48 protein-coding genes (1 of these 48 cut by a window edge) are annotated in these 56,537 nt (G+C 70.1%); 22 read left to right on the plus strand and 26 right to left on the minus strand.

The window, feature by feature from the left end; all coding sequences use genetic code 11:
* Positions 1-190: 190 nt before the first annotated feature.
* The 7 genes from nadE to WBG79_RS24785 form a co-directional block, all read right to left on the minus strand.
* Positions 191-1,165 (minus strand): NAD(+) synthase, encoded by a 975-nt coding sequence (gene nadE, locus WBG79_RS24755; protein WP_443147515.1) that lies wholly within the window; start codon positions 1,163-1,165, stop codon positions 191-193.
* Positions 1,166-1,188: 23 nt separating this feature from the next.
* Entirely contained in the window at positions 1,189-2,745 is a 1,557-nt protein-coding gene (locus tag WBG79_RS24760; protein ID WP_337359917.1) for a class I adenylate-forming enzyme family protein, read from the minus strand.
* Positions 2,746-2,781: 36 nt separating this feature from the next.
* A complete protein-coding gene (locus WBG79_RS24765; protein ID WP_337359918.1) occupies positions 2,782-3,048 on the minus strand; it encodes an acyl carrier protein in 267 nt (88 codons plus the stop codon).
* A gap of 11 nt (positions 3,049-3,059) precedes the next feature.
* Positions 3,060-5,012, minus strand: a complete 1,953-nt coding sequence (gene asnB / locus WBG79_RS24770; protein ID WP_337359919.1) for an asparagine synthase (glutamine-hydrolyzing) — start codon at positions 5,010-5,012, stop codon at positions 3,060-3,062.
* A gap of 206 nt (positions 5,013-5,218) precedes the next feature.
* The gene (locus tag WBG79_RS24775; protein WP_337359920.1) at positions 5,219-6,340 is read right to left on the minus strand and encodes a hypothetical protein; all 1,122 of its coding nucleotides are present in this window, start codon (positions 6,338-6,340) and stop codon (positions 5,219-5,221) included.
* An 8-nt stretch (positions 6,341-6,348) separates the two neighbouring features.
* Entirely contained in the window at positions 6,349-7,752 is a 1,404-nt protein-coding gene (locus WBG79_RS24780) for a lipopolysaccharide biosynthesis protein (RefSeq protein WP_337359921.1), read from the minus strand.
* Between the two features lie 302 nt (positions 7,753-8,054).
* Complete coding sequence (locus WBG79_RS24785; protein WP_337359922.1) at positions 8,055-8,237, minus strand: hypothetical protein; 183 nt, start codon at positions 8,235-8,237, stop codon at positions 8,055-8,057.
* Between the two features lie 186 nt (positions 8,238-8,423).
* Between WBG79_RS24785 and WBG79_RS24790 the strand changes: the two genes are divergently transcribed.
* Positions 8,424-9,341, plus strand: a complete 918-nt coding sequence (locus tag WBG79_RS24790; protein WP_337359923.1) for a 2-dehydropantoate 2-reductase — start codon at positions 8,424-8,426, stop codon at positions 9,339-9,341.
* Positions 9,342-9,357: 16 nt separating this feature from the next.
* Here the strand turns inward: WBG79_RS24790 and ppk2 are convergent, their stop codons facing one another.
* Positions 9,358-10,419: a polyphosphate kinase 2 gene (ppk2, locus tag WBG79_RS24795; RefSeq protein ID WP_337359924.1), complete on the minus strand. Its 1,062-nt coding sequence runs from the start codon at positions 10,417-10,419 to the stop codon at positions 9,358-9,360.
* 349 nt (positions 10,420-10,768) lie between these two features.
* On the opposite strand from ppk2, the gene WBG79_RS24800 reads away from it, so the two are divergent.
* Positions 10,769-12,445 carry a formate--tetrahydrofolate ligase gene (locus WBG79_RS24800; RefSeq protein ID WP_337359925.1) on the plus strand — a complete coding sequence of 559 codons (1,677 nt, stop codon included), beginning with the start codon at positions 10,769-10,771 and terminating at the stop codon, positions 12,443-12,445.
* 16 nt (positions 12,446-12,461) lie between these two features.
* On the opposite strand, the gene WBG79_RS24805 is transcribed toward WBG79_RS24800, so the two are convergent.
* Positions 12,462-13,031 carry a hypothetical protein gene (locus WBG79_RS24805; protein WP_337359926.1) on the minus strand — a complete coding sequence of 190 codons (570 nt, stop codon included), beginning with the start codon at positions 13,029-13,031 and terminating at the stop codon, positions 12,462-12,464.
* Between the two features lie 156 nt (positions 13,032-13,187).
* On the opposite strand from WBG79_RS24805, the gene WBG79_RS24810 reads away from it, so the two are divergent.
* Together WBG79_RS24810 and WBG79_RS24815 are read left to right on the plus strand one after the other, a co-directional pair.
* On the plus strand, positions 13,188-13,574 hold the full coding sequence (locus WBG79_RS24810; protein WP_337359927.1) for a hypothetical protein: 387 nt from the start codon (positions 13,188-13,190) through the stop codon (positions 13,572-13,574).
* Positions 13,575-13,580: 6 nt separating this feature from the next.
* On the plus strand, positions 13,581-13,964 hold the full coding sequence (locus WBG79_RS24815) for a DUF1850 domain-containing protein (RefSeq protein WP_337359928.1): 384 nt from the start codon (positions 13,581-13,583) through the stop codon (positions 13,962-13,964).
* A 10-nt stretch (positions 13,965-13,974) separates the two neighbouring features.
* Here WBG79_RS24815 and WBG79_RS24820 read toward each other — a convergent pair whose 3' ends face one another.
* Positions 13,975-15,108: a site-2 protease family protein gene (locus WBG79_RS24820; protein ID WP_337359929.1), complete on the minus strand. Its 1,134-nt coding sequence runs from the start codon at positions 15,106-15,108 to the stop codon at positions 13,975-13,977.
* Positions 15,109-15,344: 236 nt separating this feature from the next.
* On the opposite strand from WBG79_RS24820, the gene WBG79_RS24825 reads away from it, so the two are divergent.
* Positions 15,345-17,036 (plus strand): methyl-accepting chemotaxis protein, encoded by a 1,692-nt coding sequence (locus WBG79_RS24825; protein WP_337359930.1) that lies wholly within the window; start codon positions 15,345-15,347, stop codon positions 17,034-17,036.
* A gap of 64 nt (positions 17,037-17,100) precedes the next feature.
* Here the strand turns inward: WBG79_RS24825 and WBG79_RS24830 are convergent, their stop codons facing one another.
* The 3 genes from WBG79_RS24830 to WBG79_RS24840 all read right to left on the minus strand — a co-directional run bounded on the left by WBG79_RS24830 (position 17,101) and on the right by WBG79_RS24840 (position 19,404).
* A complete protein-coding gene (locus WBG79_RS24830; protein ID WP_337359931.1) occupies positions 17,101-18,186 on the minus strand; it encodes a TRAP transporter substrate-binding protein in 1,086 nt (361 codons plus the stop codon).
* Positions 18,187-18,614: 428 nt separating this feature from the next.
* Positions 18,615-19,112, minus strand: coding sequence for a protein-tyrosine phosphatase family protein (locus tag WBG79_RS24835; protein WP_337359932.1), 498 nt, complete (start codon positions 19,110-19,112; stop codon positions 18,615-18,617).
* A 73-nt stretch (positions 19,113-19,185) separates the two neighbouring features.
* Positions 19,186-19,404, minus strand: a complete 219-nt coding sequence (locus WBG79_RS24840) for a hypothetical protein (RefSeq protein ID WP_337359933.1) — start codon at positions 19,402-19,404, stop codon at positions 19,186-19,188.
* A 169-nt stretch (positions 19,405-19,573) separates the two neighbouring features.
* Here WBG79_RS24840 and WBG79_RS24845 point away from each other — a divergent pair, with 169 nt between their 5' ends.
* The gene (locus tag WBG79_RS24845) at positions 19,574-20,125 is read left to right on the plus strand and encodes a hypothetical protein (RefSeq protein ID WP_337359934.1); all 552 of its coding nucleotides are present in this window, start codon (positions 19,574-19,576) and stop codon (positions 20,123-20,125) included.
* A gap of 138 nt (positions 20,126-20,263) precedes the next feature.
* On the opposite strand, the gene ettA is transcribed toward WBG79_RS24845, so the two are convergent.
* Positions 20,264-21,931, minus strand: coding sequence for an energy-dependent translational throttle protein EttA (ettA, locus tag WBG79_RS24850; RefSeq protein ID WP_337359935.1), 1,668 nt, complete (start codon positions 21,929-21,931; stop codon positions 20,264-20,266).
* A 234-nt stretch (positions 21,932-22,165) separates the two neighbouring features.
* Between ettA and WBG79_RS24855 the strand changes: the two genes are divergently transcribed.
* Positions 22,166-23,215 (plus strand): hypothetical protein, encoded by a 1,050-nt coding sequence (locus WBG79_RS24855; RefSeq protein ID WP_337359936.1) that lies wholly within the window; start codon positions 22,166-22,168, stop codon positions 23,213-23,215.
* A gap of 37 nt (positions 23,216-23,252) precedes the next feature.
* On the opposite strand, the gene WBG79_RS24860 is transcribed toward WBG79_RS24855, so the two are convergent.
* Positions 23,253-24,626 carry a patatin-like phospholipase family protein gene (locus WBG79_RS24860; protein ID WP_337359937.1) on the minus strand — a complete coding sequence of 458 codons (1,374 nt, stop codon included), beginning with the start codon at positions 24,624-24,626 and terminating at the stop codon, positions 23,253-23,255.
* 244 nt (positions 24,627-24,870) lie between these two features.
* Between WBG79_RS24860 and WBG79_RS24865 the strand changes: the two genes are divergently transcribed.
* Entirely contained in the window at positions 24,871-25,956 is a 1,086-nt protein-coding gene (locus WBG79_RS24865) for a DUF2336 domain-containing protein (RefSeq protein WP_337359938.1), read from the plus strand.
* Between the two features lie 54 nt (positions 25,957-26,010).
* Positions 26,011-26,745, plus strand: coding sequence for a B3/B4 domain-containing protein (locus WBG79_RS24870; RefSeq protein ID WP_337359939.1), 735 nt, complete (start codon positions 26,011-26,013; stop codon positions 26,743-26,745).
* A gap of 18 nt (positions 26,746-26,763) precedes the next feature.
* On the opposite strand, the gene WBG79_RS24875 is transcribed toward WBG79_RS24870, so the two are convergent.
* The gene (locus tag WBG79_RS24875; RefSeq protein WP_337359940.1) at positions 26,764-27,375 is read right to left on the minus strand and encodes a glutathione S-transferase family protein; all 612 of its coding nucleotides are present in this window, start codon (positions 27,373-27,375) and stop codon (positions 26,764-26,766) included.
* 152 nt (positions 27,376-27,527) lie between these two features.
* Between WBG79_RS24875 and WBG79_RS24880 the strand changes: the two genes are divergently transcribed.
* The 3 genes from WBG79_RS24880 to metH all read left to right on the plus strand — a co-directional run bounded on the left by WBG79_RS24880 (position 27,528) and on the right by metH (position 33,290).
* Complete coding sequence (locus tag WBG79_RS24880) at positions 27,528-28,559, plus strand: ArsR/SmtB family transcription factor (RefSeq protein ID WP_337359941.1); 1,032 nt, start codon at positions 27,528-27,530, stop codon at positions 28,557-28,559.
* Positions 28,556-29,473 carry a methylenetetrahydrofolate reductase [NAD(P)H] gene (gene metF, locus WBG79_RS24885; protein ID WP_337359942.1) on the plus strand — a complete coding sequence of 306 codons (918 nt, stop codon included), beginning with the start codon at positions 28,556-28,558 and terminating at the stop codon, positions 29,471-29,473. Before WBG79_RS24880 ends, metF begins: the two co-directional genes overlap by 4 nt.
* A gap of 82 nt (positions 29,474-29,555) precedes the next feature.
* Positions 29,556-33,290 (plus strand): methionine synthase, encoded by a 3,735-nt coding sequence (gene metH, locus WBG79_RS24890; RefSeq protein WP_337359943.1) that lies wholly within the window; start codon positions 29,556-29,558, stop codon positions 33,288-33,290.
* Between the two features lie 15 nt (positions 33,291-33,305).
* Here the strand turns inward: metH and WBG79_RS24895 are convergent, their stop codons facing one another.
* The 5 genes from WBG79_RS24895 to WBG79_RS24915 form a co-directional block, all read right to left on the minus strand.
* Entirely contained in the window at positions 33,306-34,529 is a 1,224-nt protein-coding gene (locus WBG79_RS24895; RefSeq protein ID WP_337359944.1) for a TadE/TadG family type IV pilus assembly protein, read from the minus strand.
* 257 nt (positions 34,530-34,786) lie between these two features.
* Entirely contained in the window at positions 34,787-35,425 is a 639-nt protein-coding gene (locus WBG79_RS24900; RefSeq protein ID WP_337359945.1) for a glutathione S-transferase N-terminal domain-containing protein, read from the minus strand.
* A 652-nt stretch (positions 35,426-36,077) separates the two neighbouring features.
* Complete coding sequence (locus tag WBG79_RS24905) at positions 36,078-36,770, minus strand: SDR family oxidoreductase (protein WP_337359946.1); 693 nt, start codon at positions 36,768-36,770, stop codon at positions 36,078-36,080.
* Between the two features lie 215 nt (positions 36,771-36,985).
* Positions 36,986-38,257: an amidase gene (locus tag WBG79_RS24910; RefSeq protein ID WP_337359947.1), complete on the minus strand. Its 1,272-nt coding sequence runs from the start codon at positions 38,255-38,257 to the stop codon at positions 36,986-36,988.
* Positions 38,258-38,276: 19 nt separating this feature from the next.
* Positions 38,277-38,513 carry a DUF2798 domain-containing protein gene (locus tag WBG79_RS24915; protein WP_337359948.1) on the minus strand — a complete coding sequence of 79 codons (237 nt, stop codon included), beginning with the start codon at positions 38,511-38,513 and terminating at the stop codon, positions 38,277-38,279.
* Positions 38,514-38,694: 181 nt separating this feature from the next.
* Here WBG79_RS24915 and WBG79_RS24920 point away from each other — a divergent pair, with 181 nt between their 5' ends.
* The gene (locus WBG79_RS24920) at positions 38,695-39,471 is read left to right on the plus strand and encodes an extensin-like domain-containing protein (protein ID WP_337359949.1); all 777 of its coding nucleotides are present in this window, start codon (positions 38,695-38,697) and stop codon (positions 39,469-39,471) included.
* A gap of 75 nt (positions 39,472-39,546) precedes the next feature.
* Positions 39,547-40,803 (plus strand): alanine racemase, encoded by a 1,257-nt coding sequence (locus tag WBG79_RS24925; protein WP_337359950.1) that lies wholly within the window; start codon positions 39,547-39,549, stop codon positions 40,801-40,803.
* A 33-nt stretch (positions 40,804-40,836) separates the two neighbouring features.
* Here WBG79_RS24925 and WBG79_RS24930 read toward each other — a convergent pair whose 3' ends face one another.
* From WBG79_RS24930 to WBG79_RS24950, 5 genes are all read right to left on the minus strand, one after another.
* Positions 40,837-43,239, minus strand: a complete 2,403-nt coding sequence (locus WBG79_RS24930) for a methyl-accepting chemotaxis protein (RefSeq protein ID WP_337359951.1) — start codon at positions 43,237-43,239, stop codon at positions 40,837-40,839.
* Between the two features lie 271 nt (positions 43,240-43,510).
* Positions 43,511-44,311, minus strand: coding sequence for an ABC transporter permease (locus WBG79_RS24935; RefSeq protein ID WP_337359952.1), 801 nt, complete (start codon positions 44,309-44,311; stop codon positions 43,511-43,513).
* A complete protein-coding gene (locus WBG79_RS24940; RefSeq protein WP_337359953.1) occupies positions 44,308-45,348 on the minus strand; it encodes an ABC transporter permease in 1,041 nt (346 codons plus the stop codon). The genes WBG79_RS24935 and WBG79_RS24940 overlap by 4 nt, the downstream gene beginning before the upstream one ends.
* Entirely contained in the window at positions 45,341-46,438 is a 1,098-nt protein-coding gene (locus WBG79_RS24945) for an ABC transporter ATP-binding protein (protein ID WP_337360103.1), read from the minus strand. The genes WBG79_RS24940 and WBG79_RS24945 overlap by 8 nt, the downstream gene beginning before the upstream one ends.
* A gap of 130 nt (positions 46,439-46,568) precedes the next feature.
* A complete protein-coding gene (locus WBG79_RS24950) occupies positions 46,569-47,687 on the minus strand; it encodes an extracellular solute-binding protein (protein WP_337359954.1) in 1,119 nt (372 codons plus the stop codon).
* A gap of 190 nt (positions 47,688-47,877) precedes the next feature.
* On the opposite strand from WBG79_RS24950, the gene WBG79_RS24955 reads away from it, so the two are divergent.
* From WBG79_RS24955 to WBG79_RS24990, 8 genes are all read left to right on the plus strand, one after another.
* A complete protein-coding gene (locus WBG79_RS24955) occupies positions 47,878-49,410 on the plus strand; it encodes an alkaline phosphatase family protein (protein ID WP_337359955.1) in 1,533 nt (510 codons plus the stop codon).
* Between the two features lie 67 nt (positions 49,411-49,477).
* Positions 49,478-50,461: an aldo/keto reductase gene (locus tag WBG79_RS24960; RefSeq protein WP_337359956.1), complete on the plus strand. Its 984-nt coding sequence runs from the start codon at positions 49,478-49,480 to the stop codon at positions 50,459-50,461.
* Positions 50,462-50,465: 4 nt separating this feature from the next.
* Positions 50,466-51,509 carry an imelysin family protein gene (locus WBG79_RS24965; protein WP_337359957.1) on the plus strand — a complete coding sequence of 348 codons (1,044 nt, stop codon included), beginning with the start codon at positions 50,466-50,468 and terminating at the stop codon, positions 51,507-51,509.
* A gap of 115 nt (positions 51,510-51,624) precedes the next feature.
* Entirely contained in the window at positions 51,625-52,512 is an 888-nt protein-coding gene (locus WBG79_RS24970; RefSeq protein ID WP_337359958.1) for a cation diffusion facilitator family transporter, read from the plus strand.
* 19 nt (positions 52,513-52,531) lie between these two features.
* The gene (locus WBG79_RS24975) at positions 52,532-53,236 is read left to right on the plus strand and encodes a DnaJ family molecular chaperone (RefSeq protein ID WP_337359959.1); all 705 of its coding nucleotides are present in this window, start codon (positions 52,532-52,534) and stop codon (positions 53,234-53,236) included.
* 31 nt (positions 53,237-53,267) lie between these two features.
* Complete coding sequence (locus tag WBG79_RS24980) at positions 53,268-54,131, plus strand: peptidoglycan recognition protein family protein (protein WP_337359960.1); 864 nt, start codon at positions 53,268-53,270, stop codon at positions 54,129-54,131.
* A gap of 11 nt (positions 54,132-54,142) precedes the next feature.
* On the plus strand, positions 54,143-55,342 hold the full coding sequence (locus tag WBG79_RS24985) for a lytic transglycosylase domain-containing protein (protein ID WP_337359961.1): 1,200 nt from the start codon (positions 54,143-54,145) through the stop codon (positions 55,340-55,342).
* A gap of 357 nt (positions 55,343-55,699) precedes the next feature.
* Positions 55,700-56,537, plus strand: the 5' portion of a protein-coding gene (locus WBG79_RS24990) for a transglycosylase SLT domain-containing protein (protein ID WP_337359962.1). It continues 176 nt past the right edge of the window; only the first 838 of its 1,014 coding nucleotides appear in the window; its start codon is at positions 55,700-55,702; its stop codon lies off the right edge, out of view.

Genomic DNA, 56,537 nt, shown 5'->3' on the forward strand with positions numbered 1-56,537 from the left:
AAGTGTCTCACATGGAGATGCGTACGCTCCGGGATCTCCGCTTTTCCTGGGTGCTCGAGGGCCGGGCGGAGGGGCGCCTTCCGGCTTGTTCGGAACGGGCCGGCCCCCGCCGGGCCGCCGCGGATGCGCAAAGGAAAGCCCGCCCGGACGGGGCCGGACGGGCGGTGCGGATCGAGCGGCTTCGCGGCCCTCACGCGACCAGCAGCGGGGCCTCGTGCAGGTAGCGGGTCGTGCGTCGCTTCGTCTCGATGTCCTTCCAGACGTGCAGGACCTGCTCGCGGGTGAGGCCGGCGGCCTCGGCCACGGCCTCGGCGGGGGCGCCCTCGTCGAGACCGAGCATGCAGATGTCCATCAGGCGCCAGGAGACCGAGAAGTAGAACTCCTCCTGGGTCTGGGCCAGCGACCAGGTGTCGGTCGTCGGCGGCCGGCGGCGAATGTCCTCGGGCACGCCGAGATGGGCGGCAAGGTCGTAGACCTGCGACTTGTAGAGATGCGCGATCGGCTTGATGTCGGCCGCACCGTCGCCGTTCTTGACGAAGAAGCCCTGGTCGTATTCGAGCCGGTTGGGCGTGCCGGCGACGACGAAGTTCAGCCGGTCGGCATGTGTGTACTCGATCAGCTTGCGGGTGCGCTGTTTCATGTTGGTGGCGGCCACCACCGCCAGGTAGACGTCGACCGGCATGCGGAGCGTCTGCTGGACGCCGTCGGGCGACTGGACGACCAGGTAGGATACGTTGAAGCCCTCGTTGCGGATGACGACCTTGCAGGCCCAACCGTCGCCGTAGTCGGGGACGAGGCGGCGGATGGCCTCGTCGCGGCGCCGGTAGCAGCCGAGCGCGGCGAGGGCGGGGCCGATGTCCTCCAGCACGGTCGGCACCCCGAAGGTCTCGGCCACGCGGCGGCCGAGCGTCAGGCTCTCGTCCTCGGAATCGCGCTCGGGCATGAAAATGCCGAGCACGCGCTCCGGCCCGAAGGCGCGGGCCATGAGGGCGACGGTGACGGAGGAATCGATGCCGCCGGACAGGCCGAGCACGGCGCCGCGGCGCTTGAGCTGGCCCACCTGGCGGCGGACGGCGGCGACGATGCGGGCGACCTCCGCTTCCGGGTCCAGGCGCAGGCGGTCGGCCGTGAAGGGGCCGACGGGCTGGGCCGTCCGGGCGAGCATCTCGGGACTGGTCATCTCGTTCATCACTCGGCCGCCTCCCGCGGAATCATCGCGTCCTGTTCGGCGACGAGGCGCCGGCTGATCTTGCCCGTGTCGGTCTTGGGCAGGTCGTCTCGGAACTGGACGTACTTCGGCACCATGAAATCCTCGAGGTGGCGGGCGCAGTGCCGGATCACCTCGGTCTCGGTCAGGTTGGAGCCCGGCTCGAGCGCCACGACGGCCTTGATGGCCGCCCCGAGGATCGGGTCCGGCACGCCGATCACCGCCGTCTCGCGGACGCCGCCGAGCTGGTAGATGACCGTCTCGACCTCCTTGGGGGCGACCTTTTCGCCCTTGGTCTTGATGATGTCGTCCTTGCGGCCGACGAAGTAGAGGAAGCCGTCCTGGTCGGTGCGGAAGAGGTCGCCGGTGTAGAGGACCTTCTCCCAGGGGAACGGCCCCGGGCGCAGCGCCTTGGCGGTGGCGGCCTCGTTCTCCCAGTATCCCTTCATCACGTGGGGCCCGCGGATGACGAGTTCGCCGACCTCGCCGGGCGGCAGGCGCCGGCCGTCCTCGTCGACCACGTAGGCCTCCGTGCCGGGGATGGCGATGCCGACCGAGCCGGGGCGGCTGTCGAGTTCGGCCGGCGGCAGCCAGGTGCAGCGCTTGCACTCGGTCAGGCCGTACATCGAATAGACGGTCGTGCCGGGGAAGATGGCCCGGAGCCGGGCGATATGGGCCGGCGGCAGGGCGGCGGCGGTGTTGGTCAGGTAGCGCAGGGTCGGATAGTCGCCGGGCCGGATGTCCTTCATCTGCAGGATGAGCGCCGCCATGGTGGGCACCAGCGGCAGCCCGGTGACGCGTTCCTCGCGGATCCGCTTGAAGATCGCGGCCGGGAACGTGAAGGACTTCTCGAGCACGAGCGTCGCCCCGACCTTGGCGGCCATCAGGACCTGGTAGAGGCCGTAGTCGAAGGAGACCGGCAGGACGTTCAGGATGACGTCCTCGGCGGTGTTCTCCAGGTAGGTGGTGATCGAGGTGGCGGCGGCGACGACGTTCTGGTGCGTCATCATCACGCCCTTCGGGAAGCCCGTGGACCCCGAGGTGTAGACCAGCATGGCGAGGTCGAGCTCGATGCCGGGAACCGGCGCGGGCCCGGGGCCCGCGGCCTCCAGCTCCTCGTAGGCGACGAAGCCGGACGGCAGGGCCTTGGCGCCCGCGACCGCGGCGAGGCTCACGGAGGGCGCCTCGGCGCGGGCGGCGGCCGCGACCTCGGCGGTGCGGGCCTGGGTCAGGAGCGCGCGGGCGCGGCAATTGTTGAGGATCCAGGCGAGCTTGTCGGCCTTGGTCGACGGGTTGACCGGGCTGAACACGGCACCAGCCTTGAGGGCGCCGAAGACCGAGATCACGGTCTCGGCGGCGTTGTCCATGAAGAGGACGACGCGGTCGCCCCGCTCGACGCCGCGCGCCGCCAGGGCGCGGGCGAGGTTGTCGCTGAGGGCGTCGAGCTCGGCGAAGGAGAGGCGGCGCGCGCCGGCCACCAGCGCGGTCTTTTCCGGGAAACGGCGGGCGCTCGCCCGCAGGAAGTCTTCGACGCGCATGGGGCCTCCTCGCGCAGGGATTCCGGGTCGGGCCGTTCAGGCTGCGGCGGCGAGGCCGCGCTTGCGCTCGACGAAGGCCGCGATGGCGGCGATGGAGTCGAGGTTCTCGGGGACGATGTCGGCATCGGCCACCGGCACGCCGAGGTCGGTCTCCAGGAAGCCGACCAGCTCGAGAACGCCGGTGGAATCGATGACGCCGGCCTCCAGGAGTGAGGACTCGGCGGGGAAGTTCTCCAGGTCGTCGGCGAAGAGGAAGTTGTCCTCGATGAAGCGGCGGATGCGGGCTTCGATGCTGTCCGTCATGGCAGGGCCTTTCAGGCGGTCAGGGAAAGGGGAAGGTGGCTGCGCGCCGGCGCGAAGAGCCGGTGCCAGAGTTCGGTCGAGACGATGCCGACGAGGGCGGTGTTGTCCTTGAAGCCGACCGGGCGGCCGGAGGCGCACTTGGCGACGAGCCGGGCGACGGCGCGCGGGTCGAAGACGCCCGTGTCGGCGAGCGCGGCGGGGGAGAGGCGCTCGGCGACCCAGTCCGGCGCCTGCGCGCCCAGGAAGGCGGGGCTGTCGGGGGCGCGGTAGGGCTGCTTGGGGCGCGTGCCGATCACCGGCGGCAGGAGGTCCGCGAAGGCCTCGCGCAGGATGTGTTTCTCGCGCAGCGTGCGCAGCTTCAGCCGCGGCGGGATGCGGCCGGCGAACTCGACGACGCGGTGGTCCAAGAAGGGGAAGCGTCCCTCCACGGCGTGCGCCATCGCGACCCGGTCGCCCTGGCTCGACAGGATGTAGCCGGGCAGCAGGTGGGCGCATTCGAGATACTGGGCCTGCGACAGCGGGTGCCAGCGGTGGAAGCGCTCGGGCAGGCGGGCGCGCAGGTCGTCGAGGGCGTCGTAGCCCGCGGTCGCGGCCTTCATCTCGGCGGAGAAGAATACCTTGGCGGCAGCCGTGCTGCGGAAGCGCGGAAGGTGCGAGAAGAGCGGGTCCGCGGCCTCGTCGGCGCGCACGCCGAAGAAGGCCTCGAGATACTTCTGCGACTGGCCCTGCAGGCGCGGGAGGTAGGGGTAGAGCCGGCGCAGGAGGCGGGGGCGCATCGCGGAGGCGGGGTCGGCCGCGATGAAGCGGCGGATCTTGGCCTCCTTGAAGATGTCGTAGCCGGCGAAGACCTCGTCGGCGCCCTCGCCGGTCAAGACGACCTTGTAGCCTTCCTGGTGGACGAGGCCGGAGAGGCGGTGGAGGGGGGCAGGGGCGGTGCGCAGGATCGGGCGCTCGGTGGCGCGGATCACGTCGGGGAAGTCCCGTCCGATGTCGCCGGCGGTGCAGCGCACCGACAGGTGCTCGGTGCCGAGCGCCTCGACCATGGCGGCCTGGAAGGGGGCCTCGTCGAACTCGTCGGTCTCGAAGGTGACCGAGAAGGTCTTCAGGCGGTCGGGGCGGATGGCCTTGACGGCGGCGGTCACGATCGAGGAGTCGAGGCCTCCGGACAGGTAGGCGCCGACCGGCACGTCGGAGCGCAGCCTGATGCGGGTCGCGTCGAGGAGCAGGGCCCGCAGCTCGTCGCGGATCGCGGCCTCAGGGCGCGTGTCGACGGCGTCGCCGAGGTCGGGATAGTCGAGGGACCAGTAGGGGCGCACCACCGTCCGGCCCGGCTCGGCCAGGATCATGTGGCCGGGCGGCAGTTCCTCGATGCCCTTGAAGGGGGTGCGCGGGGCGAGCGGGAACCAGAGCGTGAAGATCTGGTCGAGCGCGACGGGGTCGAGTTCGGCCTCGATGCCGGGCACTTCGAGGAGGGCCTTCACCTCGGAGGCGAAGTAGAGGCAGCCGCCGCGGGTCGCGTGGAACAGGGGCCGCACCCCCATGCGGTCGCGGGCCACGAGCAGCCGGCGCCGGGCGGCGTCATGGAGCGCGAAGGCGAAGTCGCCGTTGAAGCGGGTGACGCAGTCCGGGCCCCAGGCGCGGTAGGCCTCCAGGATGACCTCGGTGTCGCTGTCGGTCCGAAAGCGGTGGCCGCGGGCGGCGAGCTCGGCCTTGAGCTCGATGTAGTTGAAGATCTCGCCGTTGAAGGTCACTGCGACGCTGCCGTCCGGCGTGGTCATCGGCTGGGCGCCCGTGGCGAGGCCGATGATGGCGAGCCGCGCGTGGGCGAAGCCGAAGCCCGGCTCGACGAGGATGCCGCTGCGGTCCGGCCCACGGTGGCCGATCGCTGCGATCATCCTCTCCAGGAGAGCGACTTCGGCCGCCGCCGGCGCCACGTTACCGAAAAAGCCGGCGATTCCGCACATTCGTCCGATCCCCAATCTCTTTATGCCGCAAGGATAACTCAGCACTATGAGTAGCTTCTAAATCAGGTTCCGTAATTTCAGCAGTGGAAAGCTTCAATACGCATTGCTGATGGATTCAAGCTATATTTTTTCTTTACGGCTTACTACGATGGCATTTCTTGGGTAACGTTAACGAATCTCAATTTGACTGCGCGCGGGGCGCTGGATCAGATAAGGGCGTTGCCGATGAGCCGGATCCAGTTCTCCACGGCGAGCCCGGTGGCCAGGGCGTCCCCGGCGGCGAGCGGCTCGAACAGCGTCGCGTCGGCGGCGTGGACGAGCAGCGAGGCGCGATGAAGGAACACGGTCCGGCGGGCGGCCAGGGCGTGGGTGAAGGCCGGCTCGGCCCGTCCCTTGATGCCGACGGCGCCGCGCGCGCGGGCGTCGGCGACGAGGCGGGCGACGACGTCCGCCTCCCGGCCGGGATGGGCCAGGATGTTGAGCACCTGCGCGATGCCGTCCCGGCGCACGTGGTAGAGGAAGAGACCGACCGGCGCGCCGCGGCGGTCGCGGACCAGCCGGACCACGAAGTCGCCGAAGAGCGCCTTGGTGCGCGCCTCCTGCAGGCGATGCAGGATCTCCTCGACGGTCCAGTCCGGACGGAAGCGGCGCGAGGCGGAGAGGGCGAAGACGTGGGCGGCCGCCTCCGCAGGGCCGACGTCGACGTCGGAGCCGTGGGGGTCCGGCGCGAGCCCGTCGTCCACGAGGCGCGCCGCGAAGCGATCGAGCGCGCGGGCGGGCAGGGCCGCGGCCCGGGCGAGCGGCAGAGCGCGCCCGGCGAGCGCGACGGCCAGTCCCGCCGGGCGGAGGACGGTCAGGAAGTCGAGGCTGTAGCCAGGGATGGCGCGGCCGCCGATGCGGGCCCAGAGGCGCTCGGAAATGGGGTTCGCGGTCTCGCTCAGGGTCAGCTCGGTGTCGGGGCCGGAGACGGCACGCACTAGGCGCGCGCCGGCGAGCGGGTTCTCCTCCGGGCGGTCCACCATCAGCGTGCCGGCCACCGAGACCTCGACGGGGCGGCCGTCGATGAGGAAGCGGGCGGGCAGCACGCCCACGAAGCCCGAGACCGAGCCGGCGTCGTCGACGAAGACGCGCGAGGCGCTCGGCTCGTCGGCGCGGCGCGGCGCCAGGAAATGCTCCCGGAAGCAGGCCACGAGGTCGCGGGAGGGCTGGGTCGCCGACTTGCGGAAGGTCCTCAGGAACAGGGCCGCCACGGCCGGGGCGTCGTCGGCGCCGAAGGGGCGGACGCCGCCGGAACGGGCCGCGGTGCCGGCCGGAGGATTCGGTTTCACCGCCACGGTCATCGGAAGGCAGGCTCCGCTCCGCGCCGGTTCCTGGGGGCGAGCACGAAGGCGTTGAGCCCGAGGCGCCGGCGGACGGTCAGGCACAGGAGGACCGACTCGACCACCATGGCGCCGGCGACAGCGGCGGCGGCGCCGGGAAGCCCGAAGGGCGGGACCAGGACGAGGGCCGCCGACAGGTTGGTGGCGAAGGCCGCGGCGTAGATGGCCGCCGTCGCCCTCTGCTCGCCGAGCATGGTGAGGAGCCGTTCGGCCGGGCCGACCGCGGCACGTGCCATGAGGCCGAGTGAGAGGATGAAGAGAAGCGGCGTCCCGGCGGCGAAATCCGGCCCGAAGAGGCCGAGGATCTGGTGCCCGAAGGCGAGCAGGACGCCCGTCATGGCGAGCGACGTCCAGAAGGTCAGCCGCACCGCCAAGGCGAGGAGGCGCTCGAGGCCGGCCTGGTCGCCCGCCACCTTGTACTGGACGAAGGTGTGGCCGAAGACCGAACTGACCGCGTAGGTGATGAACTGGGTGAGGGCCAGGGTCTTCACCGAGGCATAGTAGATCGCGACCTTCTCGGGCGTCACGAACGCGTTGAGGACGATCAGGTCGGCGTAGGTGAAGAGGGTCATGAAGGCCCAGGCCGCGAAGATCTGCAGCGAGACCGAGAGCCAGCCGGCGAAACGGTAGTCCCGCGGGCCGGGCTCGACCGAGCGGGCGAGGGCGCGGTCGACGAGCAGCAGCTGTCCCAGCATCACCGCCCAGGTGGAGGCGACGGCGGCGGTCATGGCCTGGGCCGCGTCCGTGGTCAGGCCGAGGCCGTGCGCGGCGGCCACCAGCAGGATGACGAGCAGCGGCCGAACCAGGAAGGGCGGCACGAGGGCCAGGTGGACGCGGTCGTAGGATCGGGCGATGCCGTCCAGGAGGTTGCCGAGCGCATAGGCGGGCAGCGCCGCCGCCGCAATGGTGAGGACGACGGGGTCCGACTCGGCGAGCGACCCGGCGAAGACCCGTACGAGGCCGACCGCGACGAGGGCCGCCACCGTCCCGGCGGCGAAAACGAAGAGCCGACTGGCGGACAGGAAGCCGCGCAGGAGCGCGCCCTCGCCGCCGTGCCGATATTCGGGGATGATCCGTTGGGCCGAGAAGGCGAAGCCGAGGGGGATCAGGTCGCCGATCGCGATGACGAGAGTCCAGGCGTAGACGTATTTTCCGAAGTCGTGGCTGCCCATCCAGCGCGCGAGCAGGATCTGGGTGACGAACATGACCGCGGCGCTGGCCACGCGGATGCCGAATGCGAAGCCTGCGCGCAGCGGCGCTCCGGCGTGCTCGCCCTCGCCCGCCATCATCTGCCGCAGGCGTGCGAGGGGCGTCGGCCCCTGCCGTGCCGCCCCGACAGCCGCTTCGGAATTGATGCTCACCCGCCAGCCTTCCCGGTCTCTATCCCGAGGCCATCATGTGCGGTGCGGGCTTTCGTCCTGATTACCCCGGGACACGCGAGGGATCCCGATCGGCGATCGTGGTATCCGAAGGGTCAACGGCCCGACAGGGCGCTGTAGGGAAAAGCGAAGCCGTTGACGTTACGGCACATTCGAGGCGATGACCGGACAATCTGATCGACGCGTTTCGTTCCGCTAATATTCCGGTTTCGGCCCATATTCATATGCATAACTGTGCAAGTATCATTCGCTTGTGCGGAACATAACGAGTTCGAATGACGAGGTTACCGGAAGGCCGAGGCCGTGCCGACCGGCGGGGACACCGCGGGCGTGCGCTGGAGCATGACGGCGCTCACCATCGCGAAGGCGACCGCCACCAGCATGACGTCCAGGAGCCGGGGTCGCCGGGCCGCACGGGCACCGGGCGGGCGAGGCACCGGGCGCCGCGTCGTTGTGGTGTCGTCCATCCGGCCGTCTCCATCTTCTTCATTCTGGTCATCAATGTCGATCGAACGGGTCGACTTCGTCAATTCCAAACTTGAGGCCGACCTCGGAACGGGAATCCGCCGGACCGCCCGGGCGGGCAAAACGCCCGGGTTGCAGGCGCGGGCCCGTCGTGCCAACTGAGGCGATCCGGTCGGAGGAGGAGCGGCATGCGGATCGCGGTGATGGGGACGGGCGGCGTCGGCGGCTATTTCGGCGGCAAGCTCGCGGCGGCGGGCTTCGACGTCGGCTTCGTCGCCCGCGGGGCACACGGGGCGGCGCTGGCGGCGGAGGGGCTGACGATCGAAAGCGGGGTCACGCCGATCGAGCGGATGCCGATCCGCGTCGTGTCGGATCCGGCTGAACTCGGGCCGGTCGATCTCGTGCTCTTCGCGGTCAAGCTCTGGGACACGGAGGGTGCGGTCGAGCAACTCAAGCCGGTGCTGACGGCCGATACGGTGGTGATCTCGTTCCAGAACGGGGTCGACGCGGGCGACCGGATCGCCGCGATGATCGGCGCGGGGCATGTCGCCGGCGGGGTCTGCCACATCGGCGCCTCGATCGCCCGGCCGGGGGTCATCCGCCATCTGGGGACCTTGGCGCGCCTCACCGTCGGAGCCTTCGACGGGGCGGTGGACCCGCGGCTCGAGGCCTTCTCGGCGGCCTGCACCCGGGCCGGCATCGACCACGCGCTGACCGGCGACATCCGCCGGGCGATCTGGGAGAAGTTCGTGTTCCTCTCGGCGATGAGCGGCGTCACGGCCCTGACGCGCCGGCCGATCGGCGACATCCGGGCGGATCCGGACCTGCGCGCCTTCTTTCACGACGCGGTGCGCGAGACGGTTGCGGTGGCGCGGGCGCGCGGGATCGGGATCCCGGCGGAGCAGGCCGACAAGGTGATGGGCTTCGCCGATGCGCTGCCGGCGGGCATGAAGGCCTCGATGCTGCACGACCTCGAGCGCGGGGCGCGGCTGGAGTTGCCGTGGCTTTCCGGCGCGGTGGTCCGGATGGGCGCGGAGGCCGGCGTGCCGACCCCCGTGCACCGGGCGATCTGGTGCGCGCTGAAGCTGGACGCGGCCGGCCGCTGATCCGGCCGGCCCCTCCTCAGCGCTTCAGGTCGGGGTGGGTGCTCTTGTCCAGGAGCTTGGTGTCGCGGCCGATGACGTGCTCGGTCGTGCCGACGATCAGCGGGTCCGGGCCGGAGACGAGCGACAGGTCCTTGTTGGGGTAGGGCAGGCTCGACAGGAAGTGCTGCATGGCGTTGAGGCGTGCGCGCATCTTGTCGTTGGACTTCACGATCACCCAGGGGGCGTCGGCGGTGTCGGTGTAGAAGAACATCGCCTCCTTGGCCTCGGTGTAGTCGTCCCATTTGTCGAGCGAGGCGCGGTCGATCGGCGAGAGCTTCCACTGCTTCAGGGGATCGGTCTCGCGCGACATGAAGCGCCGGCGCTGTTCCTCCCGGGTGACGGAGAACCAGTACTTGTAGAGGCGGATGCCGGAGCGGACGAGCATGCGCTCGTAGTCGGGGCACTGCCGCATGAATTCCAGATACTCGGTGGGCGTGCAGAAGCCCATCACCCGCTCGACGCCGGCGCGGTTGTACCAGGAGCGGTCGAACATCACGATCTCGCCGGCGGCCGGCAGGTGGGCGATGTAGCGCTGGAAGTACCACTGGGTCTTCTCGCGCTCGGTCGGCTTCTGCAGCGCGACCACCCGGGCGGTGCGCGGGTTCATGTGTTCCGTGAAGCGCTTGATGGTGCCGCCCTTGCCGGCGGCGTCGCGCCCCTCGAACAGCACGACGATCTTCTGCCCGGTCTGCTCGACCCAGTGCTGCGCCTTGAGAAGCTCGCGCTGCAGTTCCAGCTTGTGCGCCTCGTAGACCTTCGCGCGCATCTTGGTCTTGTAGGGATACTCCCCGGACTCGAACATGTGCCGGATCGTCTCCGGATCCTTGCGCATCTCCGCGATGGTCGGCGCCGCCGGCTCGGCGGGTGCAGGGGTCGCGGGGGCCTTGGCGGCCGGAGCCTTGTCGCGCTTCCCCTTGGCCTCCTTGCCGGGCTTCCCGGCCGGCTCGGTCGCGGCGACCGCGGCGGCGAGGACGGCGTCGGCGGAGGCCGGCTTCAGCACGGCCTCTGTCGCGACCGCGACGGCCGGGGTGGCGTCCATGGACTTGGTATCCGGTATCCCTGTGCTATCCATATGCAGTTCCCCCGATCCGGCTGTCCCGGACGGTCTCCCGCGGCGAGCCCGATGCGAACGGGCTTCCCACGAGGGTCGTCTTCTGGACAGCACTCCAGGAGAGCGTAGGGGAAGTTCGTTGTCGGGGAATTGAGCCGGCTCAAGGGTCGACTACTTACGCAGTCCCGCGTAGGAAGGATCGGGAGACGGCACGGAAGCTCGTCCGGCTTGTCGCGTGCGCCCTCGTCGCATGGACAGGGCGGCGGCCGGATGCGACCAAAGTCCAACGCGCCCGCGAGCGGGCCTGAGTTTGCCAGAAACCGGTGAGGAACGTCCCATGAAGAGCGACATCGAGATCGCCCGTAGCGTCACCCCGCAGCCGATCGTGAAGATCGCCGAGAAGCTCGGAATCCCGTACGAGTCGCTCTACCCCTACGGCCACCACATCGCGAAGGTGTCGAACGAGTTCATCGCCGCGCAGGAGGGCCGCCCGGACGGCAAGCTCATCCTCGTCACCGCCATCAACCCGACGCCGGCCGGCGAAGGCAAGACCACCACCACGGTCGGCCTCGGCGACGGCCTCACGCGGATCGGCAAGAAGGCGGCGATCGCGCTGCGCGAGCCCTCGCTCGGCCCCTGCTTCGGCGTCAAGGGCGGCGCGGCGGGCGGCGGCTGGGCGCAGGTGATCCCCATGGAGGCGATCAACCTCCACTTCACGGGCGACTTCCACGCCATCACGTCGGCGCACAACCTGCTCGCCGCGATGCTCGACAACCACATCTACTGGGGCAACGGGCTCGATATCGATCCGCGCCGCGTCGCCTGGCGGCGCGTGCTCGACATGAACGACCGGGCGCTGCGGTCGATCGTCTCCTCGCTCGGCGGCGTCTCCAACGGATTCCCGCGCGAGGACGGCTTCGACATCACGGTCGCCTCGGAGGTGATGGCGGTGTTCTGCCTCGCCACCGACCTCGCCGACCTCGAGGCACGGCTCGCCAGGATGGTCGTGGCCGAGACCCGCGGCAAAGGCTCGATCACCGCGGGCGACCTCAAGGCTTCGCCGTCCATGACGGTCCTCCTCAAGGACGCCTTCCAGCCGAACCTCGTGCAGACCCTCGAGGGCACGCCCGCCTTCGTGCACGGCGGTCCCTTCGCCAACATCGCGCACGGCTGCAATTCCGTCCGGGCCACCAAGACGGCGCTGAAGCTTGCCGACTACGTGGTGACGGAGGCCGGCTTCGGGGCGGACCTCGGGGCGGAGAAGTTCTTCGACATCAAGTGCCGCAAGGCCGGGCTCGCGCCCGACGCGGCCGTCATCGTGGCGACCGTCCGGGCGCTCAAGATGCATGGCGGCGTCAAGAAGGACGACCTCGGCAAGGAGAACCTGACGGCGCTGGAGGCGGGCTTCGCCAACCTCGCCCGTCACGTCGAGAACGTCGCCAAGTTCGGCGTGCCCGCGGTGGTCGGCATCAACAAGTTCGTGTCCGACACGGACGCCGAGCTGAAGCTGATCGTCGACCTGTGCCGCGAGAAGCTCGGCGTCACGGCGATCATCTGCACCCACTGGGCCGACGGCTCGGCGGGGTCCGAGGCGCTGGCACGGGCGGTCGTCGAGCTCGCCGAGGGGCCGCGCGCCAAGGCCTTCAGCCCGCTCTATCCTTCCGACATGCCGCTTCTCACCAAGGTCGAGACGATCGCCAAGGAGATCTACCGGGCCGGCTCGGTGGTGGCGGACAGCAAGATCAAGAAGCGCTTCAAGGACCTGGAGGCGGCCGGCTACGGCGACTTGCCGATCTGCGTCGCCAAGACCCAGTCGAGCTTCTCGGCCGACCCGGAGGTGAAGGGCGCACCTACGGGGCACGCCATCCCGGTCCGCGAGGTGCGGCTCTCGGCGGGCGCGGGCTTCCTGGTCGTCATCTGCGGAGACATCATGACCATGCCTGGCCTGCCGAAGATCCCCTCGGCGGAGCACATCCGGCTCGGCGCCGACGGGCTCATCGAGGGGCTCAGCTGAGCGCCGCCCGCCGGCTTCACCGGTAGGCGGACAGCATGGCGCGGAAGGCCGGCTCGGCCTTCTCCAGGTCGGCCGGGTCCTCGGCGGCGAGGATCAGGCCGACCGCGAAGGCGTTGCCGTCCCGGTCCTGGTCGGCGAGCGTCGCGACCCGCTCCAGCACCGTCCGGCCGCCCTGGTCCTCGACCACGTCGTAGACCGGCACCGCGCCGCGCCCGCCCGGGCCGGCGAGATCGGGGCGCGGCTCGATGGTCACGTCGGGGTTGTCCTCGCGAAAACGCGCCTGGTCGCCGGCCACGATCTCGGCAAGCGGCAGCTTGGGCTCGTTGGGGACGGCGCGGACGTAGATCCAGGCCGGCGCTGCGTCGAAGGTGGTGCCCGCCGGGATGAAGAGGAGGACGCCGTCCTCCCGGCCCGACCGGTCCTCGACCCAGCCCTCCGGGGGCGCCGCGCCGGCCTCGAAGAAGGGGCAGAGCGCCTTGCCTTCCGGGCAGGGCGTCAGGTGCTTGATCACCTCCGCGCCCGCGGGGGCGGCGAGGCAGAGCGGGACGGCCAGGGCGGCGAGAGCGGCGAGGCGCGCGGGATGCATGGGAACTCCTGCGGAGCCCGGGTTCGTGGCGGGGGAGGGGCTCCGGACCGGCGAGCTTGCATGGGGACGGCTGAATGTCGCATGAACCGGGCGGGGCCGGCGTGGCACTGAAGGAACAAGGCGCCCGGACGAGGCGCGGGGAGAGGGAGAGAACGCATGGCGGCCTGTCTCATCGGAGGAGCCAAGGTGGCGGTCGTCGCCGCCGACCTCTTCACGCTGGCCTGGACGGTCGAGGCGACCGGGGTCGAGTGGCGGCGCAGCTACCAGGTGGCGCCGGGAGGCATGGTGGCGGCCGACCTCCGCGCCAAGGCGGTGGAACCTGAGCCGCCGCTGCCGGCCGCGACGCGCGACGGCGACTGGTATGTCTGGCGGGTGCAGCGCCGGGCCTTCCCGGTGGTCGCCTTCGGGGCGGAGCCGGGCACCCGGGACTGGCAGGTCTGCTGGGACGGGTCGTGCAAGCCCCTCGCCGACCTGACCGGCGCGCCCCCCGGCCGCGACATCACCGCCGCGCCCTGCAAGGCGGAGGCGGCCCCGACGCCGTAGCCGGTCATGCCCATCTGCCTGATCTCGGGTGCTAAATCGGTGGTGGTCGCCGCCGAGGTGGTGACGCTCGCCTGGACGCATTCGGTGGAGAAGACCGAGTGGCGGGAGACATACGCGGCGACGCCGGCCGGGCTGCAGATCGTGGAGGCGCGGATCAAGGGTTCGGGGGCCGGGATGGAGCCCGGGGAGGGGGCCCGGCTCGTCGACGGATGGTGGGTGTGGCGACCGGCGCTGCCGGCGCTCGCGTCCGTGCCGCTGGCGCGATCGGGCGCGGTGGCGGACTGGCGGGTCTGCTCGCACCATGCCTGCACGGCGGCCGGCGACCTCGTGCCCGGCGCCGCGCCGGACGCCGGGATGGTGCTGGCGCCCTGCGCGGGCGGACGCCCTTAGGACGCCGCCGTCAGCGGGAGCCCTCCAGGCGCTGGCGGAGATCCAGGGTCTCGAGGAGGTCCTTGAGGGTCAGGAGGCCGACGAGGCGGCCGGCGTCGACGACGAGGAGGCGGCTGTGGCCGCCGGCGCGCATCTGCTCGAGGGCCGCCACCGCGTCGTCGCCCGGGGCGACCACCATGGCGGAGTCGACGGGCTGCATGATCTCCAGAACCGAGGCGGACGGCCAGCGCTCGCGCTCGATCTGGTGCAGGTTGCCGACGACCGCGAGGCCGCGCGGGGCGCCGGAGCCGTCGACCACCGGATAGGCGTCGTGGCGCGAGCGGTAGACCACGTCCTCGACGAAGTGGCCGATCGCCATGGCGGGGCCGACCGTCACCGGGTCGGCCGTCATGAAGCTGGCGACGGTGCGGCCGGTCAGCATGGTGCGGGTGTCGAGGTCGAGGCGGGCCGTCAGGGCCGCGGACCGGATGAAGAAGCCGATCAGCACCATCCAGAGCCCGCCCGAGAAGGCGCCGGCGAGGATCTGGATGAAGCCGAAGGCGGAGACCAGGAGCCCGAGCGCGGCGCCGATGCGGGCCGCCCGGCGGGTCGCCTGGGCGAAGTCGCCGCTGGCGGCCCAGAGCCCGGCGCGCAGGACGCGGCCGCCGTCGAGCGGGAAGGCGGGCAGCATGTTGAAGACGGCGAGGACGAGGTTGAGCGTCGCCACGTAGCGCAGGACGATGCCGGCCGGCTCGTCCGCGCCGAGTCCGAGCGCGAGGTTGAGGCCGTAGAGCACCAGCGCGACGCCCACGCTCATCAGGGGGCCCGCGATCGCCATCAGGAACTCGGCCTTCGGGGTGCCCGGCTCCGCCTCCATTTCGGCGGCACCGCCGAAAAGATGGAGCGTGATGCCGCGCATCGGGATGCCGAAGGCGCGCGCCACCAGCGAATGGGCGAGCTCGTGGACGAGGATCGAGAAGAAGATGCCGGCGACGGCCAGGACGCCCATCGCCCAATAGGTCGCCCGGGCGAGGCCCTCGTGCACGCTCGGGAAATAGCCGCTCGCCAGCGACCAGGCGATCAGCAGGGCGATGAAGGCCCAGCTGAGGTTCACCTTGATGTCGAGCCCGAAGACCCGGAAGAGCGTCAGACTCGACCCGAACATGCGCGATCCCCTTTTTGCCTCCGCGGAGGCAGCTTTCGTTTCGCCGTCGCCGCCCGCGGAACCCCTGCTTGCGGTTTCTAACGGGGTCGGCTTCGCAATTCCTATAGTGCAAAAACGGATACTTTGGAATTTCGTATGTTATTCAAGTTGATTTACCGCCTGTTCACATCGTGCATCCCAGGGTTACGGAGTATCCCCTTACACGACACCAGAGGATCCAGATTATGCTGGGGAACATGAAACTGTCCCGCCTCTTCGCGCTGATGGCCGTAGTTCTCGTGGGCACGACGGCGCTCGTTCTCCTCGGTGTCACTCAGAAGACCCTGCGGGACGATGCCGTCCAGACGGCGGCGGAGCGGCAGGGTCTCGCCATCCGCGTTGTCGCGACGCTCGTGGAGCGAACAGTGCCGGGCGCTGCCGTCACGTGGAAGGAGGGGTCTCCGGTGCGGATCGTGATCCCGACGCTGCCGGATGTCTCGGATCACAAGCTGATCGACGAGGTTTCGCGGATCACCGGCGGGACGGCGACGATCTTCGCTTTCGACGCGGCACGGCGGGATTTCGTCCGGATGACGACCTCGGTCAAGAAGGCGGACGGCAGCCGGGCGGTCGGTACCGTTCTGGGCGTCGACAACCCGGTGACGGCCGTGGTGTTGCGCGGAGAGGCGTATCGGGGGGAGGCCGTCATCCTGGACGTCCCCTACTACACGATCTACCAACCCTTCCTCGATTCCAGCGGAGCCGTCGCCGGCCTGCTCTACGCCGGTGTCCGCAAGGCCGACGTGACGCGCGGCGCGGACGCCCTGATGGGGACCGTCCTCACGGTGTCGGCCGGCCTCGTGCTCGTCCTGGCGATCGGGGCGGCGCTGATGGCGCGGCGGCTCGGGCGGCCGATCCTCGATCTCGCGGACGCGGTCGACAAGCTCGCCGGCGGCGCCTTCGAGACGGCCATTCCGCATGTGGAGCGCCGCAACGAGGTGGGCACGATGGCGCGGGCCGTGGTGGTGCTGCGCGACGGGTCCCGGGCGCGCGAGGCTCTGGAACGGGCCGCGGCCGCGGAGGCCAGCGCCAAGTTCGCCCGCCAGTCGGAGATCGACAGGCTGATCGCGGCGTTCCGGGCGGAGATCCGGACGATGCTCGAGGCCATGGCCCGGGCGAGCGAGGACATGCGCGACCGGGCAACCGGCTTCGCCGGTGCCGTGCAGACCACGGCGGACCGGGCGGCGGCGGCCGCCTCCGCCTCGGAAGCCGCTTCGGCGAGTGTCGAAGGGGTCGCGGGCGCGGCCGAGGAACTCGCCGCCTCCATCGCGGAGATCGGCGGCCAGGTGTCGCGCACGAGCGCCATCGTGGGCGAGGCCTCGCGGGGGACCCGGCAGACGGACGTCAAGATTGCGAGCCTCGCGCAGGGCGCACACAAGATCGGCGAGGTCGTGACCCTCATCCAGGCCATCGCCGAGCAGACCAACCTCTTGGCGCTCAACGCGACCATCGAGGCGGCGCGGGCCGGCGAGGCGGGCCGGGGCTTCGCGGTGGTGGCGACCGAGGTGAAGTCGCTCGCCGCCCAGACCGCCAAGGCGACCGAGGAGATCGCCGCCCAGGTCGGGGCGATCCAGCAGGCGACCGCGGAGGCGGTGTCCTCGATCCAGGCGATCACGGCGACCATGGACGAGGCCGACGGGCATGCCGGCGCCATGGCGACGGGTATCCAGCAGCAGGGCGCGGCCACGCGCGAGATCAGCCGCAACGTGGCGACGGCATCCACGGGAACGCGGGGGGTGGCGCAGAACGTTGCGGCCGTTACTGAGGCCTCCCGCCAGGCGCAGCAGAGCGCGGAGGCCTTCGTGTCGGCGGCCCGCTCGATGGCCATGGAGACAAGCCGGGTGAACGAGGCCTTCGACCGCTTCCTCGGGCGGGTTGCGGCGGTCTGAGGCCGCCGGCCCGTCCGGCGGGCCGCCCCGGCCTTACGGGGCGGCCGCGCTCGGCGGGATGGGCTCAGGCCTTGCCCTTCGTCCGCACCATGATGCTGTCGAAGGAGTATTCGCCGACCTGCCACCAGAGCAGGCCTTCGCCGCGGAAGGCGTCATGGCTCTCCAGGGTGCGCTTGTAGAGCGGGTTCGTCGCGGCGATTTCCTGGTGCAGTTCGTTGGTGGCCTTGAGCGCCGCCTCGAGGACCGGGACGGGGAAGGGGCGGAGCTCGCCGCCGCCGGCCGCGATGCGGCGGAGCGCGCCGGGGTTCACGGCGTCGTACTTGGCGAGCATCCAGTTGTTGGCGGCCTCGGCGGCGTTGCGGACGATCGCCTGGTAGCTCTTGGAGAGCTCGTTCCATTTCCCCAGGTTGATGCAGAGGTGCATCATCGCCCCGCCCTCCCAGAAGCCGGGGTAGTAGTAATATTTCGCGATGCGGTGCAGGCCGAGCTTCTCGTCGTCGTAGGGGCCGACGAATTCGGCGGCGTCGAGCGTGCCGCGTTCCAGGGCCGGGTAGATGTCGCTCGGGGCGATCTGCTGGGGCACGACGCCGAGCCGGGCGAGGACGCGACCGCCGAAGCCGCCGACGCGGAACTTCAGGCCGTTCAGGTCGGAAAGCTCCTTGATCTCCTTGCGGAAGAAGCCGCCCATCTGGCAGCCGGAGTTGCCGAGCGGCATTCCGATCGTGTTGAACTTCGCGAGCGCCTCGTTGATGAGCGCGTCGCCGCCGCCGAAGTGCCACCAGCTGTGCTGCAGGCGCGAGTTGAGGCCGAAGGGCATGCCGGTGCCGAAGCCGAGGGCCGGCTCCTTGCCGACGTAGAAATAGGTCGGCGTCTGGGCGCATTCGACGGTGGCGTTGCCGACCGCGTCGAGGGCGGCGAGGCCGGGGACGATCTCGTTGGCGCCGAAGCACTGGATCTCGAACTTGTTGTCGGTCGCCTCGGCGACGTATTTGGCGAAGGTCAGGGCGGTGCCGTAGATCGTGTCGAGCTGCTTGGGGAAGCTGGAGGTCAGCCGCCACTTGATCGTGGGCGCCTGCTGGGCGATCGCGGGGGCGGCGACCACCGAGGCGGCGCCGGCGCCCGCGGCGGTCAGGAACTGTCTGCGCTTCATGAGAAATCCTCCCTGGCCCGGACCGGCGCGACGTTCGCGCCAGGTGCCGTACGGGTCCGGCGCGATGCGAGCACAGTCGCGGTGCGGCGGTCAATGCGGGTAAGGGGCCGAGCGCCGGCGGCCGGGCGCGGGGCTGCAACGCGGGACGGCGCAGGGCGGGCCGTCGGACCGCGTTGAACGGCCGGTGAACGGCGCCTTCAGGGCGGGTTCCGCGGACCCGTCCTAGGGTGGGCCCCAAGTCGAGGCGGCCCATGGCGCCGCCCCGGGAGCCGGACGCGAGCGCGCCGGCTTCCGTCAGCGGGGCCCGCGGCGCTGCAGAATGCCGAGCCCTATCCGGCAAAGGCCGGAGCCCGGATGGTCCGTCCCAGGCGGCACGCCGGCCGATCGGCCGGCGTCGCCCGGTTCGGGGGCGGGGCCGGTCGCGGGGCTCAGCCGCCCGCGACGCGCGCGGCCGCGAAGGCGGCGAATCGGCGAACCCAGTCACGCTGCGCGTCGGTCTCCGGCACGGCACAGCCGCGCGCGGCCGAGACGGCCGCCATGGCCTCCTCGGGGGCGGCGCCGAGCGCGCAGAGAATCGCCGACGTGACCATGCCCGAGCGTCCGATCCCCGCCCGGCAATGAACCGCGACTGTGTCGCCGCCGGCGATCTGGTCGGCGAGGGCGGCCACCAGGGCCGCGGAGGCCTCGAAGTCGGCCGGGACGGAGAAGTCGGGGACGGGGACGTTCAGGAAATCCATGCCGGCCCGGCGGCAGCGCAGGGCCTCGTCGGTGAGGGCGAGCCGCTCGGCCTCCTCGGCGGGCAGGAGCGAGACCACGAGCGCCACCCCGGCGGCGGCGAGCCCCGGGAACTGGTCGCGGATCGGCGCGGGCATGATGACGAGCCGGCCGGCGGCGGGGGTCTCGATCGGGTAGAGGGTCGGGGTCATGGCGGGCTCCTCGGGCAGAGCCTCGCCGTCCCGCCGCGCCTGTCAACCGGGTCCGCGCGGGACGCGCAAGGGTTCAGCGCCGGCTCGCCAGATAGAGGTAGAGCCGCATGGACCGCTCCGGCCTGTGCCGGTTGACGAGCGCGATCTCGAAGGCCGAGATGCGATTGCCGTCCACACCGGAGCCGAGCGACCACAGGATCGAGACCCGATAGCGGATCATCGTCGCGGCGAGGCCGGTCAGGCCGATGCCGAGGGCGAAGACGGAGGCGGACGCGGCGGCGAGGTCGGGCATGGGTCTGGCCCCCGAAACTGTTTCTTACAACATATTACACACCGCTCCGATCGAGGCAAAGAGGCTGTTAACCGCTTCGCAACCTTTCGGTGGAAAAGCCGGATGCGACTGTCGGTTGTTGTAAACAAGGACGCGGGATGGCATGGTCTAAGGATCCCGGGGGTGACGCATGGGCCAGTATGACGCGGCGGACCGAGCCCAGGCTGCGGTGGCGGCGAAGCTGCAGGCGGAGCTCGCGCTCGACGCCCAGGTCCTGCTCGCCAAGTACAGGGCATTCTCGGGCATCGTTCCCGGATTCGGGGAGCGGGCGCTCGTCGAGGTGATCGAGCCCATGGTCGAGGAGATGGTGCGCAGCGTGCGGGAACCGGCCCCGGAGGCCGAGCCCGCCGCAGTGCAGGGGCGCGGTGCCGAGGCCGCCGAGAGCCCGGGGATCGTGCATCACCTGGAGCCGCGCCGGCCGGTGCCGCCGAGCTACGTCCAGCACCCGACCTCGGAGATCCAGGCCTGCATCGTGCAGACGCTCGAGGCGAGCGGCGACCCGATGCGCATCGACGACCTGCAGACGAGCCTGGAGGACCAGCGCTTCTCCGTCACGTCCTCGAACCTCTCGGTCATCCTCCACCGCATGGTGCGCAACGGCCTGATCCACCGCCCGATGCGCGGGGTCTATGCGGCGTTGCCGGCCGATCCCGCCCAGGTGCGACGGGTGCGCGGCGAGTAGACTGAAATCTGTAAGATCACCGCTCCGACCGCGGCGAACGGCGCCGGGGCGGCATGCTTTCGTATGCAGTGCAATCCGGGGGCGGACGAGCTGGCGGGACGGCGCGGCGCGGAGGTCCCGGGCCGCGCCGCGCGGGGGTCAGCGCGTCAGGGGCTTGTACCTGATCCGGTGCGGCTCGACGGCGTCGGGGCCGAGGCGGCGCTTCTTGTCGGCCTCGTAGTCCTGGAAGTTGCCTTCGAACCACTCGACGTGGCTGTCCCCCTCGAAGGCGAGCATGTGGGTGGCGATGCGGTCGAGGAACCAGCGGTCGTGGCTGATGATGACCGCGCAGCCGGCGAAGTCCTCGAGGGCCTCCTCGAGCGCCCGCAGGGTCTCGATGTCGAGGTCGTTGGTCGGCTCGTCGAGAAGCAGCAGGTTGGCGCCGGACTTCAGCATCTTGGCGAGGTGGACGCGGTTGCGCTCACCGCCGGAGAGCTGGCCGACCTTCTTCTGCTGGTCGCCGCCCTTGAAGTTGAAGGCCCCGCAATAGGCACGCGAGTGCATCTCCTTCTTGCCCAGGTAGATCACGTCGTTGCCGCCTGAGATCTCCTCCCAGACCGTCTTGTTCGGGTCGAGGGCGTCGCGCGACTGGTCGACATAGCCGAGGCGGACGCTGTCGCCGATCGTGATGGTGCCGCCGTCGGGCTTGTCCTGGCCGGTGATCATGCGGAACAGGGTGGTCTTGCCGGCGCCGTTGGGGCCGATGACGCCGACGATGCCGCCGGGCGGCAGCTTGAAGGTCAGGTCGTCGATCAGCAGGCGGTTGCCGTAGCCCTTGCGCAGGTGGTCGAAGTCGATGACGTTGTTGCCGAGCCGTTCGGCCACCGGGATGATGATCTGCGCCGAGCCGGCGAGCTTGTCGTTGGCCTTCTGGACCAGTTCCTCGTAGCGCTGGATGCGCGCCTTGGACTTCGCCTGCCGGGCCTTCGGGGAGGCCGCGATCCACTCCTGCTCGCGGGCCAGCGTGCGCTGGCGGGATTCCTCCTCCCGGCCCTCCTGCTCGAGCCGCTTCTGCTTCTGCCCGAGCCAGGACGAGTAGTTGCCCTGGTAGGGGATGCCGCGGCCGCGGTCGAGCTCGAGGATCCAGCCCGTGACGTTGTCGAGGAAATAGCGGTCGTGGGTGACGATCAGCACCGCGCCCTTGAACTCGCGCAGGTGCTTCTCGAGCCAGGCGACGGATTCGGCGTCGAGGTGGTTGGTCGGCTCGTCGAGGAGCAGGAGGTCGGGCTCGGAGAGCAGGAGCTTGCAGAGCGCGACGCGGCGGCGCTCGCCGCCGGAGAGCTTGGCCACGTCCGCGTCCGGGGCGGGGCAGCGCAGGGCGTCCATGGCCATCTCGACCTTGGAGTCGAGGTCCCACAGGCCCTGGGCGTCGATCTGGTCCTGAAGGGTGGTCATCTCCTCCATGAGCTCGTCGGAATAGTCCTCGGCGAGCTTCATGGAGATCTCGTTGAAGCGGTCGACCAGGGCCTTCTTGGGGGCGACGCCGAGCATGACGTTGCCGACCACGTCGAGCGCGGGATCGAGGTGCGGCTCCTGCTCGAGGTAGCCGACCTTGGCGCCCTTGGCGACCCAGGCCTCGCCGCTGAAATCCTTGTCGATCCCCGCCATGATGCGCAGCAGCGTCGACTTGCCCGAGCCGTTGATGCCGAGCACGCCGATCTTGGCGTCGGGGAAGAACTGCAGGTGGACGTTGTCGAGAACCTTCTTTCCGCCCGGGTAGGTCTTCGACAGACCGTGCATGTAATAGATGTACTCGTAGGAAGCCATGGGCCTCGCCGCCTCGCGTCCGGGAGAATGGGGGTCGGCGCGCCCTGCCGGGGCGCGCGCGTTGCCGCCTATGTAGCGACAGGCAGGGACGGCGGCAATGGGCGCGGGCCGGGGACGGGGAAGGACGAGGCCGGCCTTCCCTAACGAAAGTTAAGACCTGTGGCGAAAATGTGATCGAGTTGTGAAAGGCGCTTAGTACAATTCAACCGTCAGTTTTGGCGGGAGGGTTGTACAATGAAATGCAGGTTCTTGATTATGATTATTGCGGCCGGTGTTGCGCTGGGCGGATGTGAACGGGGGCTCTGGGGCACCTTCGACATCGACAGCGGAACCAGCGCGAGGATGGACGCCAGCCAGCGCCTGCTGCTGGTGACCAACAGAGGGGGGCGAAGCGGAGGGCAGCGCGTCGTGTGCGCCGAGCCGAGTCCCGACAGCCTCACCTCCGTCGCTGCCAGTCTCGCGGCGAGCGCCGCGACCGCCAGCGGGCAGTCGACGCCCGTGCCGAATGCAGACAACAGCGGGGCCATCGGCGTCGCCAGCAGTAGCCGCACCGCTGCTGCCGGGCTGGCCGCAACCTATGCGGAGAACGCGGCTTTCGTGGGCATGCGCACGCAGACCATTCAATTGCTGCGCGACGGCCTCTACCGGGCTTGCGAGGCCTACATGAACGGCGCGATCGACGAGACGCAGTACAATCTGCTCTTGGCGAACATGCCGCGGACCATGGCGGCCCTGCTGGCCATGGACGGCCTCACCCAGCGTCCCTCGGCGCCGCCTGTGATCGTCAACGCACCTCCGATCGTCGCCGGCGTGGGCACGACGACGTTGACCGTTCCGCCTGCGGGCACGGCCCCCACGGCAGAGGCGGCAGGTACCGCGACCAACAACCAGGCGGTCATCGTCAATACGCCGCCTGCCGTTGCCGGTGTCCAGAAGCAGGACGTTCAGCAGATCACGATCCAGGCGCCGCACGTGGACCCCGCGGCCGCGCAGGCGGTCCGCGACATCGCGCTCAGCGTCACGGAGAACCCGACGATGTACGCCGTCTGCGTTTCGAGTCTCACGTCCGACATCGACCCGCGGCACGACATTAGAACCTATGAGAATGGCTATCCGAGGAGCGACCCCGGATACAAGGTGTTCCTCGACATGTGCCGGCAGTTGTTCAAGGGATTGCCTGGTCTCTATGCCGAGGAACTGAAGAACAAAGGCATAGACGCGAGAGCTCGCCTGGCCCAGGCCCAAAGAACGCCGGCGGCACCCCCGAGACCCGAGGGGAAATAGCGGGGACGCCTGGGGAAGAGACGAGGGGAACCTTTCCCTACTCCTGCCCCAGCACCTTCACGGCCGCGGCGGCGCCGGCCTCGATGGAGAGGCGGACGTCCTTCTGGTCGAGGTTGAAGCGGGTCGGGATGGCGCCGAGGCGTTGGGCGGTGGCCGGGTCGAGGTCCTCGAAGGACAGCCGCTCGACGCGGACCGAGATCTTGCGGCAGTCCCAGCCCTCGGCGGAGCCGCGGATGCGGGCGACCTCGACGGGGTCCAGCCCGCAGCGCCAGGTCTTCAGACGCTCCTCCCAGTTCTTCATCTGGAGGCGCAGCACCTCGAAGGAATTGCGGACCGCGCTGTCGATCGCCGTGTCGGTGACGGCCTCCAGGAGCGCGGAGCCGCTCGGGCCCTCGAGGGTCTTGGCATAGTCGCCGGGCAGGGTGCGGCCGCTGTCGATGACCACGAAGATGAAGCGCTCTACCACCACCGCGTCGTCCTTGGTCATCGGCTTGTAGGGCTCGGATGCGGACGCGAGCGCCACGTTGAAGCCCGCGAGGCCCCAGTTGTCGGTCAGCCCGCCGTCGAGCAGCTTGACGAAGCCGACCTGGCCGACATCCCGGTAGCGGCGCAGCGCGGCGAGGTAGTTGCGCACGTTCGGCGAGGTGTCGCGCCGCTCGGCGAGGCGCTCCAGGTGCTCGGGCAGGCGGAAGCCGCACTTGTCGGCGTAGGAGCGGATGACCACCGGGGCGAAGACGATCGGCACGGCCGCGGACGCCGCGACGGCCTCGGCGATGGGGTAGTTGTAGAGGTCCGAGCAGAGTGACGCGAAGGTGACGGGCTCGAACACGAAGGGCGCCTTGGAGGTGATGTCCGAGGCGTTGATCCAGACCACCGGGCGGCCCGGGCGGGCGAGGTCCCGGAAGGTCGCGTCGCCGAAGACGTTCTCCTTGAGCCAGGCCGGGAAGCCGTTTCGGTCGTTGACGCCCTGGTCGAGCGCGCGCGCGATGTTGGTGACGGAGTAGACCTGCGTGCGCAGGGCCTCCTCGGCATTGCGGTAGAGGAAGCGCTTCTCGAAGTCCGAGAGGCCGCGGCGGCCGTGCAGGCCGAACCATGCGGCCGTAACCGAGCCGCCGGACACGCCCGAGACGAAGCGGACCTGGTCCAGCATGCTGCCGCCGCCCTCCAGGGGCACGCGGTCGAGGCCGCGCAGCACGCCGTACGAGAAGGCCGCGGCGCGCATGCCGCCGCCCGAGAAGGCGAGGCCGACCACGGTCGTGCGCAGCGCGTCGTCCGCCCCCACCGTGTTGGTTGGCACCAGCGCCGGCAGCGCCGTCGGCGTGTTGACGGGGTTGATGTCGATCGTCGCGCAGCCGCCCAGGACCGCGGCGGCGGCGATGACGACAACCCTGCGGAGGAGACGCCCGAGCATGCATGGTCCCGTTCGGGGGAGCGCCGGAGCGATCCCGTTGAAGGCCCGTCGTTATGGCCGCGAATGGGGCGACGGCATGGCGGGCGGTCGGTGCGGCGAGGTGCGGTTTTGCGCGAGCCTGTCAAATCTTAACGAATTCATTAATAGACATGAGAGACTGGCGGCCGTCTGTTGTTGTGGCGCACCAGTCCAGGCGCTATTTTGATAAACGTCGAGCGTAATTATTCTGAGTTATGGATTAAAGATGGACAGACCGGTCCTCGCGACCTTGGCGAGCTCGTTCGAAAGCTATCTGTCGCGCAAGATCGGCGACCGGGGCTCCGACGACGCACTCGCCCGACAACTGGCCCAGCTCTTCGCGATGACCGGCGAGGATGCGGACGCTGAGGCGCTCGGGGTCTTCGACAGGATCTTCGGGCGGCTCGTCGAGGCGGTCGAGGCGGATACGAGGGGCTACCTCTCGATCCAGTTCTCGGTGATGACCAACCCGCCGCGGGCCACCCTGCTGCGGCTCGCCCGGGACATCATCACCGTGGCGCGGCCGATTCTCATCCATTCCCCCGCCTTGGCCGAGGCCGACCTCGTGGCGATCCTTGCCGACACGGGGCTCGGGCACATGGGGGCGGTCGCCGAGCGCGGCGACCTCACCGTGACGGTGACGGACATCATCGTGGAGCGCGGCGACGACGCGGTCCGGCGGGTGCTCGCCGGCAATCACGCGGCGCTCCTGTCGGCGCGCGGGTTCCGCCGGCTGTCCCTGCAGGCGCGCGCCGACGAGCGGCTCGAGGCCGTCCTGATCGGCCGGGCCGACGTGCCGGACATCGTGGTGCGCTTCCTCGTGCGCCACGGGCCCGGCCATGCGCGCGGGCGGGGGACGGACGTCTCCCGGGAGGGGGAGGGCACCTGGACGCTGCCGGAGCGGCCCGCCGAGACCTGGGCGCTGATGTACGACTTCGACGCCGCCGAGGCCCGGGTCATGGCGCTCGCCGACCTCGGGCACAGGGGCGAGCCGTTGCTGCTGCGCCTCGTCGCCGAGGAGCGCTTTCCGGAGGCGGTCATCGTGCTCGCCCACCTGGTGCAGGTCCGGCGGGACGACATGATCGGCTGGCTGACGGCCCGCGACGCCGGGCCGTTCCTGCAAGCTTGCAAGACGATCCCGCTCGAGGTCAGGACGGTGTTTGGGCTCCTCGGCCTCGGGCCCTGGCGGCAGATGCTCGACGGGCGGGCGCGGCAGGAGGCGGTGCGCGCCTACCAGGGTCTGGAGCCCGGGTCCGCGCGCGCCTGGCTCGCGGCTTGGCGGCGCCGGGCCGCCGCCGAGGCGGGCCGCTAGGGCCGGGGGCGGCGGGGCCTTGCGCGGCCGTGGCGGCACGCTATCAAGAGCGCCATGCAGATCGACATCTCCGAACTGGTTCCGGCCTTCCCGGATTTCCGCGTCGCCGTGGTGGTGGCGTCCGACCTGGCGATCCCGGCGGAGCGGCCGGCGGCCCTCGACGGGCTGATCGCGGAGCGCGAGGCGGCGGCGCGGGCGCGCTGGGGCGGGCTCGAGCTCGCCGACATCCCGGGCGTCAAGGTCTGGCGGCTCGCCTACAAGGGTTTCGGCATCAAGCGGACGAGCTACCGGTCCTCGGTGGAACGCATCGTCAAGAACGTGCTGGCGGAGCGGCCGATCCCGCGCATCAATGGCTTCGTGGATTCCTACAACGCCGTTTCGCTCGCCCATTGCTTCCCGCTCGGCGCCGACGACCTGGACAGGCTCACGGGCGACATCGCGTTCCGCTACGCCCGCGAGGGCGACAGCTTCGTCGACATGGCGGCGGGCGGCGAGGAGGGCGAGGGCGGCGCGCCGGGGGGACCCGTGGAGGACCCGCCGAAGCCGGGCGAGGTGGTCTTCGCCGACGACGCGCATGTCCTCTGCCGGCGCTGGAACTGGCGCCAGGACGCACGCTCGCTCGTCTCGCCGGAGACCCGGCGGGCGCTCCTCACCGTGCAGTCCTGCGGGGTCGGCGACCTCGAGGCGGCGGTCGCCGACGTGTGCGATCTCTTCGCCCGGTTCTGCGGGGCGCGCACGGCGGTGACCTTTGCGGACAGGGACAGGCCGCGCCTCGCTCTCGCGACGTGACGGCCGGCCCCGGCCGGTTCAGGGCACGGTCTTGGCGACGCTCGGGCGGGCGGCATGGGCCGCCATGGCGGCCTTGAGGGCGCCGGAGGCCTCGATCATCGCGCCGGACTCGGGCAGCTTCGCCAGGTAGTGCAGGATCGGCGCGATGTTGGCGTCCGCGTAGGTGAAGCCGTCGCCGACCAGATAGCCGTTCTCGGCGACCGCCGCCGCGATCAGCCCGAGCGCCTTCTCGACCTTGGGCAGGATGGCGTCGATGCGGGCGCGATCCGGGCCGCCGTCCTTGGCGAAGAGGTAGAGGACGGCGTATTTCCGGATCAGGACGTCGTCCAGGGCCGTGTTGACCAGGGAGACCCACTCCTCGACCTTGGCGGCGGCAACGGGATCCTCGGGGATCATGCGCGGGCCGGGGAAGACCCGGTCGAGATAGCCGACGATGGCGCGGGACTCGAAGAGTTCCAGGTCGCCGTGGCGCATGACGGGGATCTTGCCGAGCGGGTGGACGGCGTCCACCGCCGGCGTATGCGGGGCGACGGCGACGAGGTCGTAGTCGATCACCTTCTCCTCAGCGACGATCCGGCAGACGCGCACGTAGGTCGAAAACGGCGCGCCGATGATCTGCACCTTTGCCATGTCGGGCCTCCTCCGCGGCCGCTTGCGGGCCGATGCCGCCAGACTAGACGATGCGGGCCTCCTTGCCGAGCGCGCCCGCCGCTCCGGCTCCGCGGGTCCCGACCGCAATCACCGCTTGACGCGCATAAAGATATGTTTATATCCTTCTCGCCATGAGCTATCTCTCCCCCTTCGCAGCCCCGGACCCGGGCGAACGGCTTTCCAGCGAGCAACTGGTGGAGGTTCTGCGCGCGGCCGGCGAGCCGACGCGCCTCAGGATCCTGGTCCTGCTCGAGCAGGGGGACCTCACCGTCAAGGATCTGACCGAGATCCTCGGCCAGAGCCAGCCGCGCATCTCGCGGCACTTGAAGCTCCTGACAGAGGCGGGGCTCGTCGACCGCTTTCCCGAGGGTGCCTGGGTCTATTACCGGCTCGCCGACACGGTGGCGTCCGTGACGCTCGCCTCCGTCATCCGGTCGCTCGTCGACCAGAGGGACGCACGGGTGCTGCGCGACCGGGAAAGGCTGGAGCAGGTCAAGACCGCCCGCTCCGAACGCGCGGCGGCCTATTTCGCCCGGAACGCCCATGCGTGGGACGAGATCCGCTCGCTCCATGCCGCGGACGGCCTCGTCGAGGCGGCGATCCTGGAGGCGGTCGGGCCGGCGCCCTTCGACGCCTACCTGGATCTCGGGACCGGAACGGGCCGGCTCATCGAACTCCTGGACGGCCGCTGGGCGCGGGCGCTCGGCATCGACCTGTCGCAGACCATGCTGGCGGTGGCGCGGGCGCATCTGGACCGCGCCCGGATCTCCGGCGCCCAGGTCCGGCTCGGCGACATCTACGCCCTCGACCTGCCGCGCGACTCCTTCGACCTCGTCACCCTGCACCAGGTCCTGCACTTCCTGGACGACCCGGCGCGGGCGATCCGCGAGACGGCGCGGGTGCTCCGGCCGGGGGGCCGCGTGGTCATCGTGGACTTCGCGCCGCACGGCCTCGAATTCCTGCGCGAGGAGCATGCGCACCGGCGCCTCGGCTTCGGCCATGGCGAGATCACCAGGTTCCTTGAGCAGGCCGGCCTCGCCGTCGAGGCCATCCGGGACATCCCGGCGCCCCAGGACGGGCAGCTCACCGTCACGCTGTGGCTGGCGCGAGACCCGCGCATCGCCATCGCGTCCCATGCCTCGAGAAGGGAGGTCGTCGCATGACCGGCGCCCAGTTCGACACCATCCTCGGCCGCCCGCAGGCGATCCGAGTCTCCTTCGAGTTCTTCCCCCCGAAGACGGAGAAGATGGAGGAGACCCTCTGGTCCTGCATCGAGCGGCTGGCCCCGCTCCGGCCCAACTTCGTCTCGGTCACCTACGGGGCCGGCGGGTCGACCCGCGAGCGCACCCACGCCACGGTGGCGCGCATCGTCCGGGAGACCAGGCTGCAGCCCGCCGCGCATCTCACCTGCGTGGACGCGACGCGGGAGGAGGTCGACGACGTCGTCCGCAGCTACTGGGCGGCCGGAGTGCGCCACATCGTGGCGCTGCGCGGCGATCCTGCCGGCGGCGTCGGGGCCCGCTACGCGCCGCACGAGGGCGGCTACGCCTCCACGCCCGACCTGATCCGAGGCATCCGCGAGATCGGCGATTTCGAGATCTCGGTCTCGGGCTATCCGGAAAAGCACCCGGAGAGCCCGGACATGCCGGCCGACATCGCGCTCCTGAAGCGCAAGGTCGAGGCCGGGGCGAGCCGGGCCATCACCCAGTTCTTCTTCGACAACGACGCGTTCGAGCGCTACGTCGACCGCGTCCGGGCCGCCGGCATCGACATCCCGATCATTCCCGGCATCATTCCGGTGCTCGACTTCGACCGCACCGCCGGCTTCGCCAAGCGCGCCGGCGCGAGCGTGCCGGCCTGGCTCGCCCACCGCTTCGAAGGGCTCGAGAAGGACGAGAAGACGCGCCAGCTGGTCGCCGCCACGGTGGCGGCCGAGCAGTGCTTCGACCTCGTCCGCCGCGGATACCGCGATTTCCACTTCTACACGATGAACCGCGCGGACCTCGTCTACGCCATCTGCCACCTCCTCGGGCTCCGGCCCGAGCGCGAGGACGCGGCGGTGGAGGCGGCGGCCTGAGGCCGGCCAAGCTGCGGTTTCGCCGCCCGCGGCAGCGCGGGCGGCTTCCCTTTTCATGTCGTTCGAAAAGATCGGAAGCCCCATGACCAAGCCGCACCTCGCCGCGACCCTCCTCGCGAAGCTCGCCCGCGAACGGATCCTCGTCATCGACGGGGCGATGGGAACCATGATCCAGCGGCATCGCCTGGACGAGGCCGCCTATCGGGGCGCCCGCTTCGCCGACTGGCACCGGGACGTGAAGGGCAACAACGATCTCCTGACCCTGACCCAGCCGGACATCATCCGCTCGATCCATGCGGAGTACCTGGAGGCCGGCGCCGACATCGTCGAGACCAACACCTTCTCGTCGACCTCGATCGCGATGGCCGACTACGGCATGGAGGCGCTCGCCTTCGAGCTGAACCGGGAGGGCGCGCGCCTCGCCCGCGAGGCCTGCGACGCGGCCACGAAGGCCGATCCGTCACGGCCGCGCTTCGTCGCCGGCGCGATCGGGCCGACCAACCGCACCGCCTCCATGTCGCCCGATGTCAACGACCCGGGCTACCGGGCCGTGTCCTTCGACGACCTCAGGATCGCCTACGGGGAGGCGGCGCGGGGGCTGATCGAGGGCGGGGCCGACATCCTGCTCGTCGAGACCATCTTCGACACCCTCAACGCCAAGGCGGCGCTCTTCGCCATCGAGGAGGCCTTCGAGGCGACCGGCGTCCGGCTGCCTGTGATGATCTCGGGCACCATCACGGACCTCTCCGGCCGCACCCTCTCGGGCCAGACTCCGACTGCCTTCTGGTATTCGGTCCGGCACGCCCAGCCCTTCTCGATCGGCCTGAACTGCGCGCTCGGCGCCAAGGAGATGCGCGCCCACATCGACGAGCTCGGCCGCGTCGCCGACACGCTCGTCTGCGCCTACCCGAACGCCGGCCTGCCGAACGAGTTCGGCCTCTACGACGAGCGCCCGGAGGCGACCGCCGCCATGCTCGGCGAATTCGCCGAGAGCGGGCTCGTCAACATCGTGGGCGGCTGCTGCGGCACGACCCCCGACCACATCCGGGCGATCGCGGCGGCGGTCGCCGGCAAGGCGCCGCGGCGGCTCCCCGAACTGCCCCCGCGCATGCGCCTCTCGGGCCTGGAGCCCTTCACGCACGCGCCCGAGATCCCCTTCGTCAACGTCGGCGAGCGCACGAACGTCACCGGCTCGGCCAAGTTCCGCAAGCTCGTCACCAACGGCGACTACGCGGCCGCCCTGGACGTCGCCAAGAGCCAGGTCGAGGCCGGCGCCACCATCATCGACATCAACATGGACGAGGGCCTGCTCGACTCCGAGAAGGCCATGGTGACGTTTCTCAACCTGATCGCCGCCGAGCCGGACATCGCCAAGGTGCCGGTGATGATCGACAGCTCCAAGTGGTCGATCATCGAGGCCGGCCTGAAGTGCGTGCAGGGCAAGCCGATCGTCAACTCCATCTCGATGAAGGAAGGCGAGGCGGCGTTCCTGGAGCAGGCGCGGAAGTGCCGGCGCTATGGCGCGGCGGTCGTCGTCATGGCCTTCGACGAGCAGGGCCAGGCCGACACGCTGAAGCGGAAGATCGAGATCGCCAAGCGCGCCTACGATCTCCTGACCGGCACGGTCGGCTTCCCGCCGGAGGACATCGTCTTCGATCCGAACGTGTTCGCGGTCGCGACCGGCATCGAGGAGCACAACACCTACGGGGTCGACTTCATCGAGGCGACGCGCTGGATCCGGACCAACCTGCCGCACGCGCACGTGTCGGGCGGCGTCTCCAACCTCAGCTTCTCGTTCCGCGGCAACGATCCCGTCCGCGAGGCGATGCACTCGGTCTTCCTCTATCACGCCATCCAGGCCGGCATGGACTTCGGCATCGTCAACGCGGGCCAGCTCGCGGTCTACGACGACCTGCCGGCGGACCTGCGCGACCTCGCCGAGGACGTTGTGCTGAACCGCCGCTCCGACGCCACGGAGCGCCTGCTCGAGGCCGCGCCGCGCTTCAAGCACGGCGGCGGGACGGAGAAGAAGGAGGCGGACCTGGCCTGGCGCTCCTGGCCGGTGGAGAAGCGGCTCGAGCACGCGCTGGTGGCGGGCATCACCGACTTCATCAACGAGGATACCGAGGAGGCGCGCCTCAGGGCGAAGCGGCCGCTCGACGTCATCGAGGGCCCGCTCATGGCGGGCATGAACGTGGTCGGCGACCTGTTCGGGGCGGGGAAGATGTTCCTGCCGCAGGTGGTCAAGTCCGCGCGCGTGATGAAGCAGGCCGTCGCCTGGCTGATGCCCTACATGGAGGCCGAGAAGGCGGCGAACGGCGGGACGGGCCAGTCCACGGCCGGCCGGATCGTGATGGCGACCGTCAAGGGCGACGTCCACGACATCGGCAAGAACATCGTCGGCGTCGTGCTCCAATGCAACAACTACGAGGTGATCGACCTCGGCGTGATGGTCCCGGCGGCCAAGATCCTGGAGACGGCGCGGCGCGAGAAGGCGGACATCATCGGCCTCTCGGGCCTGATCACGCCGTCGCTCGACGAGATGTGCCACGTGGCGTCCGAGATGGAGCGGGAGGGGATGGACCTGCCCTTGCTCATCGGCGGGGCGACCACCTCGCGCATCCACACGGCCGTGAAGATCCATCCGAACTACCGCCGCGGCCAGGCGGTCTACGTGACCGACGCGAGCCGGGCGGTCGGGGTCGTCTCCTCGCTCCTCGGCGAGCACCGGGACGCGACGGTCGCCGAACTGCGCGCCGAGTACCGGCGGATCCAGGAGGGGCACGCCCGCGGGCAGGCCGAGAAGGAGCGTGTCAGCCTCGCGCAGGCGCGGGCGAACCGGCACGTGCCGGACTTCTCGTCGTTCCGGCCGGTGAAGCCGACCTTCCTCGGGGCTCGCACGGTCGACGACGTGACGATCGGGGACCTCGTGCCCTACATCGACTGGACGCCCTTCTTCGCCACCTGGGAGCTGATCGGCCGCTATCCGGCGATCCTCTCGGACGAGAAGGTGGGGCCGGCGGCGCGCGCGCTCTACGAGGACGCCCGCGCGATGCTCGACCAGATGGTGGCCGAGAACTGGCTGACCGCGAAGGGGGTCGTCGGCTTCTTCCCGGCGCAGGCGGAGGGCGACGACATCCTCCTCTTCGCCGACGAGGGCCGGCGCTACGAGCTCGCGCGCCTCCACACGCTGCGCCAGCAGATCGGCCGGGTGGGGAGCCAACGGCGCAACCTCGCGCTCGCCGACTTCGTCGCGCCGCGCGAGAGCGGCATTCCCGACTATGTTGGCGGCTTCGCGGTGACGGCCGGGATCGGAGAGGAGGCGGTCGCAGCCCGCTTCGCGCGGGCGAACGACGATTATTCGAAAATCCTCAGCCAGGCGCTCGCCGACCGGCTGGCGGAGGCCTTCGCGGAGTACCTCCACGCCCGGGTCAGGACCGAGTTCTGGGGCTATGCGGCCGGGGAGGGGCTCTCGGTCAACGACCTGATCGCCGAGAAGTACCAGGGCATCCGCCCGGCGCCCGGCTATCCGGCGCAGCCCGACCACACCGAGAAGGGGACGCTGTGGCGTCTCCTCGACGTGGAGGCCCGGGCCGGCATCACCTTGACGGAGAGCTACGCCATGTGGCCGGGCTCGGCGGTGTCCGGGCTCTACTTCGCCCACCCGGAGAGCCACTACTTCGGGGTCGGCAAGATCGAGCGGGACCAGGTCGAGGATTACGCGGCGCGCAAGCGCTGGGACGTGGCGACGGCCGAGCGGTGGCTCTCGCCGATCCTCAACTACGATCCGAACGCGTTGCGTGCGGCCGCCGAGTGAGGCCGGGCCCTGCGGTCACTTGCTGACGTAAGGCACGGTGATGGTGGATGTCCCGCTTGTTCCGTAGCCGGCCATGTCCCACTTGGTGCCGTTCAGCTGCAGCGAGTAGACGACCATGCTCACGCTGTCGGCGGATTCCTTCGATCCCGAATTGTAGGTCAGGTCGCGACTCGGCAGGTAGATGATGCCTTCCAGCTTGTGCTTGCCGGCGTCGAAGGTCCACTGGCTCTTCGAAAGGCCCGTCTTCTCGTAGAAGAGGAAGTTGGCGTAGGCGCCGGTGGTCGGCGCCTTCAGGTTGGCGGTCACGCTCGAGTTGAAATGGAGGTTCGAGCTCGCGTCGGCGAAGTAGAAGGTGACGTCGGTTCCGGTGATGGATCCCTGATTGACGTTCCACTTCCCGCCCTTGAAGATATAGAGGCCGGGCTCGAGCTTGACCGCCGGAGAGCCGTTGAAGTTCGTGTCGCCGCAGTAGACGCCGGGCGACATTGTGATGGTCGTGCCGGACTTGGCTGATCCGTTGTACTTGCAGGTCAGGCTGGCCGGGTCGGGCGGCAGCTTGCCCGCATAGGGGTCCGGCGAAGTCGTGCAACTCGTCTTCACGAAGGACAGCTTGGGGACGTTGTTGTCCAGGACCTTGCTGCCTTCCACGCAGACCCGCGGCGTGGTGAGCTTGATGCCGTTGTTGAACACGGCCGAGTTGGTCTTGGTCGTCTTGACGTGGATCTCGCAGTCGAGGCTCACGTCGGCGCCGCCGTTGAACCGGAGAGTCTCGGCGTCATTGGTGCCGACCACGTAGATGCAGGCGGCGGGCGGTCCCGGAATGGAGACCTCGCTGTGCGCCACGAATTCGAAGGTGGACAGGGAGAAGAGGGGCAGGAAGCGGGTCGAGATGGTCGCCTTGGCGTCTGCGGTCAGCTTCCCGTTCGCCTTGGCGAAGGTCCGCTGGCTCACGGTGAGCCCGAAGGGCGCCGCGCGCGCGTCGAAGGCGTTCTCGGCCGCTTGCTTCCAGTTCTCGGTGGTGTCACGCGCGCCGATGATGGCCGCCGAGTCGACGAGGTCCTGGAGCTTGGTCCGGTCCTTCAGCATGAGCGACACGTCGATCGCACCGCCGACCGCGCCGAACAGGACGACGCCGAGTATGGCGGCCATGGGAGCGATGCTGCCGCGGCGATCGCCGGCGAGGCGGGCCAGCGGACCGGAGGCGAAATCGCGGATCTTTGTGTAGAGGGGGCTGCTCATCGCGTGGGATCCCGTCGCGTCGTTTCGATCCCACCTTGCCCGTGACTCCTCACCTTTCAGTAAAAGCAGTGGCACGCAAGGCATTAATACGAATTAATCTCGGAATTCCTGGAGTCTTGACCTGCAAAATTACGAATGTCACAAATCTTGATGGAGCATTATCCGGGTCATTGCCCTTTATGATTTAGATTCCTTTGCGTCATTCCAGCGCTGACGCCGCCGGCTCGGGGCGCGTGCCCGAGCCGGCGTGAGCCCGCTCAGACCTTGGGGACAGCCATGCCGCGCTGGACCGCCGGACGGGCCGCAACCGCGTCCATCCAGCGCTTGACGTTGGCGAACTCGGGCAGGCCCTCGGCGGCCAGTTGGGGGCCGAGGCCCGTGTAGGCGCTGACGAACCAGGGGTAGGTGATCATGTCGGCGATCGAGTACTCGGCGCCGGCGAGGTGGGCGTTGTCGGCCAGCTGCCTGTCGGCGACCCCGAGGAGGCGGATCGTCTCCTTGAGATAGCGGGTCATGCCGTAGGGGATCTTCTCCGGCGCGAATTTCACGAAATGATTGGCCTGGCCGAACATCGGGCCGACACCGCCCATCTGCCAGTTCAGCCACTGCAGCACGTGGTAGCGCGCGGCGCCCGAAGCGGGGAGGAAACGGCCGGTCTTCTCGGCGAGGTAGATCAGGATGGCGCCGGACTCGAAGAGCGCGAGGGGGCCGCCCTCGGCGTCGTGGTCGACGATCGCCGGAATGCGGTTGTTGGGTGCGATCTTCAGGAAGCCCGGATCGAACTGCTCGCCCTTGCCGATGTTGATCGCCTTCGTCTCGTAGGCGAGTTCCATCTCCTCGAGCGCGATGGAGACCTTGCGGCCGTTCGGGGTGGTCCAGGTGTAGAGGGTGAACATGGGGCTCATCCGGTTCGGGGACGGGGGACGGGACGCGTCTGCGGCGTGCAAGACGAAGCGGTCCTGCGCATCAAGACTTGGGGTCAGGTCAGACGGTCCTGGATGGTGTCGGGGCCGGCAGCGCGGCGGCCCGGTCGCGGCCAACCGTACTTGTTCATAGAATCAGAACAATTGAACTCTTCGTGAGCCGTTTGCGGCGGTCCAACGAAGGCAGGCCGGCACAGGCCAAGAAAAAAGCCGATCCCGAGAGAGGGACCGGCCGCATCGAATTTCGGGAACATCCATCCAGCTCAGCACCGGTTCTCCGGTGTCGGTGTGATTCCGGCCGGTTCGCCGCCCTCCGCGGCCCCGGCTCTCCGACGCTCCCTCACAGGGCGCCGACGAGGACGGCGCCGACGAACACGAAGGCGGCGCAGACCATGAAGAACTCCATCCCACGGGTCATGCTCATCGAATAGCCTCCGCAGACAGGGGTCCAGTGCGGCGAATCTACGACGGAGTGCGCCCTGCAAAAAGGCTGAAAAGATTGTGCATCGCGGTGAAGGTGGCCCGGACGCAAGGTCAACGAGGTCGCCGCCCGGCGGCAACTGTAACAGAGACGTTAAACTTCGTGATGTGTGCGGCGCAGCATGGAATTTCAGCCGGAGCGGCATCACCAGGGCAGTTCGGAGCCGTCGTAGTTGTAGAAGCGGGGACTGTCGAGCGCTCGCATCTTGTCGATCACGCGCACGATTCCCGCGGCGCTGACATCGGGGGAGAGGTCGGCGCTGTTGCCTCCCATGTCGGTCGCGACCCAGCCGGGATGGACGACCGAGACGGCGATGCCCTCGCCGCGGAGGTCGGTGGCGAGCCCCTGCATGACCTTGTTCACCGCCGCCTTGGAGGAGCGGTAGGCCATGCGGTCGGAGCGGTTGTAGGCGAGCGATCCCATCCGGCTCGACACCGTCAGAATCCGGGCCGCGGGCGCCTTGCGCAGGTTGGGCAGGAAGGTCTGTACGACGCGCAGAGGCGAGATGGTGTTGATCTCGAAGGCGCGGATCCAGCCCTCGAAGTCCATGTCCAGCGTCGATTGCCGGCGCGGACCCATGACGCCGGCATTGTTGACGAGGACGTCGATGGCGCCGTCGCCGATCTCCGCGCGCGACTCGGCGATCGAGGCGGGGCTCGAGACGTCCATGCGCGCGACCCGGATGTCGAGGCCGGGGCTCGCGGCGAGCGCGCGCAGCTCCTCCGCGTCGCCGGGATTGCGGCAGGTCGCCAGAATGCGGTCGCCCCGCATGGCGAGGCTCCTGACGAGCGCCAAGCCGATTCCCCGGTTCGCCCCGGTGATCAGGACAACCGCCACACCCACCTCCGTGTCGACGCCCGACCCTTGTAGAGCCGTGCCACGAACCAGACCAGACGAAATCCCGTAGTGGGATCCCCCGCCGCGACCGTGCCGTCCTCGTCGCCGGGAGAGCTTACGCCGATCGTAGCGGCGAAAAACCCCCGGACGGGGCCGGACCCGTTGTTCTTTCTGCCATGAGGCTCCCAGCATACCTTTGCGTCAAGGAGAAATCCTCAGGCCCCGAGCGCCGCCTCCAGGAAGCGTGCGGCCTCCAGGCAGGCCCTGTCGCGGCCGAAGGGCGCCACGACCTGAACCCCGAGCGGCAGACGGTCCGGGCTCGCGAGGCCGGGCACGTTGACGGCCGGCGTGCCCATCAGGGTCCAGACCCGGTTGAAGATGGACGTGCCGGTGGACCCGAGGCCCTCGGGGGCGGCGCCGGGAGCGGAGGGCGTGAGCAGCACGTCGACGTCGGAGAAGAGGTCGCGGAGCGCCAGGCGGGCCTGCCGGGCGGTGCGGCGGGCGCGGTCGTAGTCCTCCGGGCGCAGGGCGCGTCCGAGGTCGAGCGTCTCCCTCAGGATGGGGGAGAGGCGGGCGGCGTGGTGGTCGTGCTCCCAGGCGAGGGCCTGGGCGGCCTGGAAATCCTGGATCGTCTGGTGGGCCGCGAAGGCGTCCGCGAAGATGCCCGGAAGGTCGACGTCCACCACCCTGGCTCCGGCCTTCGCGGCCCTGCGCCCGGCTGCCTCGACGGCGTCGCGCATGGCGCCGGAGGCCTCGTGCCAGAGATGGCTGCGGGCGATGCCGAAGCGCGGTGCTCCGGGCGCGGCGCCGTCGACCCGGAGATCGCGGCCGGTCAGGTGGGCGGCGTAGAAGGCCACGTCGACCACCCCGGCGCCGAACAGCCCGACCGTGTCGAGCGACCAGGAGAAGGCCTTGATGCCGATGGTCGGGATCAGGCGGAACGAGGGCTTGTAGCCGGCGATCCCGCAGAAGGCGGCCGGGCGGATCACGGACCCGCCCGTCTGGGTGCCGAGGGCGAGCGGGACCAGCCCGGCGCCGACCGCCGCGGCCGATCCGGACGACGAGCCGCCGGGCGTGTGGTCGGGCCGCACGGGGTTGCGGGTCGGACCCGGGTGCAGGTAGGCGAACTCGGTCGTGACGGTCTTGCCGACCACGATCGCGCCGGCCCGGCGCGACAGGGCGACCACGGGGGCGTCGGCGGGCGGGCGGTGGCCGGCATAGACCGGGCTGCCCATCCCGGTCGGCAGGCCGGCCGCGTCGATGATGTCCTTCACCCCGAGGCAGAGCCCGGCGAGCGGTCCGGCGGCGGTGTCGGCCGCCCGGCGGGCCGCGTCGAAGTCGGTTTCGGCGAAGGCCTGGAGGAGCCCGTCGTGAGCCTCGATCGCCTCGATCGAGCGCTCGACGGCGGCGCGCGGGGTCAGGCGCCCGGCCTCGATGTCGGCGGCCAGCGCGAGGGCGGAGACGGGAGGCGGAAAGCGGCGGTCCATGGCGTCTCTCATGGCGGGGTCATGCTGCGGGGCGCTCGAGGCGGGCGACGATGTAGCGGGTGATGCGGCCGGCGATCGGCGCGGAGACGAAGGCCGCTAGGGTGGCCAGCGGGAAGGCGAGGGCCCAGGCCTGCATCCAGTGGAGCGGGAAGGCGGCGTCGACGCCGAGGTTGAAGGCGGTGATCACGCCCGACATGAAGAAGGACATGAAGAAGGCCATCGAGGCCGGGAAGATGTAGCGGGCCTTGCCTTGCATGGGACTCCTCGGAAAACCGGCGCCTCCGGTCTAGCCCCGGCGGGCCCGGCGGGCAACCGCGACGGCATCCGGCCGGGTCCGGGACCGCCGTTCCGGCAGGCTCTCCAAGCCCGCCCGCGACAACGACGGATTGCGATCGGCGTTAACGAGTCGTTTCCGGATCGGGCGCATCGTGGCCCGCATGTCGAAGAGAGCTCTCCGTATCGTGTCGCTCCTCGCCACGGCGCTCGTCGTCACGGGCTGCAGCGGCTTCTTCGGATCCTGGTTCGGGCCGCAGCGCGAGGCGTGGCGGTCGGAGGCGGAAAGCCGATGCCTGGCCTCGGGCCAGGTGCGGGTCACCGCCTATGTCCAGGCCATGACCGAATACGACGGTCCCGGCGCCTGCGGGGCCGACCGCCCGTTCCGCGTTTCGGCGTTCGGCGACGGCGCCGTCGGGGTGCGGCCCACCGCCAGCCTCAACTGCCCGATGACGGCCGCGCTCGACACCTGGATACAGCAGGTGGTCCAGCCGCAGGCGATGGCGACCGTCGGCCAGCCCGTGACCGAGATCAAGGTGCTGGCGTCCTATGGCTGCCGGCGGATCAACGGCCGGGCCTATGGCTCCATGTCCGAGCACGCCTACATGAACGCCCTCGACGTCGGCAGCTTCGTGTTCGCGGACGGGAGCGAGGCGAGCGTGCTGAAGGGCTATCGCGCCAACGGCTCGCCCGCCCAGGCCTTCCTGCAGGGGGTCGGGGCGGAGAGCTGCTCGATCTTCAACACGGTAATCGGGCCCGACGGCGACGCGCAGCACCAGGACCATTTCCACCTGGACCTCGCCCAGCGCCGGAGCGGAAAGTACTGCCGGGGCGCCCCGGCCGGGCACGGTGGCGCCATGTCGTATGCCGCGCCGGGCTTCGACCCGACGGTGCTCCTCGGCGTACACGACCACGGGCCCGACGACGTCCACGACGACTGACGGCGCGGGCGATCGCGCCTTTGAAGCGTCGTAAGCGGGCGCTAGGGTCGGGCTCCGAATCGACGAGGCCCCGTCATGCAACGTTTCGAAACCGGCCGCCAAGCAGCCCTGGCGCTTCGGCCGGACCATCCGGTCTACTGCTTCCGTCCGAGCGTGCTGGCGGCGGACACGCGGGCCTTCCTGCAGAACTTCCCCGGCAAGACCGCCTACGCGGTGAAGACGAACGGCGAGAGCTTCGTGCTCGCCACCGTCGCCAAGGCGGGCGTGACGGCCTTCGACGTGGCGTCCCCGGCCGAGTTCGCGGCGGCCCGGGAGGTCGCGCCGGCGGCCGAGCAGCTCTACATGCACCCCGTCAAGGCGCAGTCCGACATCCGGCTGGCGCTCGAGAGCTACGGCATCCGCACCCTCGCACTCGACCATCCGGACGAGTTCGAGAAGATCCACCGGGTGGTGCAGGCCTTCGACGTGGATCCGGGGGCGGTGTCCCTCTTCGTACGCATCGCCACGCGCGGCGCGGCCGCCTACGAGCTCTCCAAGAAGTTCGGCGCGGCTCCGAAGGAGGCGATCGAGCTCATGCAGCGGGTGCACCGGCAGGGCTACCGGGTCGGCATCTGCTTCCACGTCGGCAGCCAGGTCGAGGACGCGGACACCTACGGGTCCGCCATCGCGACCGCCGCGCAGGTGCGCGCCCAGGCGAAGGTGCCGCTCGTCGGGCTCGACGTGGGCGGCGGCTTTCCCGCTCCCTACGGGCGCGATCCCCGGGGCAGCCAGCGGCCGGTCCCGGACCCGGTCAGCCTCATCGGCGAGATCGGCCGCGACCTGGAGCGGCACGGCTTCACGGACCTGCCGATCGTGGCGGAACCCGGCCGGGTGATTGTGGCGCGCTCGCTGTCGGTGATCGTCCGGGTGATGCTCCGGGACGGCAAGCGGCTCTACATCAACGACGGGATCTGGGGGTCGCTGTCGGACTCCTGGACGGGACGGATCACGCTGCCGGCGCGGCTGATCCCGGACCCGGCCCGGCGGCGGCGGGCCGGCAAGGCCGGGGTGCTCGACGATTTCCGGATCTGCGGCGTGACCTGCGATTCCGTCGACATCCTGTCGCGGCCGTTCTGGCTCCCGGAGACCGTCGATACCGGCGACTTCATCGAGATCGGGCACATCGGCGCCTATTCCCTGTCGCTGCGCACCCGGTTCAACGGCTTCTACCCGGACCGTTTCGTCGAGGTCTCGCATCCCTTCGAGGACGACCGCGACGGGCTCGAAGGCTTCGCCAACGTGGAGACCTGGGGCGAAGTCGCGCCGGAGCCGCTCAGCGGACAGGACGGCTGAGGGACCGCACGCCGCCCGGGTCCGGTCCCCCGGTCAGGCGGCGCGCCGCAGCTCGGCGGTCCGGCGCAGGCCGGCCGAGGTCTGCTTCGTCCAGATGACGGTCGCGCCGAAGGTCGCGCCGTCGGGCAGGCGCACGGAGACCGGCGTGCCCTCCTTTAGGCCGGGAACCAGCGCGATGCGCAGGCCGGCCTCGCTCTCGTCGAGAATGCGGGTCTCGTAGTCGGCATTGCCGACGCGCACGGTCACCTTCTGGGAGGAGGGCCGGCGCATGGTGGACCGGCGGTCCTCCACGTCGCGGGAGACCTCGACCAGGAAACCCTCCACGGCGCCCGAGAGCTCGCGCGCGACCTCGGCCAGCCGGTCCGAGATGGCGGCGACCCGGATGGCCTCGCCGTTGGTCTCGGCGATCGCGCCGGAGACCCGGCCGACATTCTCGGCGACCACGGTGGAGCCGTCCGCCGCGCGTTGGACGCTCTTCGAGATCTCCTTGGTGGCGGCGTCCTGCTGTTCGACCGCGGCGGCGATCGAGGCGGTCAGGTGGTCGATCTCGCGGATGGTGGCGGTGATCTCCGCCAGCGCGTCGACGGTGCCGCGGGTCGAGGACTGGATCCCGTGGATCTGGGCCGCGATGTCGTTGGTGGCCTGGGCGGTCTGGCCGGCGAGGGTCTTCACCTCCTGGGCGACGATCGCGAAGCCGCGGCCGGCCTCGCCGGCGCGGGCGGCCTCGATGGTCGCGTTGAGGGCCAGGAGGTTGGTCTGGTCCGCGATGGCGCGGATGATCTCCACCACGGCGCCGATGCGCTGGGCGGCCTCGGCGAGCGCGCTCACCTCCGCGTCCGTGCGGCCGGCGACGCCCGAGGCGCGGCCGGCGACGCTGCTGGTTCGGGTCGCCTGGCCGGCGATCTCGCGGATGGAGGCGGAGAGTTCCTCGGTGGCGGCGGCGACCGCCTGGACGCTCTCGGAGGCTCCCGCGGAGGCGCGGTTGGCGTCCTCGGCCTGGCGGGTCGCCTGCTCGGCGACCCCGGTCACCACCTTGGCGCTCTGGCGCAGGGTCCCGGTCTCGGAATCCACCTTGGTCAGGACGCCGGCGATCAGGCTGCGGAAGCGCGCGATGATGGTCTCCAGATGGCTCTGGCGCATCATCTCCTTCTGGCGCTCGCCCTGGGCGAGTTCCTCGAGACGGCGGCGCTCGACGGCGTTCTCCTGGAACACCACCACGGCGCGCGTCATGTCGCCGATCTCGTCGTGGCGGTCGGCGCCCTTGAGCTCCACGTCCAGGTTTCCGTCGGCGAGCGCGGACATGCAGCCGACGAGACCCGAGATGGGCCGGCTCAGCGATAGGGCGACAAGGTAGCCGCCGGCCGCCGCGGCCGCGAAGAGGACGAGGGCGGCGAGGAGCATGGAGTTGCGCATGCCGGCGAGCGGGGCCTCGACCTCGTCGATGCCCTGGGCCGCGACGATGGCCCAGTTGGTGCCGTGATAAGTCATCGGCGCGGCGACCTGGACGAGGTCGAGCGTCCGGTAATCCTGCGTCTCCGCGACGCCCGGCTTGCCGGCCAGGGCGGCGCCGACGGCTGCGTTGTCGACGCGGGTCTTCAGAATGTCGTCCTCGGCGCTGAAACGGGAGTTGTTGCGCAGCAGCCGGTCGGAGCCGACGATCAGGGTCTCGCCGGTCGCGCCGAGGCCGATCGTGCCGCTCATGATGCGGTTGATGGCGTCGACCGGCATCTGGAAGGCGAAGACACCGACGGTCTCCCCGTTCACGACCACCGGTGTGGCGATGAAGGAGGCGGGGACGTCGTAGCTCGGGGCGTAGGCCTTGAAGTCGAAGAAGTGGACGGATCCGGTCTTGCCGGCGAGCGCAGCCCGGTAGGCGCGGCCGAGGTCGGTGTCGACCCAGGGCCCACCCTTGCCGGAGGCGAAGTTGGTCGAGAAGTCCTCCTCCTTGAAGCAGGTGTAGACGAGGTTGCCGTCCCGGTCGAAGAGGAAGATGTCGTAGTAGCCGCGGGCCTCCAGGAGCTGGCGGAACCAGGGGTGGTAGCGGGCATGCACGGCGTCGTAGCCGTCGCGGGCCGGGCCGTGGTCCAGCTTGTGCTTCTGGCCCGTCGGGTTCGGGTTGTCGTGGATGTAGGTCTTCTTGAGGGCGGCCGACGCGTCGCCCGGGATGGCCTTGAAGGCCTTCTCGAAATCCGCCAGGGCGGACGACACGGACGGGTTGGCGGCGAGCACGGTGAGGTCCTGCTCGATGGCGCCGAGATAGTCGGAGAGCTGGCCCTTGCGCTCCTCCGCGAGAGCGGTCAGGCGCTCCTCGGTGAGGGTCCTGACCTTGGCGGAGGCCGTCCAGTAGCTCGCGGCGCCGACCCCCATTCCGACCAGGAGCGCGAAGCCCACGACAGCGAGGGGGATCTTGTGACGAATCTTCAAGCGCAACGACATGGCCGCCTCCGGACTTGAGGCCGGATTGCAATCCAAAAAGATTGACCAAACGTCAATTGCGTAACGACCTGTGTCCTGCCTCGGGTGTCGCATGTGGACGCCCGATCTGAACGTCTGCATTTCTCTGAATAGAGCGCGCCAGGTTTGCGGAACCGCCGGTTGTATCGTCCGCCGCGGGGTCCTGGTCTCTGCCCTGCGCCCGGATGGACTACTTATACCAGGCGATGTGTCTCACGTTTTGGAAGAGGACTGGCGGCCCGCCCGGTCCCGGTCAGGCCTGCTTCAGCTCGCGCCGCCGCAGGGTGACGTAGACGGTCGCGGCGGTGACCGTCAGGGCGACGAAGACGACGCCGACCACGTTCACCACGGGCGACAGGCCGAAGCGGAGGCGCGAGCCGACCTCGGTGACGAGGGTCCAGTCGCCGCCGATGGCGAAGACGGTGGTGTTGTAGTTCTCGAAGGACTGCAGGAAGGCGATGGCGGCGGCCGTCACCGCGGTCGGCCTCAGGAAGGGAAAGAGGATCCGGCGCATCACCATGGCCTTGGACGCGCCGAGATCCAGGGCCGCCTCCTCCAGGGTCAGGTCGAAGCGCTCGAGGCGGGCCAGGAACATCAGCATGCAGTAGGAGGCGATGAAGCTCGACTGCGCGAAGGCGGCGAGCAGAAGGCCACCGGGCACGTCGAAGCGGCGCCAGAAGATCAGGGTCGACAGGCCGATGATCAGGCCGGGGACCAGGATGGGCGAAACCATCAGGGCATAGAGGAAACCGCCCGCCCGGCTGCGCAGGCGGTGCAGGATCAGCGCGCCGGCCAATCCGAACGGGAGCGACAGGGCGATCACCCCGAGCGCGATCACGATCGAGTTGACCAGCCCCTGGATGAGGCGCTCGTCATGGAAGAGCGCGGGGAACCAGGAGAGCGTGAAGCCCTTCCACTGCGTCACGGACGGGTACGGGTAGGCGTTGAAGGCGGCCAGCGACATGACCGCGAGGGGGGCGAACAGGTAGACCAGGAAGAGCCCCACGTAGAGGTTGAGCACGATCCGGCTGGCGCGGCCCTCGGAGCGGGTCATCGGGCGATGTCCTTCAGGCGGACGCGGAAGAGGGCCATCATGAGGAACACGAAGACCATGCAGGCGACGAGCAGCGAGAAGGCGTAGGCGGCGCCGATGTTCCAGTTGTTGGCTTCGAAGAACTGGCGATAGATCAGCTGGCTGAACCAGTCGCCGCCCTGTCCGCGGGTCATGATCTGGGGCACCGAATAGGATCCGGCGGAGAGCATGAAGGTCATGATGCAGCCGACCGCGATGCCGGGCTTGGCGTGCGGCACGATCACCCGCGCGTGGATGCGCGGCACGCTGGCGCCGAGGTCGCGGGCGGCCTCGATCTGGTTGCGGTCGAGCGTCTCCAGCGTGTTGTAGATCGGGAAGACCATGAAGAGCACGTAGGCGTAGACCATCGCCAGGAAGACCGCCACCGGGCTCTCCAGGAAGGGGATCCACCGCCGCTCGGCGAGGTTCGTGACGCCGAACCATTCCAGGACGCCGTTGATCACCCCCTGGTAGTCGAGGATCATCAGCCAGGCGTAGATGCGCAGGAGTTCGTTGAGCGCATAGGGAATGACGAGCGCGAGCAGCAGGAGGGTTGCGCGGAGGCCCGTCGATGCCAGGGCGGCGATATAGGCCACGGGATAGCAGACCATCAGGGAGAGGACGGTCACCAGGAAGGCGTAGCCGATCGTCTTCAGGAAGACCGCGACGTGGACGTCCGACATGCGGGTGTAGTTCTGCAGGCCGTAGACCTTGTCGGGTGACTTCTCGCGCGCCTCGAGCGCCGCGATCTCGGCGGTCAGGCGCTGGATCTTCACATCGAGCGCGATGCGCTTCTCCGCGTCCGTCTCGCGCTGGTAGTCGAACTTCAGCGTCGAGAGCTGGTTGTAGTCCCGGTCGATCTGGACCGACAGGTCGACCGTGCCCCGTTCCAGCGACCAGAGCGACTGCTCCAGCATCATGGCCTGCGGGGCCGCCACGAAGCCGATCGTCCAGACGGCGACGAGCAGCCAGAGGATCGCGGTGATGCCGGGGCCGTAGGCCTTGACGAGGTTACGCATCCCCGGCCGCTCCCAGGTCGCCGGGATCGGGAAACACGAGAGCGTCCTCGATCCGAAAGCCGATGCCGTGCACGGAGGCCAGGATGGCGGAGCGCAGCCCGAAGTTCGGCACCTGCATCACCATCGGGGCCGACCCGACCTCGAATTCGTAGAGGACCATGGGGCCCTCCATGGTGCGCAGGCGCAGGCTGCCCTCGAAGCGGTTCGGCGGGGCAATGTCGTCCGCGAAGCCGATCCGTTCCGGGCGCACCATCACGATGGCCCGGTCGCCCGGGGCCAGCCGGCCGACCGGAGTGCCGCGCACGGGGCCGATCTCGGTGTCGACCTGCACCTCGGCGGCGGAGCCGGCGGTCACCCGCCCCCGGTAGGCGTTCTGCTCGCCGACGAAGCCGGCCGCGAAGGGGGTGGTGGGGTGGGCGTAGAGGCGATCGGGGGTGTCGACCTGCTCGATGCGGCCGGCGTTCATCACGGCCACGCGGTCCGACATGGCGAGGGCCTCGCCCTGGTCGTGGGTGATGTACACGAAGGTGACGCCGGTGCGCCGCTGGATGGTCTTCAGCTCCGCGCGCATGTGCTGGCGGAGTTTCAGGTCGAGGGCCGAGAGGGGCTCGTCCAGCAGCAGCACCGCCGGCTCGACGGCGAGCGCGCGGGCCACCGCGACGCGCTGGCGCTGGCCGCCGGAGAGCTGGCCGGGCATGCGGTCCGCGAAGCCGTCGAGGGCGACCAGCGCGAGCAACTCCTCGGCCCGCCTGCGGCGCTCGGCGCGGCCGACGCCGCGGGCCTCCAGCCCGAAGGCGACGTTGTCGGCGACGCTCATGAGCGGGAAGAGCGCGAGGTTCTGGAAGATCAGCGCGGTCGGCCGCTGGTTGGGGCCGAGGTCGGTCATGTCGCTGCCGCCGATCAGGACCCGGCCCTCGGTGGGCGAGAGGAAGCCGGAGAGGATCCGCAGGAGCGTGGTCTTACCGCAGCCAGAGGGGCCGAGGATCGAGAAGAACTCGCCGGCCTTGACCTCCAGGTCGGTGGGATGGACGGCCTGGAAAGTCCCGAAGCGCATGGAGACGCCCCTCAGGCGGATGTCGCGGCCGTGCATCGCCATGCGGGTTCCTCGGGGAGCAGGGTGCGGTCGTGCGGCCGGGCGCCGCGGTCGGGCGGGGGGCCGTCCGGCGCGGCATCGGCCGAGGCGGCCCGGGTGGCACGGCGGCCACCCGGGCGCCCGGTGGTCAGGCGTTGGTGAGCTTCTCGACGTATTCGCCGCGGAGCTTGCCGAAGAACGGAGTCTGGATCGGCCACCACCAGAGATTGTCGATCGTCCCGGGCGCATAGGCCATCTCGAAGGCCGCCTTGGCGTCGGCGTCCAGGAACTTCTCGGCGCCGGCCGCGCAGGTGTTGTAGCCGGTGGAGTTGGCGAAGACCGCGCCGACCTCGGGCGAGAAGAGGTAGTTGATGAAGGCGTAGGCCTGCTCGACGTTGGCCGCGCCCGCGGGGATGCCGAGCGTGTCGGTCCAGGCGAGGCCGCCCTCCTTGGGCATGCCGTACTTCCACTTCTTGTCGGTCTTGCGGTTCAGCAGGATCCCGGTGGTGTCCCAGGTCTGGCCGATGACGCAGCCCGCGTCCGTGAAGGCGGCGGTCGCCTCGTTGGCGTTGTTCCAGTAGGCTCCGAAGTTCTTCTTCTTGGAGACCGCGAACTTCAGGCAGGCCTCGAACACGCGCTTGGAGTCCTCCTCGGACTTGTACATGTCCATGGCGCGGTCGGTCTTCAGCTGCCCGGTCGCGTCCAGGTAGATCGCGATCGAGGTGAAGATCGACTTCTGGCGCAGCGCCACCTTCTTGTCGAGACCGTCGGCCCAGAGGTCGCCGTAGGAGAGTTCGCCGGACTTCTTCGGGAACTTGGTGGAATCGTACGTGATCGCCTCGGTGCCCCAGTCGAAGGGGATCAGGTAGCGCTTGCCGCGGTAGGCCGCGCCGAGCGAGAGCGAGTTGCGATAGATGGACGGCACCACGGAGGAGACGGCGAACTTCTTCTCGTCGATCTCCTGGAGGAGATTGTCCTTGTAGTAGTTCGGGCCGGTGTCGACAGACGGGAAGATCAGGTCGAAGCCCTTGCCGCCGGCGGCGCGCAGCTTGTTCTCGACTTCCTCGTTCGAGCCGAACGTCGACAGGTTGACCTTGATGCCGGTCTTCTTCTCGAAGTCGGCCGGGATGGTGTTCTTGTCGAAGTAGTCGCCCCAGGCATAGACGTTGACGGAGCCCGAAGTGGCGAGTGCATCGTGGGCGCGGAGCACGGCCGGCATGGCGACGGCGGCGGCGCTGGCCTTCAAGAGCGTACGGCGATTGAGCATGATCGGTCTCCCTCCACAGCGGTTGCCCGCGGCGCGACACAGGGCCGCCTTCGATCACGGGGCGCGGCAGCCGGTAGCAGCCGGGCATGAACACCCCGTGACGGGCTTGCTGAGACGATAGAATCGTAGCAGCGTCCACTCAAGGAACCTGTTGGAAATCGACACGAAAAGTTCGGAGCTCGATCCATAAATGTTGAATGTATTGTTCATTACAGCCGACCAGTGGCGGGCCGATTGCCTCGGCGCCGCGGGCCACCCCGTCGTCCGAACGCCCAACCTGGATCGGATCGCCGCCGAGGGCGTGCGCTTCGCGCGGCACTACGGCCAGGCCTCGCCCTGCGCCCCGGCGCGCGCGTGCCTCTATACCGGCCTCTACCAAATGACCAACCGGGTGGTGCGCAACGGCTCGCCGCTCGACGCCCGCCACTTGACGCTCGCCCAGGCGGTTCGGGCGCTCGGCTACGACCCGACGCTGTTCGGCTACACGGACACGGGCGTCGACCCGCGCACGACCTCGCCAGCCGATCCGTGGCTGAAGACCTACGAGGGCATCCTGCCGGGCATGTCGGTGCGCGCCCACCTGCCCGAATACCCGGGACCCTGGCTCTCCTGGCTGAAGGCGCGCGGTGTGGACGTGCCGGAGAACTGGCAGCATGTCTACATGCCCGCGGACGGCGTTCCGGCGCTCCGGGGCAAGGCGCCGCGCTACGGCGTGGAGGAGACGCAGACGGCGTTCCTGGTCGGCGAGTTCGAGCGCTGGGTGTCGGAGCAGCGGGAGCCCTGGTTCTGCCACCTCTCGTTCCTCATGCCGCACCCGCCCTTCGTGGTGCCGGAGCCCTATTGCTCGATGTACGACCCGGCGGACGGGCCCGCCTTCACCCGATCGAGCGAGGAGGCGGAGGCCGCGAAGCACCCCTACCTGCGCTTCGTCCAGGACCGGCAGAGCAAGAACCGGCAGGTCTACGGCCCGCCCGGTCCGGTGACGGACGGCTCGGAGGCCGATGCGCGCGAGATTCGCGCGACCTACTGGGGCATGGTGAGCGAGGTCGACGCGCAGATCGGCCGGGTCCGGAGCATCCTGGAGGCGCGCGGCGAGTGGGACCGGACGATCGTGATCGTCACGTCCGATCACGGCGAGATGCTCGGCGACCATCACCTCTGGGGCAAGCTCGGCTTCTACGACCAGAGCTACGCCATCCCGCTCGTCATCCGCGACCCGCGCGCAACCGCGTCCCGCGGCCGTGTCGTGGAGGCCTTCACGGAGGCGGTGGACGTGATGCCGACCATCCTCGACCTCGTCGGGGGCCCGGTGCCCGGCCATCTCGACGGACTTTCGCTGAAGCCGTTCCTGGACGGCGCGGAGCCCGCGGCGTGGCGGACCGAGGCGCACTGGGAGTACGATTTCCGGGACATCTCGGGCGGCAAGACCCAGGCGGCGCTCGGCCTCGACCTCGACGATTGCGGCCTCGCGGTGATCCGCGACCGGCGCTTCAAGTACGTCCACTTCTCCGGGCTGCCGCCGCTCCTCTTCGATCTCGAACGGGATCCCGCCGAGCATGTCGACCGCTCGGCCGACCCAGACTACGCCCAGACCCGCATCGCCTATGCCGAGAAGATGCTCCGCTGGCGCGCCCGCCATCTCGACCGGCGTCTCAGCGGGATCGAACTGACGGCGCAGGGACCGGTCGACGGGCGGGCGGGGGGAGCAGCGACGCAACCCTGATCCCGCGGGTCAGGTGTTCACAGGCGGCCCTGGTCCGGGCTAAGCTTCGGCCGGACAAGGAGTTCGCATGCTCTACACTCGTCTCGGCCGGACCGGCCTGGAAGTCTCGCGTCTGTGCCTCGGCTGCATGACCTACGGCGACCCGACCTGGCGCGGGTGGAACTGGGTCCTGCGCGAGCCGGAGAGCCGTCCCTTCATCGTCAAGGCGCTGGAGAGCGGCATCAACTTCTTCGACACGGCCGACTACTACAGCGCGGGCGAGAGCGAGAAGATCGTCGGGCGGGCGCTCTGGGACTTCGCCCGGCGGCACGAGGTCGTGCTCGCCACCAAGGTCTGCCTGCCGATGAGCGAGAAGCCCAACGCCAAGGGCCTGTCGCGCAAGCACATCATGGAGGGCATCGACGCCAGCCTGCGGCGGCTCGGCACCGACTATGTCGACCTCTACCAGATCCACCGCTTCGACTACGGCACGCCCATCGAGGAAACGCTCGAAGCGCTGAACGACGTCGTCAAGGCCGGCAAGGCGCTCTACATCGGCGCCTCGTCCATGTGGGCGCGGCAATTCGTCAAGATGGTGATGACCCAGCGGGCGAACGGCTGGGCCGAGTTCGTCTCCATGCAGAACTTCTACAACCTCGCCTACCGGGAGGAGGAGCGGGAGATCATCCCCTTCTGCCGGGAGGAGGGGATCGGCCTCATCCCGTGGTCGCCGCTCGCGCGCGGGTTCCTGGCCGGCAACCGGCCGCGGGACGGGGAGGCCTCGACGCGCGCGAAGGTCGACACGCTGGCGCAGGGCTATTTCGGCAGCGAGCAGGACTACCGGGTCAAGGACCGGCTCGACGCGGTCGCGGGGCGGCTCGGGCTGAAGCCGAGCGTGCTGGCGCTCGCCTGGGTGCTGTCCCGTCCGGGGATCACGGCCCCGATCATCGGGGCGAGCAAGATGGGGCATCTCGACGACGCCCTGGCGGCGCTGGACGTGACCCTCGACGCGGAGACGATCGCAGCGCTGGAGGAGCCCTACGCCCCCCGCGCCCCGCAGGGCCACCAGTGAGGCGATGAATACGTCCCGGGCGGTGCTCGTCCGGCTCCTCGGTGGCGTCGGGCTCATGGTGGCGCTCGCGCTTCCGGCCGCGACTGCGGCGGCGGGGGAGGCGGAGACGGCCGAGGAGGTGTTGCAGTATTTCGTCGTGCCCCGGACCGAAGCCCTGGCGCGGGCCGCCGCGCTGCAGGCGGAGGCTTGGCCGGCCTTCTGCGCCGCGCCCTCGCAGGCCTGGGCGGCCGAGGTCCGGCGCCGCTTCGCCGAGGTGGTCGAGGCCTGGGCGGCGGTGGAGGTCGTGCGCTTCGGGCCGGTGGCGGAGGCCTCTCGGCACGAGCGGCTGAATTTCCACCCGGAGCGCCGCAACGCCACCGGACGGGCGGTCGCGGGCCTCCTCGCCGGGGCCGAGCGGGCTATGCCGGACCGGGGGACCGTCGCGCAGGCGAGCGTCGCCGGGCAGGGGCTCGGTGCCCTCGAACGGATCCTGCACGACCCGGAGGCCGCCGGGATGGCGGAGGGCACGCCGGCCGGCCGTCGGCGCTGTGCAGTCGGGGCCGCGATCGCGGCCGCTGTCGCCGCCACCGCACGCGAGACGGCCGAGGGATGGGGACACGGCGATCCGTCGACCCGGCTCGGGCCGCGCGAGGTCCTGGTCCGGTCCTTGACGGATCTCGTCACCTTCTACCGCGGGCTCGTCGAAGTCCGCATCAAGCCGGTCGTCGGCGACGCGCCCGGGGCGGGGGACCACCGCGCGGCCGCGTTCTGGCGGGCCGGCCTCGCCGACCGCACGACGGCCGTGAACCTGGCGGCCGGGGAGGCGCTGGCGTCGATCCTGGCTTCCGGCCATCTGGAGGCGGAAGCCGCGCTGCGGCATGCGGCGGCGGCGCGGGAGGTGGCGGACGGGTTGGAGGCGCCGCTCGCCGAGCTCGCCGCGGACCCGGCCCGCCGGCATCGGGCCTTGATGTTGTTCGCCGCGGTTCGCGATGCCCACAACCGCCTACTGGAGGTGCTGCCGGAGGCTCTCGGGGTGACGGTCGGGTTCAACTCGCTGGACGGCGACTGAGGCGGCTGCGGGTCCGCCGCTACTCGTTCGCATGCGCAAAGATAGCGATTGAATTCCAGCCCGCGTCCTGCGATCTCGGGCCCGCCTTTCAAGACGGGGTTTCGGGGTTCGCCGCATGACCATGACCGGCAAGATTGCGATCGGCAGCATCCTGGTCGGCCTGGCCGTGCTCGGGCTGAAGTTCCTCGCCTACTGGTGGACGGGGAGCATCGCGCTCTATTCGGACGCCCTGGAGAGCATCATCAACGTGGTCGCCGCGGTGGCGGCCTTCGCGGCCGTGTCGCTGAGCGCCAAGCCGGCGGACCGGGACCATCCCTACGGCCACCACAAGGTGGAGTATTTCGCCGCGGTTCTCGAGGGGGCGCTGATCCTCTTGGCGGCCGTCTCGATCTTCCGGGAGGCCTGGCTCGGCTATCTCAATCCCCGGCCGCTCGAGGCGGACTGGCGCGGACTCGCCGTCAACGCCCTGGCGAGCGTCATCAACGCGACCTGGTGCTGGATCCTGATCGGCTACGGGCGGCGCCACCGGTCGCCGGCGCTGGTGGCGGACGGCAAGCACCTGTTCACGGACGTCGTCTCGTCGATCGGCGTTCTGGCCGGCGTGATCCTGGCGATCGCGACGGGCTGGTCGGTGCTCGACCCGCTGCTCGCCGCCCTCGTCGCCGTCAACATCCTGTGGTCCGGCTGGCAGCTGGTCATGGAGTCGGTCGGCGGGCTCATGGACGCCGCCGCCTCGCCGGACATCGTCGAGAAGATCCGCAAGGCCGTTTCGCTGCAGGGGGAGGGTGCGATCGAGGCCCACGACCTCAGGACGCGGCATGCCGGCCGGGTGACCTTCGTCGACTTCCATCTGGTGGTGCCGGGGACCATGACGGTGGCGGTCGCCCACGAGATCTGCGACCGCATCGAGGACGCCATCGAGGCGGACGTGCCGGATTCGGTGGTGACCATCCACATCGAGCCCGAGGAAAAGGCCAAGCACCAGGGCATCGTGGTGCTCTGAGGCGGCGGGAGGGCGCGTCATGACGATGTGGGAGGCGCTCAGGGAGGTGGTCGTCGCGCTCGGCCAGGCGACCGGGATCGGATCCCTCGCCGACCGCATCGCCGCGCTCCTGCGCGGCTGGGGGGCGGCCGGCCGGCCGGTCGCCTTCACGGTCGCCATCATCGCGCTCTCGGCCAAGATGGCGAAGGCGGACGGTGTGGTCTCGTTCGACGAGGTCGAGGCGTTCCGGCGGGTGGTCGAGATCCCCCCGGGCGAGGAGGCCAACGTGCACCGGCTGTTCGACCTCGCCAAGGGGGACGTCGCCGGCTTCGAGGCCTATGCGGCACGCATCGCAGAACTCGGCGACAAGGACCCGATCTTCCTCGCCGACGTCCTCGACGGGCTCTTCCACATCGCCACCGCCGACGCCTACGTGCATCACCTGGAGGTCGCCTATCTCGAGCGCGTGGCGGACATCTTCGGCTTCGACCGCGCCGCCTACGAGCGGATCGCGCGGCGGCACGTGCGGCTCTCCGGCGGGCCCGATCCCTACGGCATCCTGGGGCTCGCCCGGGAAGCCTCCGACGAGGAGGTGAAGCGCCGCTACCGGCGGCTCGTGGCGGAGAACCACCCCGACCGGCACTTCGCCAAGGGGCTGCCGCCGGAGGCGATCCAGCTCCTCAACGACCGGCTGCAGGAGCTCAACAACGCTTACGCAACCATACGCTCGGAACGGGGGATGTGATTCCCGGCGCTAATGGTTTATTAAGGCGTCGATGAACGCCGAGCTCACGCCCCCGCTCGAGCGCCCGGATTCGGGCCTCGTCCAGGACCTCCGTCCGTCGCCGAACCACGGCGAGCGGAAGGGCGGGCGTCGCGCCGACATGCTCGTCCTGCACTATACGGGGATGCCCGCCGGTCGTGGCATGACGATGGCGGAGCGGGCGATCCGCTGGCTCGCCACGCCGGAAAGCCAGGTTTCCTGCCATTATGTCGTCGCCGAGGATGGCCGCGTCACCCAGATGGTGGCGGAGGACCGCCGCGCCTGGCACGCCGGTGTCGCCTCCTGGGCCGGTGAGCGTGACGTCAACTCCTGCTCGATCGGCATCGAGATCGCGCATGCGGGCCATCCCTGGGACCTCTCCCGGATGCCCGACCGGGTCGAGGGCGAGCCGGTGCCGGAGCATCCGGGCTACCTGCCCTTCCCGGACCGGCAAGTCGCCGCCGTGGAGGCGCTGGCGCGGGACATCGTCTTTCGCAACGGCATCCCGGCCGAGCGCGTGCTGGCCCATTCCGACGTGGCGCCGGCGCGCAAGCGCGATCCGGGCGAGCTTTTCCCGTGGGCGCGGCTGGCGCGCGCTGGGGTGGGTGCCTGGGTGGAGCCGGAGCCGGTCGGCGGCGGGCGCTTCCTGGCCCGAGGCGAGACCGGCGAGCCGATCGCGGCGCTGCAGGCGATGTTCGCCCTGATGGGCTACGGGCTCGAGATCACGGGCGTCTACGACGAGGCGCTCGAGCAGATCGTTTCCGCGTTCCAGCGCCACTGGCGCCCGGCGCGGGTCGACGGGGTCGCGGATCAATCGACCATAACGACGCTGCACCGGCTGCTCACGCAGGCCCGGTCGGCGGCCGCGGCGGCCTGAGGGAGGAAGCGATGGCGGGTCAGTACGATCGTGTCCAGGCCGTTCAATTGCCGCCCCTCGCGCGGGCGCCGGCCCGACGATCCCCCGCCCTCCCGTCCTTCCGCCTGCCGGACATCCGCGTCGTCGCGGCGCTCGCCGCCGCCGGTCTCGGCCTCGTCGGCGGCGCCGTGGCGGTCGCCGAGCTCGGCCGTGCGCCCGCGAATGCCGCCCGCAAGCCGGGCCTGCCGGTCACCACCATCCGCTTCGACGCGTCGGACCTGCGCGGCGGGATCGCGCCCGCCAGGGCGTCGGCCGACGCGGCGCTGCCGCCGGCCGGCCTGTTCCAGACCGTCGCCGCCGAGGCAGCCCCGAGTGCCGGGCGCGGCCCGGAGCCGCTGCAATTCGCCGCGCTGGGGGCCCGGTTCGAGTCCGCCTTCACGGTCTTCGACACGGTCTCGCGCCAGGGGCTCGCGCCCGCGGCCGAGGCGCTGATCCCGCGCCCCGCTGCGCCCGCGGTGGCGGCCGTGCCGGTTTCGCCGGCCGACCAGCGCATGCTCGCCGTGGCGCGCCCGAAGCCGAAGCCGTCGCCGCTCGCCGCTCCCGTGCAGGCCGCCGCCGCACCGACGCCGGTCGCCTCGGTCCCGGCCGCCAAGGCGGGCGGGGCGGGGGCGCCCCTGGTGGTGGCTTCGCTGGAGATCCCGACGACCAACATCGGCAGGCCGGGCGCGCCCGCGCAGGCCGCCCCGATCCTGGCCGACGAGCCCCGCAAGATGCCGAAGGGGGCCGGGCCGTTCCTGGAGATCGTCCGGCGCGAGGCGAAGCGGCACAACGTGCCGCTCTGGGTCGCGCTCGGGGTGATCTGGGTGGAGAGCAAGTTCGATCCCAACCTGCGCGGCTCGCACGGGGTCCTGGGGCTCATGCAGGTGATGCCCTCGACGGCGCGCTACCTCGGCTTCAAGGGCACGAACGAGGAGCTCCTGAAGCCCGACGTGAACGTGCAGTGGGGCATGCTGGAGCTCGCCAAGGATCTCCGCTACGCCGAGGGCAACCTGTGCCTGGCGGTCGCCAAGTACAAGGGCGGCTTCATGACCAAGACCATCAATGCCGGCGCCCAGCGCTATTGCGACCAGCTCCGGGCGGTCACGGGCATGGACAACGTCGCGATGGTGCCGGTGCCCGGCGGCTCCGGGCCCGGCGCGGTCAAGACGGCGCGGCAGGGAACCGTCCGCTAGCCTCCACGGGACGCGCCCCGCGAGGGATCGCTCCGCGCCCTCGATCGCGCCCTTTGCGCTGCCGGACCGGCCGATGGCCCGCGCAGACCCGGTCGAACGCGAGAGCGGGCGGGTGTGGTCTTTGCTCGACGACCTTCGAGTGCTCCTGCGACATACTGACGGCGCTTGAATCAATTCGAGGCCGCCCTGTCGTACTCGAAAGATCTTCCGACAGCATATCCTCCGGACGACTTGCCCGATTTGAGCCACATTGAAGCGGTTGATTGCCCAAAATCGCCCCAATGGTTTCGCGCTCATGAACCATTCGGGATCTGATGTGTCGCCATCGTAAGAACGACAATGAGGGGACACTCGGACATGTTCACGCCCGTCAAGCTGGGGCTCATCGCCACCGCGACCGTGGCCGCGGCCGTGCCCGCCTCCATCGCGTATGTGAAGATGTCGGACGACGCGCCGGCCGGCCGGACGGCCCCGGTCGTCACCACCACCATTCCGGCGACCCAGATCAGGCCGGCCGACCCTGCCGAGCCGGTGCCGGGGCCGACGGGCGCGGGTCCGCAGGCGTGGACCGGGCCGGCGCCGGTCCCGTCCCAGCCGCCAGTGGCGACCGCGCCGCAGCCGAGTGCCGAGGAGGTCGTCGCGCGCGTGTCAGCGAGCTTCGAGACGCTGGCGCTGGCGGCCGGGGCGAAGCGGCCGGGACCGGAGGCGATGCCGGCGCCGGGATTGCCGGTCGTGGTCGGCGGCCGGATGGTGCTGCCGCCGGTGCCGGCCGCGGACGGCCGCATCGCGCCCGACCTGCCGCCCGGTGTGCCGCGGGAGCCGCCCGTGCCGGCCGCGGAGGCCGCCCCCGATCCAATCGTCACCGCCGCCATGGCGCCTGTGCAGGACCAGCCGGAGGGCGCGACGCCTCTCGACGTCGCCGCCTTGCCCGTCCCGAAGCCGGCGCCGCGCGAGGACAAGCAGGTGGCCGTCGCCGGCGATGTCTTCGCGAAGTCGGTCGACGAGTACCGGCAGATGGTCGCCCGCGAGGCGGAGGCGCAGAAGATCCCGCCGAAGCTCGCCGCGGCCATCGTGGAGGTGGAGAGCGGCTACGATCCGAAGCGCAAGGGCGATGACGGAAAGGTCGGGCTCACGCAGATCAACGTCAGGATCGCGCGCCAGTTCGGCTACAAGGGCAGCGAGAAGGATCTCGCCG

Source organism: Prosthecomicrobium sp. N25, assembly GCF_037203705.1.
Classification (GTDB): domain Bacteria; phylum Pseudomonadota; class Alphaproteobacteria; order Rhizobiales; family Ancalomicrobiaceae; genus Prosthecodimorpha.

What these genes read in the sequence shown, in the direction of transcription:
- WBG79_RS24980 (WP_337359960.1), top strand. Translation starts at nt 53,268, where the DNA reads ATGAACGCCGAGCTCACGCCCCCGCTCGAGCGCCCGGATTCGGGCCTC.
- WBG79_RS24920 (WP_337359949.1), top strand. Translation starts at nt 38,695, where the DNA reads ATGTCGAAGAGAGCTCTCCGTATCGTGTCGCTCCTCGCCACGGCGCTC.
- WBG79_RS24975 (WP_337359959.1), top strand. Translation starts at nt 52,532, where the DNA reads ATGACGATGTGGGAGGCGCTCAGGGAGGTGGTCGTCGCGCTCGGCCAG.
- metH (WP_337359943.1), top strand. Translation starts at nt 29,556, where the DNA reads ATGACCAAGCCGCACCTCGCCGCGACCCTCCTCGCGAAGCTCGCCCGC.
- WBG79_RS24940 (WP_337359953.1), bottom strand. Translation starts at nt 45,348, where the DNA reads ATGCGTAACCTCGTCAAGGCCTACGGCCCCGGCATCACCGCGATCCTC.
- WBG79_RS24815 (WP_337359928.1), top strand. Translation starts at nt 13,581, where the DNA reads ATGCCCATCTGCCTGATCTCGGGTGCTAAATCGGTGGTGGTCGCCGCC.
- WBG79_RS24900 (WP_337359945.1), bottom strand. Translation starts at nt 35,425, where the DNA reads ATGTTCACCCTCTACACCTGGACCACCCCGAACGGCCGCAAGGTCTCC.
- ettA (WP_337359935.1), bottom strand. Translation starts at nt 21,931, where the DNA reads ATGGCTTCCTACGAGTACATCTATTACATGCACGGTCTGTCGAAGACC.
- WBG79_RS24915 (WP_337359948.1), bottom strand. Translation starts at nt 38,513, where the DNA reads ATGCAAGGCAAGGCCCGCTACATCTTCCCGGCCTCGATGGCCTTCTTC.
- WBG79_RS24800 (WP_337359925.1), top strand. Translation starts at nt 10,769, where the DNA reads ATGAAGAGCGACATCGAGATCGCCCGTAGCGTCACCCCGCAGCCGATC.
- WBG79_RS24835 (WP_337359932.1), bottom strand. Translation starts at nt 19,112, where the DNA reads ATGACCCCGACCCTCTACCCGATCGAGACCCCCGCCGCCGGCCGGCTC.
- WBG79_RS24930 (WP_337359951.1), bottom strand. Translation starts at nt 43,239, where the DNA reads ATGTCGTTGCGCTTGAAGATTCGTCACAAGATCCCCCTCGCTGTCGTG.
- WBG79_RS24985 (WP_337359961.1), top strand. Translation starts at nt 54,143, where the DNA reads ATGGCGGGTCAGTACGATCGTGTCCAGGCCGTTCAATTGCCGCCCCTC.
- ppk2 (WP_337359924.1), bottom strand. Translation starts at nt 10,419, where the DNA reads ATGGACGCCACCCCGGCCGTCGCGGTCGCGACAGAGGCCGTGCTGAAG.
- WBG79_RS24790 (WP_337359923.1), top strand. Translation starts at nt 8,424, where the DNA reads ATGCGGATCGCGGTGATGGGGACGGGCGGCGTCGGCGGCTATTTCGGC.
- nadE (WP_443147515.1), bottom strand. Translation starts at nt 1,165, where the DNA reads ATGCTCGCCCGGACGGCCCAGCCCGTCGGCCCCTTCACGGCCGACCGC.
- WBG79_RS24925 (WP_337359950.1), top strand. Translation starts at nt 39,547, where the DNA reads ATGCAACGTTTCGAAACCGGCCGCCAAGCAGCCCTGGCGCTTCGGCCG.
- WBG79_RS24895 (WP_337359944.1), bottom strand. Translation starts at nt 34,529, where the DNA reads ATGAGCAGCCCCCTCTACACAAAGATCCGCGATTTCGCCTCCGGTCCG.
- WBG79_RS24935 (WP_337359952.1), bottom strand. Translation starts at nt 44,311, where the DNA reads ATGACCCGCTCCGAGGGCCGCGCCAGCCGGATCGTGCTCAACCTCTAC.
- WBG79_RS24970 (WP_337359958.1), top strand. Translation starts at nt 51,625, where the DNA reads ATGACCATGACCGGCAAGATTGCGATCGGCAGCATCCTGGTCGGCCTG.
- WBG79_RS24860 (WP_337359937.1), bottom strand. Translation starts at nt 24,626, where the DNA reads ATGCTCGGGCGTCTCCTCCGCAGGGTTGTCGTCATCGCCGCCGCCGCG.
- WBG79_RS24840 (WP_337359933.1), bottom strand. Translation starts at nt 19,404, where the DNA reads ATGCCCGACCTCGCCGCCGCGTCCGCCTCCGTCTTCGCCCTCGGCATC.
- WBG79_RS24785 (WP_337359922.1), bottom strand. Translation starts at nt 8,237, where the DNA reads ATGGACGACACCACAACGACGCGGCGCCCGGTGCCTCGCCCGCCCGGT.
- WBG79_RS24875 (WP_337359940.1), bottom strand. Translation starts at nt 27,375, where the DNA reads ATGGCAAAGGTGCAGATCATCGGCGCGCCGTTTTCGACCTACGTGCGC.
- WBG79_RS24820 (WP_337359929.1), bottom strand. Translation starts at nt 15,108, where the DNA reads ATGTTCGGGTCGAGTCTGACGCTCTTCCGGGTCTTCGGGCTCGACATC.
- WBG79_RS24810 (WP_337359927.1), top strand. Translation starts at nt 13,188, where the DNA reads ATGGCGGCCTGTCTCATCGGAGGAGCCAAGGTGGCGGTCGTCGCCGCC.
- WBG79_RS24955 (WP_337359955.1), top strand. Translation starts at nt 47,878, where the DNA reads ATGTTGAATGTATTGTTCATTACAGCCGACCAGTGGCGGGCCGATTGC.
- WBG79_RS24825 (WP_337359930.1), top strand. Translation starts at nt 15,345, where the DNA reads ATGAAACTGTCCCGCCTCTTCGCGCTGATGGCCGTAGTTCTCGTGGGC.
- metF (WP_337359942.1), top strand. Translation starts at nt 28,556, where the DNA reads ATGACCGGCGCCCAGTTCGACACCATCCTCGGCCGCCCGCAGGCGATC.
- WBG79_RS24965 (WP_337359957.1), top strand. Translation starts at nt 50,466, where the DNA reads ATGAATACGTCCCGGGCGGTGCTCGTCCGGCTCCTCGGTGGCGTCGGG.
- WBG79_RS24910 (WP_337359947.1), bottom strand. Translation starts at nt 38,257, where the DNA reads ATGGACCGCCGCTTTCCGCCTCCCGTCTCCGCCCTCGCGCTGGCCGCC.
- WBG79_RS24950 (WP_337359954.1), bottom strand. Translation starts at nt 47,687, where the DNA reads ATGCTCAATCGCCGTACGCTCTTGAAGGCCAGCGCCGCCGCCGTCGCC.
- WBG79_RS24855 (WP_337359936.1), top strand. Translation starts at nt 22,166, where the DNA reads ATGAAATGCAGGTTCTTGATTATGATTATTGCGGCCGGTGTTGCGCTG.
- WBG79_RS24865 (WP_337359938.1), top strand. Translation starts at nt 24,871, where the DNA reads ATGGACAGACCGGTCCTCGCGACCTTGGCGAGCTCGTTCGAAAGCTAT.
- WBG79_RS24945 (WP_337360103.1), bottom strand. Translation starts at nt 46,438, where the DNA reads ATGCACGGCCGCGACATCCGCCTGAGGGGCGTCTCCATGCGCTTCGGG.
- WBG79_RS24830 (WP_337359931.1), bottom strand. Translation starts at nt 18,186, where the DNA reads ATGAAGCGCAGACAGTTCCTGACCGCCGCGGGCGCCGGCGCCGCCTCG.
- WBG79_RS24760 (WP_337359917.1), bottom strand. Translation starts at nt 2,745, where the DNA reads ATGCGCGTCGAAGACTTCCTGCGGGCGAGCGCCCGCCGTTTCCCGGAA.
- WBG79_RS24960 (WP_337359956.1), top strand. Translation starts at nt 49,478, where the DNA reads ATGCTCTACACTCGTCTCGGCCGGACCGGCCTGGAAGTCTCGCGTCTG.
- WBG79_RS24805 (WP_337359926.1), bottom strand. Translation starts at nt 13,031, where the DNA reads ATGCATCCCGCGCGCCTCGCCGCTCTCGCCGCCCTGGCCGTCCCGCTC.
- WBG79_RS24870 (WP_337359939.1), top strand. Translation starts at nt 26,011, where the DNA reads ATGCAGATCGACATCTCCGAACTGGTTCCGGCCTTCCCGGATTTCCGC.
- WBG79_RS24765 (WP_337359918.1), bottom strand. Translation starts at nt 3,048, where the DNA reads ATGACGGACAGCATCGAAGCCCGCATCCGCCGCTTCATCGAGGACAAC.
- WBG79_RS24880 (WP_337359941.1), top strand. Translation starts at nt 27,528, where the DNA reads ATGAGCTATCTCTCCCCCTTCGCAGCCCCGGACCCGGGCGAACGGCTT.
- asnB (WP_337359919.1), bottom strand. Translation starts at nt 5,012, where the DNA reads ATGTGCGGAATCGCCGGCTTTTTCGGTAACGTGGCGCCGGCGGCGGCC.
- WBG79_RS24845 (WP_337359934.1), top strand. Translation starts at nt 19,574, where the DNA reads ATGGGCCAGTATGACGCGGCGGACCGAGCCCAGGCTGCGGTGGCGGCG.